This window comes from Actinopolymorpha sp. B9G3 (assembly GCF_040120725.1).
Classification (GTDB): domain Bacteria; phylum Actinomycetota; class Actinomycetes; order Propionibacteriales; family Actinopolymorphaceae; genus Thermasporomyces.
Map to the genome: position 1 here is coordinate 55,953 of NZ_JBEEAB010000008.1, position 56,150 is coordinate 112,102.

Annotated in this window: 54 protein-coding genes, 1 pseudogene and 1 riboswitch (1 of these 56 only partly in view); of the genes and pseudogenes, 26 read left to right on the forward strand and 29 right to left on the reverse strand. The window is 68.0% G+C overall.

Annotated elements, in window-relative coordinates; all coding sequences use genetic code 11:
• Window positions 1-429, reverse strand: the 5' portion of a protein-coding gene (locus ABNF93_RS15830; RefSeq protein ID WP_349328825.1) for a PPOX class F420-dependent oxidoreductase. Its footprint begins 3 nt before the window's first position; only the first 429 of its 432 coding nucleotides appear in the window; it begins with the start codon at window positions 427-429; its stop codon lies beyond the left edge, outside the window.
• Between the two features lie 166 nt (window positions 430-595).
• Here ABNF93_RS15830 and ABNF93_RS15835 point away from each other — a divergent pair, with 166 nt between their 5' ends.
• The 8 genes from ABNF93_RS15835 to ABNF93_RS15870 all read left to right on the forward strand — a co-directional run bounded on the left by ABNF93_RS15835 (window position 596) and on the right by ABNF93_RS15870 (window position 9,898).
• Window positions 596-2,143 (forward strand): FAD-dependent monooxygenase, encoded by a 1,548-nt coding sequence (locus ABNF93_RS15835; protein WP_349328826.1) that lies wholly within the window; start codon window positions 596-598, stop codon window positions 2,141-2,143.
• Window positions 2,140-2,781, forward strand: a complete 642-nt coding sequence (locus ABNF93_RS15840; RefSeq protein ID WP_349328827.1) for an acyl-CoA-like ligand-binding transcription factor — start codon at window positions 2,140-2,142, stop codon at window positions 2,779-2,781. Before ABNF93_RS15835 ends, ABNF93_RS15840 begins: the two co-directional genes overlap by 4 nt.
• 86 nt (window positions 2,782-2,867) lie before the next feature.
• Complete coding sequence (locus ABNF93_RS15845) at window positions 2,868-3,314, forward strand: CBS domain-containing protein (RefSeq protein WP_349328828.1); 447 nt, start codon at window positions 2,868-2,870, stop codon at window positions 3,312-3,314.
• 125 nt (window positions 3,315-3,439) lie between these two features.
• Window positions 3,440-4,048 (forward strand): TetR/AcrR family transcriptional regulator, encoded by a 609-nt coding sequence (locus tag ABNF93_RS15850; RefSeq protein WP_349328829.1) that lies wholly within the window; start codon window positions 3,440-3,442, stop codon window positions 4,046-4,048.
• Window positions 4,045-5,253: an FAD-dependent oxidoreductase gene (locus tag ABNF93_RS15855; protein ID WP_349328830.1), complete on the forward strand. Its 1,209-nt coding sequence runs from the start codon at window positions 4,045-4,047 to the stop codon at window positions 5,251-5,253. Before ABNF93_RS15850 ends, ABNF93_RS15855 begins: the two co-directional genes overlap by 4 nt.
• Before the next feature lie 41 nt (window positions 5,254-5,294).
• A complete protein-coding gene (locus tag ABNF93_RS15860) occupies window positions 5,295-6,212 on the forward strand; it encodes an alpha/beta fold hydrolase (RefSeq protein WP_349328831.1) in 918 nt (305 codons plus the stop codon).
• 54 nt (window positions 6,213-6,266) lie between these two features.
• Window positions 6,267-8,105, forward strand: a complete 1,839-nt coding sequence (locus tag ABNF93_RS15865; protein ID WP_349328832.1) for an ATP-binding cassette domain-containing protein — start codon at window positions 6,267-6,269, stop codon at window positions 8,103-8,105.
• An 8-nt stretch (window positions 8,106-8,113) separates the two neighbouring features.
• Entirely contained in the window at window positions 8,114-9,898 is a 1,785-nt protein-coding gene (locus ABNF93_RS15870; RefSeq protein ID WP_349328833.1) for an ABC transporter ATP-binding protein, read from the forward strand.
• A 65-nt stretch (window positions 9,899-9,963) separates the two neighbouring features.
• On the opposite strand, the gene ABNF93_RS15875 is transcribed toward ABNF93_RS15870, so the two are convergent.
• From ABNF93_RS15875 to ABNF93_RS15895, 5 genes are all read right to left on the reverse strand, one after another.
• Window positions 9,964-10,479, reverse strand: a complete 516-nt coding sequence (locus ABNF93_RS15875; RefSeq protein ID WP_349328834.1) for a GNAT family N-acetyltransferase — start codon at window positions 10,477-10,479, stop codon at window positions 9,964-9,966.
• 20 nt (window positions 10,480-10,499) lie between these two features.
• Window positions 10,500-11,798, reverse strand: a complete 1,299-nt coding sequence (locus ABNF93_RS15880; protein ID WP_349328835.1) for a 4a-hydroxytetrahydrobiopterin dehydratase family protein — start codon at window positions 11,796-11,798, stop codon at window positions 10,500-10,502.
• 106 nt (window positions 11,799-11,904) lie between these two features.
• Window positions 11,905-12,330, reverse strand: coding sequence for a VOC family protein (locus ABNF93_RS15885; RefSeq protein WP_349328836.1), 426 nt, complete (start codon window positions 12,328-12,330; stop codon window positions 11,905-11,907).
• Window positions 12,331-12,337: 7 nt separating this feature from the next.
• Window positions 12,338-13,462 (reverse strand): hypothetical protein, encoded by a 1,125-nt coding sequence (locus ABNF93_RS15890; protein WP_349328837.1) that lies wholly within the window; start codon window positions 13,460-13,462, stop codon window positions 12,338-12,340.
• A 116-nt stretch (window positions 13,463-13,578) separates the two neighbouring features.
• Complete coding sequence (locus tag ABNF93_RS15895) at window positions 13,579-13,929, reverse strand: hypothetical protein (RefSeq protein ID WP_349328838.1); 351 nt, start codon at window positions 13,927-13,929, stop codon at window positions 13,579-13,581.
• 240 nt (window positions 13,930-14,169) lie between these two features.
• On the opposite strand from ABNF93_RS15895, the gene ABNF93_RS15900 reads away from it, so the two are divergent.
• Entirely contained in the window at window positions 14,170-15,258 is a 1,089-nt protein-coding gene (locus tag ABNF93_RS15900; RefSeq protein ID WP_349328839.1) for a bifunctional nuclease domain-containing protein, read from the forward strand.
• Between the two features lie 58 nt (window positions 15,259-15,316).
• Here ABNF93_RS15900 and ABNF93_RS15905 read toward each other — a convergent pair whose 3' ends face one another.
• The 7 genes from ABNF93_RS15905 to ABNF93_RS15935 form a co-directional block, all read right to left on the reverse strand.
• On the reverse strand, window positions 15,317-16,030 hold the full coding sequence (locus ABNF93_RS15905; protein WP_349328840.1) for a cation efflux transmembrane domain-containing protein: 714 nt from the start codon (window positions 16,028-16,030) through the stop codon (window positions 15,317-15,319).
• Entirely contained in the window at window positions 16,030-16,386 is a 357-nt protein-coding gene (locus ABNF93_RS15910; RefSeq protein WP_349328841.1) for an ArsR/SmtB family transcription factor, read from the reverse strand. Before ABNF93_RS15910 ends, ABNF93_RS15905 begins: the two co-directional genes overlap by 1 nt.
• Window positions 16,387-16,414: 28 nt before the next feature.
• Window positions 16,415-18,592, reverse strand: coding sequence for a hypothetical protein (locus ABNF93_RS15915; protein WP_349328842.1), 2,178 nt, complete (start codon window positions 18,590-18,592; stop codon window positions 16,415-16,417).
• Between the two features lie 60 nt (window positions 18,593-18,652).
• Entirely contained in the window at window positions 18,653-19,966 is a 1,314-nt protein-coding gene (locus ABNF93_RS15920) for a hypothetical protein (protein WP_349328843.1), read from the reverse strand.
• A gap of 264 nt (window positions 19,967-20,230) precedes the next feature.
• Window positions 20,231-20,464 (reverse strand): GNAT family N-acetyltransferase, encoded by a 234-nt coding sequence (locus tag ABNF93_RS15925; RefSeq protein ID WP_349328844.1) that lies wholly within the window; start codon window positions 20,462-20,464, stop codon window positions 20,231-20,233.
• 21 nt (window positions 20,465-20,485) lie between these two features.
• Complete coding sequence (locus ABNF93_RS15930; protein WP_349328845.1) at window positions 20,486-21,124, reverse strand: isochorismatase family protein; 639 nt, start codon at window positions 21,122-21,124, stop codon at window positions 20,486-20,488.
• Window positions 21,125-21,182: 58 nt separating this feature from the next.
• A complete protein-coding gene (locus tag ABNF93_RS15935; RefSeq protein ID WP_349328846.1) occupies window positions 21,183-21,818 on the reverse strand; it encodes an isochorismatase family protein in 636 nt (211 codons plus the stop codon).
• 184 nt (window positions 21,819-22,002) lie between these two features.
• Between ABNF93_RS15935 and ABNF93_RS15940 the strand changes: the two genes are divergently transcribed.
• The 5 genes from ABNF93_RS15940 to fahA all read left to right on the forward strand — a co-directional run bounded on the left by ABNF93_RS15940 (window position 22,003) and on the right by fahA (window position 27,252).
• Window positions 22,003-22,629: a TetR/AcrR family transcriptional regulator gene (locus ABNF93_RS15940; protein ID WP_349328847.1), complete on the forward strand. Its 627-nt coding sequence runs from the start codon at window positions 22,003-22,005 to the stop codon at window positions 22,627-22,629.
• A 162-nt stretch (window positions 22,630-22,791) separates the two neighbouring features.
• Entirely contained in the window at window positions 22,792-23,997 is a 1,206-nt protein-coding gene (gene hppD, locus ABNF93_RS15945; protein ID WP_349328848.1) for a 4-hydroxyphenylpyruvate dioxygenase, read from the forward strand.
• Complete coding sequence (locus ABNF93_RS15950) at window positions 23,997-25,199, forward strand: homogentisate 1,2-dioxygenase (protein ID WP_349328849.1); 1,203 nt, start codon at window positions 23,997-23,999, stop codon at window positions 25,197-25,199. Before hppD ends, ABNF93_RS15950 begins: the two co-directional genes overlap by 1 nt.
• 11 nt (window positions 25,200-25,210) lie before the next feature.
• Complete coding sequence (locus tag ABNF93_RS15955) at window positions 25,211-26,080, forward strand: hypothetical protein (RefSeq protein ID WP_349328850.1); 870 nt, start codon at window positions 25,211-25,213, stop codon at window positions 26,078-26,080.
• Window positions 26,077-27,252 (forward strand): fumarylacetoacetase, encoded by a 1,176-nt coding sequence (gene fahA / locus ABNF93_RS15960; protein ID WP_349328851.1) that lies wholly within the window; start codon window positions 26,077-26,079, stop codon window positions 27,250-27,252. The genes ABNF93_RS15955 and fahA overlap by 4 nt, the downstream gene beginning before the upstream one ends.
• A 54-nt stretch (window positions 27,253-27,306) precedes the next feature.
• Here fahA and ABNF93_RS15965 read toward each other — a convergent pair whose 3' ends face one another.
• The 5 genes from ABNF93_RS15965 to ABNF93_RS15985 all read right to left on the reverse strand — a co-directional run bounded on the left by ABNF93_RS15965 (window position 27,307) and on the right by ABNF93_RS15985 (window position 32,956).
• A complete protein-coding gene (locus tag ABNF93_RS15965) occupies window positions 27,307-28,794 on the reverse strand; it encodes an MFS transporter (protein WP_349328852.1) in 1,488 nt (495 codons plus the stop codon).
• A 116-nt stretch (window positions 28,795-28,910) separates the two neighbouring features.
• The gene (locus ABNF93_RS15970) at window positions 28,911-29,786 is read right to left on the reverse strand and encodes an amidohydrolase family protein (protein ID WP_349328853.1); all 876 of its coding nucleotides are present in this window, start codon (window positions 29,784-29,786) and stop codon (window positions 28,911-28,913) included.
• The gene (locus ABNF93_RS15975; protein ID WP_349328854.1) at window positions 29,783-30,622 is read right to left on the reverse strand and encodes an HpcH/HpaI aldolase family protein; all 840 of its coding nucleotides are present in this window, start codon (window positions 30,620-30,622) and stop codon (window positions 29,783-29,785) included. Before ABNF93_RS15975 ends, ABNF93_RS15970 begins: the two co-directional genes overlap by 4 nt.
• A 31-nt stretch (window positions 30,623-30,653) precedes the next feature.
• Window positions 30,654-31,832: a DUF5624 domain-containing protein gene (locus tag ABNF93_RS15980; RefSeq protein ID WP_349328855.1), complete on the reverse strand. Its 1,179-nt coding sequence runs from the start codon at window positions 31,830-31,832 to the stop codon at window positions 30,654-30,656.
• Window positions 31,829-32,956, reverse strand: coding sequence for a hypothetical protein (locus ABNF93_RS15985; protein ID WP_349328856.1), 1,128 nt, complete (start codon window positions 32,954-32,956; stop codon window positions 31,829-31,831). Before ABNF93_RS15985 ends, ABNF93_RS15980 begins: the two co-directional genes overlap by 4 nt.
• Before the next feature lie 105 nt (window positions 32,957-33,061).
• On the opposite strand from ABNF93_RS15985, the gene ABNF93_RS15990 reads away from it, so the two are divergent.
• Entirely contained in the window at window positions 33,062-33,979 is a 918-nt protein-coding gene (locus ABNF93_RS15990) for a LysR family transcriptional regulator (protein ID WP_349328857.1), read from the forward strand.
• Window positions 33,980-34,173: 194 nt separating this feature from the next.
• Window positions 34,174-35,790 (forward strand): LCP family protein, encoded by a 1,617-nt coding sequence (locus ABNF93_RS15995; protein ID WP_349328858.1) that lies wholly within the window; start codon window positions 34,174-34,176, stop codon window positions 35,788-35,790.
• 22 nt (window positions 35,791-35,812) lie between these two features.
• On the opposite strand, the gene ABNF93_RS16000 is transcribed toward ABNF93_RS15995, so the two are convergent.
• Window positions 35,813-36,145 carry a hypothetical protein gene (locus ABNF93_RS16000; RefSeq protein WP_349328859.1) on the reverse strand — a complete coding sequence of 111 codons (333 nt, stop codon included), beginning with the start codon at window positions 36,143-36,145 and terminating at the stop codon, window positions 35,813-35,815.
• Window positions 36,146-36,462: 317 nt separating this feature from the next.
• Here ABNF93_RS16000 and ABNF93_RS16005 point away from each other — a divergent pair, with 317 nt between their 5' ends.
• Window positions 36,463-37,236 (forward strand): glucosamine-6-phosphate deaminase, encoded by a 774-nt coding sequence (locus tag ABNF93_RS16005; RefSeq protein ID WP_349328860.1) that lies wholly within the window; start codon window positions 36,463-36,465, stop codon window positions 37,234-37,236.
• Window positions 37,237-37,310: 74 nt separating this feature from the next.
• On the opposite strand, the gene ABNF93_RS16010 is transcribed toward ABNF93_RS16005, so the two are convergent.
• On the reverse strand, window positions 37,311-38,003 hold the full coding sequence (locus tag ABNF93_RS16010; protein ID WP_349328861.1) for a TetR/AcrR family transcriptional regulator: 693 nt from the start codon (window positions 38,001-38,003) through the stop codon (window positions 37,311-37,313).
• Between the two features lie 144 nt (window positions 38,004-38,147).
• Between ABNF93_RS16010 and ABNF93_RS16015 the strand changes: the two genes are divergently transcribed.
• Together ABNF93_RS16015 and ABNF93_RS16020 are read left to right on the forward strand one after the other, a co-directional pair.
• On the forward strand, window positions 38,148-38,825 hold the full coding sequence (locus tag ABNF93_RS16015) for a DUF998 domain-containing protein (protein WP_349328862.1): 678 nt from the start codon (window positions 38,148-38,150) through the stop codon (window positions 38,823-38,825).
• Between the two features lie 17 nt (window positions 38,826-38,842).
• Window positions 38,843-39,334, forward strand: a complete 492-nt coding sequence (locus ABNF93_RS16020) for a GNAT family N-acetyltransferase (RefSeq protein WP_349328863.1) — start codon at window positions 38,843-38,845, stop codon at window positions 39,332-39,334.
• 26 nt (window positions 39,335-39,360) lie between these two features.
• Here the strand turns inward: ABNF93_RS16020 and arfA are convergent, their stop codons facing one another.
• Entirely contained in the window at window positions 39,361-40,887 is a 1,527-nt protein-coding gene (gene arfA / locus ABNF93_RS16025) for an arabinosylfuranosidase ArfA (protein ID WP_349328864.1), read from the reverse strand.
• Between the two features lie 127 nt (window positions 40,888-41,014).
• Between arfA and ABNF93_RS16030 the strand changes: the two genes are divergently transcribed.
• Window positions 41,015-41,551: an RBBP9/YdeN family alpha/beta hydrolase gene (locus tag ABNF93_RS16030; protein ID WP_349328865.1), complete on the forward strand. Its 537-nt coding sequence runs from the start codon at window positions 41,015-41,017 to the stop codon at window positions 41,549-41,551.
• Here the strand turns inward: ABNF93_RS16030 and ABNF93_RS16035 are convergent.
• Both ABNF93_RS16035 and ABNF93_RS16040 read right to left on the reverse strand, forming a co-directional pair.
• Window positions 41,541-42,725, reverse strand: coding sequence for an ROK family protein (locus ABNF93_RS16035; protein WP_349328866.1), 1,185 nt, complete (start codon window positions 42,723-42,725; stop codon window positions 41,541-41,543). The two genes, ABNF93_RS16030 and ABNF93_RS16035, sit on opposite strands and share 11 nt — an antisense overlap.
• A 109-nt stretch (window positions 42,726-42,834) precedes the next feature.
• A complete protein-coding gene (locus ABNF93_RS16040; protein ID WP_349328867.1) occupies window positions 42,835-44,004 on the reverse strand; it encodes a substrate-binding domain-containing protein in 1,170 nt (389 codons plus the stop codon).
• 331 nt (window positions 44,005-44,335) lie between these two features.
• Here ABNF93_RS16040 and ABNF93_RS16045 point away from each other — a divergent pair, with 331 nt between their 5' ends.
• The 4 genes and pseudogenes from ABNF93_RS16045 (at window position 44,336) to ABNF93_RS16060 (ending at window position 48,299) form a co-directional block, all read left to right on the forward strand.
• The gene (locus tag ABNF93_RS16045; RefSeq protein ID WP_349328868.1) at window positions 44,336-46,333 is read left to right on the forward strand and encodes an ABC transporter substrate-binding protein; all 1,998 of its coding nucleotides are present in this window, start codon (window positions 44,336-44,338) and stop codon (window positions 46,331-46,333) included.
• Between the two features lie 77 nt (window positions 46,334-46,410).
• Window positions 46,411-47,643 (forward strand): alginate lyase family protein, encoded by a 1,233-nt coding sequence (locus tag ABNF93_RS16050; protein WP_349328869.1) that lies wholly within the window; start codon window positions 46,411-46,413, stop codon window positions 47,641-47,643.
• A gap of 150 nt (window positions 47,644-47,793) precedes the next feature.
• A pseudogene (locus ABNF93_RS16055) lies at window positions 47,794-48,030 on the forward strand (GNAT family N-acetyltransferase); the annotation flags it as partial.
• A 95-nt stretch (window positions 48,031-48,125) separates the two neighbouring features.
• Window positions 48,126-48,299, forward strand: a complete 174-nt coding sequence (locus ABNF93_RS16060; RefSeq protein WP_349328870.1) for a GNAT family N-acetyltransferase — start codon at window positions 48,126-48,128, stop codon at window positions 48,297-48,299.
• Between the two features lie 147 nt (window positions 48,300-48,446).
• On the opposite strand, the gene ABNF93_RS16065 is transcribed toward ABNF93_RS16060, so the two are convergent.
• From ABNF93_RS16065 to ABNF93_RS16080, 4 genes are all read right to left on the reverse strand, one after another.
• Window positions 48,447-49,067 carry a dihydrofolate reductase family protein gene (locus ABNF93_RS16065; protein ID WP_349328871.1) on the reverse strand — a complete coding sequence of 207 codons (621 nt, stop codon included), beginning with the start codon at window positions 49,065-49,067 and terminating at the stop codon, window positions 48,447-48,449.
• Window positions 49,067-49,573 (reverse strand): SRPBCC family protein, encoded by a 507-nt coding sequence (locus tag ABNF93_RS16070; protein ID WP_349328872.1) that lies wholly within the window; start codon window positions 49,571-49,573, stop codon window positions 49,067-49,069. Before ABNF93_RS16070 ends, ABNF93_RS16065 begins: the two co-directional genes overlap by 1 nt.
• A 3-nt stretch (window positions 49,574-49,576) precedes the next feature.
• Window positions 49,577-49,933 (reverse strand): ArsR/SmtB family transcription factor, encoded by a 357-nt coding sequence (locus ABNF93_RS16075; protein WP_349328873.1) that lies wholly within the window; start codon window positions 49,931-49,933, stop codon window positions 49,577-49,579.
• A gap of 140 nt (window positions 49,934-50,073) precedes the next feature.
• Window positions 50,074-50,697 (reverse strand): GNAT family N-acetyltransferase, encoded by a 624-nt coding sequence (locus ABNF93_RS16080; RefSeq protein WP_349328874.1) that lies wholly within the window; start codon window positions 50,695-50,697, stop codon window positions 50,074-50,076.
• A 7-nt stretch (window positions 50,698-50,704) separates the two neighbouring features.
• A riboswitch (SAM riboswitch) is annotated at window positions 50,705-50,793 on the reverse strand.
• Window positions 50,794-50,992: 199 nt separating this feature from the next.
• Between ABNF93_RS16080 and ABNF93_RS16085 the strand changes: the two genes are divergently transcribed.
• Window positions 50,993-51,559, forward strand: a complete 567-nt coding sequence (locus tag ABNF93_RS16085) for a dihydrofolate reductase family protein (protein ID WP_349328875.1) — start codon at window positions 50,993-50,995, stop codon at window positions 51,557-51,559.
• A gap of 42 nt (window positions 51,560-51,601) precedes the next feature.
• On the opposite strand, the gene ABNF93_RS16090 is transcribed toward ABNF93_RS16085, so the two are convergent.
• Window positions 51,602-52,723, reverse strand: coding sequence for a GntR family transcriptional regulator (locus ABNF93_RS16090; protein WP_349328876.1), 1,122 nt, complete (start codon window positions 52,721-52,723; stop codon window positions 51,602-51,604).
• 352 nt (window positions 52,724-53,075) lie between these two features.
• On the opposite strand from ABNF93_RS16090, the gene ABNF93_RS16095 reads away from it, so the two are divergent.
• On the forward strand, window positions 53,076-54,272 hold the full coding sequence (locus tag ABNF93_RS16095) for a glycoside hydrolase family 76 protein (RefSeq protein WP_349328877.1): 1,197 nt from the start codon (window positions 53,076-53,078) through the stop codon (window positions 54,270-54,272).
• 425 nt (window positions 54,273-54,697) lie between these two features.
• Here ABNF93_RS16095 and ABNF93_RS16100 read toward each other — a convergent pair whose 3' ends face one another.
• The gene (locus ABNF93_RS16100; protein WP_349328878.1) at window positions 54,698-56,110 is read right to left on the reverse strand and encodes an HNH endonuclease signature motif containing protein; all 1,413 of its coding nucleotides are present in this window, start codon (window positions 56,108-56,110) and stop codon (window positions 54,698-54,700) included.
• Between the last annotated feature and the right edge of the window lie 40 nt (window positions 56,111-56,150).

A 56,150-nucleotide genomic window follows, 5' to 3' on the forward strand; every position in this document is an offset into this window, starting at 1 on the left:
GCGGATCTTGGCGCCGTACACGTGATCGACCGTCATCGCCATGAGCACCCTACGGTCGGACACCATCACCGATCGGTACTCGTCCCAGTCCGGGTGCTCTCCGGCGGCGGCGCGGTAGTAGTCCACCAGTGCCTCGACCTCGGGGCCGTGGGGGTCGGTTCCTGGACCCGTGAGTGTCGCCGTGCCCTCGGCGGTGGCCCACGCCCAACCGTCGGGGCTGGTGACTTCCAGTGCGGCCCGCGGGTCACGACGCAGGTTCGCCGTCTTGGCGCGTCCCTCGGTCATCGACACGTAGATGATGCCGGCCTCCTGGTCGTAGAAGGGCGTGACGGGGGAAAGCTGGGGGCGGCCGTTCGACTTGATCGTCGCGAGGACACCGAGTCGACTCTCCGCGAGCAGCGTGCGCGGGCTGAATGGTGTGACGGTCATGTCCGGGCGAACCCACGACGGGCTGCCGACTATTCCTGGCGATTCGGGCCTCGACGGTGGCGCCGCAGCGTCGCACTGACGGCGAAGCTGTCCGGGACCGACCGAAACCTCGGACTGCCCTCGTAGTGTTATTGACTAACATGCGTTAGTCAATAACACTTCCTCCATGACTGGACGTGTGGACGTGGTGGTTGTCGGTGCCGGGCCGACCGGGCTCGCCCTCGCCTGCGGGTTGGTGGAGGGCGGCGCCTCGGTCCGCGTCCTGGACAAGGCGGTCGGACCTGCTACGACGTCTCGCGCACTCGGCCTGCAACCGCGGGGTGCCGAGGTGCTCGACCGTCTGGGTGCGCTCGGCGACCTGCCCGACCGGTCCCTCGGCATCGCCAACGTCGCGGTGCACCTCGACGGGCGCCGTGCGGCCACGCTGCGGGTGGGCCAACGGACGAAGCTGGTGACGAGGCCGGGCCTGCTCGTCTCCCAGGCAGAGATCGAGTCCGCTCTCGCCGACCGGCTGCTCGAGTTGGGCGTCCCTGTCGAGTGGGGACGCGAGGTCGTGAACGCCAGTCAGGACACGACGGGCGTGGGCGTCGAGGTCGCCGGGCAGCGGGAGGTCGTACGGGCCGGGTGGCTGGTCGGCTGCGACGGTGCGCACAGCCAGGTCCGCAAACTCGCCGGCATCGGATTCCCCGGTGTCCCGCTGATCGAGCGGTTCCTCCTGGCAGACATCCACGCCGACCTTCCGCTTCCTCGCGATGGTGTCGCGGTGTGGCTGCGGCGCGATCGGATGCTCGGCGCCTTTCCCCTACCGGGTGCGGACCTCTGGCGGCTGATGGCACCAGTGGAGCCAACGCCCACGCCCACGGCCGGGACACCGCCTGGTGCCGTGCTCGACACCCTCATCGGCCTCCTGCGCGACGAGGCCGGCTGCGCGTCGACGACCGTACGCGGGACCGTGTGGACCTCGACGTTCCGCGTCCACCGGCGGCTGGCCGAGACTTACCGCAGCGGGCGCATCATCCTCGCCGGCGATGCGGCGCACATCCACAGCCCGTTCGGCGGACAGGGCATGAACACCGGGCTGGGTGACGCCGAGAACCTCGCCTGGAAGCTTGCCCTGGTGCTACGCGACCGCGCCGGCGTCGCCTTGCTGGACACCTATCAGGCCGAACGTCGCCCGATCGCAGCCGACGTGCTGAGCTCCACCAGCGCGATGACCGGCCTGGTGCTGGGCGACAACGCGCCCGCCCGGTGGGTTCGTGACCACCTGTTCGTCCCGCTGATGGACCGGCCGACCATCCAGCGGTTGATCTGGGAGCATGCCTCGCAGCTGAAGGTGACCTACCGCAACGGCCCGCTCGGTGATCAGCGGCCGAGGCCGCTGCGGTGGGCGCCGACCGGCGGGACCCCGCAGGTCGGCGACCGCGTGCCGGATCTTGCCTGCCAGCGGTCCGACGGAACCCGCACCCGGCTGCACGCGGAACTCGGTGGCCGGTGGGCATTCCTCCGCCCGGCGGCCGTCGTCGGTGGCACCGACGAGGAGACCGCACTCGAGCGCCTCGGCGCCGAAGCCGTGACGGTCCTCGAGCCGATCGGCACGTCCGCCCGGCTCGGCATGCTGGTCCGGCCCGATGGCCACCTCGCATGGCGGAGCGGGCTGGGCCGCGAGAGTCTGGACGGCTGGTTCGGCCGGTTCGTGGAGACTGGTCGACTGTGACCCCCCGCCGCGTCAAACGCCCCGGACCGGCACCCGCACGTGCCTCGGAGGGCCGGCCCAGCCCGCCCGGTCTTCGCGAGCAGCGCAAGGCGCAGACCCGGCGTTCGATCCAGGAGCACGCGCTGCGGCTGTTCCTGGCCAACGGCTACGAGACGACGACGGTCGCCGAGATCGCGGCGGCCGCGGGCGTGTCGCACATGACGTTCTTCCGCTACTTCCCCACCAAGGAAGCAGTGGTCGAGAACGACGAGTACGACCCGCTGCTGGTCGCCTTCATCGAGGGCCGCCCCGACGACGAAGGCCCGCTCACCACACTCCGCGAAGCTATCCGCCAAGGGTTGGGCCTCGTCTACGCGACCGACCGGGACGCCCTCCTCGTCCGAACCCGGCTGATCCTGCACACTCCGGCCCTGCGGGCCCGAATGATCCACAACCTGGCCGCCACGGAGCAGCTGTTCGCCCAGACGCTGGCGGCCCGCGCCGACTCCGACGTCACCTTGGAGACCCGCGTCGTCGCAGCCGCTGCGCTGGCCGCACTCACCACTGCGATCACCACGTGGGCGGAGGGCAACGGCACACCCGAACTCCCCGACCTCATCGACCAGGCTTTCGACGCCCTCGGCAGCCTCGGCGACTGACCGCCGGCGATGGGATAGTGTCCTCGGCGGTGTGCCGGGAAGTCTGGTCGGCGTCGTTGAAGCGATTCCGGACGAAGGAGCTTCCGATGCGGGCACGCGACCTTGCGGCCGACTTTCCCACAGTCGGCCTGGACACATCGGCCATCGAAGCGGCTCGGCTGCTCGCCGGCCAGAATCTGCCGGGCCTGGTGGTCGTCGATCAGCAGAACCGGCCGGCGACCGTACTGCCGGGCACCCAGGTGCTGCGGCTCGGTGTGCCCGCCTACTGTCAGGACGATCCGGCGCTCGCCCGGGTGATCGACGAGGCGCACGCCGACGTGTTCCTGCGTGGACTGGAGGACCGGACGGTCCGCGAATGCCTACCCGACCAACGCCGGGAGCTACCGGTCGTCGACCCCTCGGCCACCGTGCTGGAGATCGCAGCGCTGATGGCTCGGACCCGCAGCCCACTGGTAGCCGTCGTGGGGCCGGACGGGTCGCTGGCCGGGGTGATCACCCTGGACACCCTGCTCGACCGAATGTTGGGCACTTGAGCGTCACCGCCTGATCGCGATCGCGACCTTCCTCCTCGGTGTCGCGCTGTCATCGCGCGATGCTAAAGTTGGGCAACTGCCCAGGGCGAATGACCAGGAATCTCGATGACCGCAGAGGGCGTGTGATGGCCGCATCGGCGACGGTCCGTGGTCGGGTAGTGCGGGGACGACTGCTGGCCGCAGCAGCCGAGTTGATCGTGGAGGTCGGCTGGTCGGGGGTCAGTACGCGGATGCTTGCCGAGCGGGCCGGGGTTGCGCCGGGGTTGGTGCACTACCACTTCGCGTCGGTGCAGGCGCTGCTGTCCAGGGCTGCGCTCGACAGTATGCACGGCGTCATGGAGGAGTTCCGGACGCTGCTCGAGGATGCCTCGACACCGGAGGCCGCGCTGGAGGTGATCCTGTCGGCCCTGGACGGCTACAGCGGGCGTGATCCGATGTCGTTGCTGTTCGTCGAGTCCTTCCTGGCCGCGACCCGGGATGAGGAGCTGCGCACGGCACTCGCGGCAGTCGTCGCGGACTTCCGAGAGCTGCTCGCCAGGCGGTTCGCGCGGCTCGGTGTGGCGGCACCGGACCAGACCGCCGCTGTCGTCGCGGCCGCGGTCGACGGGCTCGTCCTGCACCGGGCGCTCAGCCCCGGTACGAGTGCTGCGACCGTGACGCCTGTCCTCGCAAGGCTCCTCACACCTGCTCGCCGACAACAGCGGGGCAACCGGAAGGATCGTGCAAGCAGATGAAGGCGGCTGTGGTGTGTGGTGCCGGGATCGCCGGGCTGGCTTCGGCACAGCGGCTGGCCACCCTCGGTTGGGATGTCGTTGTCCTGGAGAAGGCGGCGGCTCCACGTACGCAGGGCTACATGCTCGACTTCTTCGGCCCCGGCTACGACGCGGCCGAGGCGATGGGAGTCCTGCCTCGACTGGCCGAGCTCAGTTACCACGTCGAGGAGGTGACCTATCGGGACGGGGCGGGACGCCGCCGTGCCGGGATGCGGTTCGCACAGTTCGCCAAGATCGTGCGCGGTCGGCTGTTGAGCATCACGCGGTCAGACCTCGAACGTGGACTGCGCGAAAGTCTGCCCGACACCGTGGACCTACGATTCGACACCAGCATCATCTCCGTCGCCAACGACGCGGACGGCGTGGCGGTCACCACGTCCGACAACGTCGTGCTCGAAGCAGACGTACTCGTGGGAGCCGACGGCATTCACTCCGCGGTGCGCCGGATCGTCTTCGGCGAGGAAGACACCTACCTTCGGTACCTCGGCTTCCACACCGCGGCGTTCGTGTTCGACGATGACGCGATCCATGCACAGGTCGACGGACAGTTCTGCCTGACCGACTCCGTCGACAGACAGTTGGGCTTCTACGGACTACGCGAGGGAAAGGTCGCCGTGTTCGCGGTGCACCGCACGCCCGACCCGACGCTGCCCGACGATCCGCGGGAGGCGATTCGCCGCGAGTACGCCTCGTTGGGGTGGATCTCTCCCACGGCACTGGCCGCCTGCCCGGCACCGACCGAGGTCTACTACGACCAGGTCGCCCAGATCGAGCTGCCGTCCTGGAGCCGGGGCCGGGTCGTCCTCGTCGGCGACGCCTGCGGTGCGGTGTCGCTGCTGGCGGGCCAGGGAGCGTCTCTCGGGATCGCCGGCGGATACGTCCTCGCCGAACACCTGGCCGGCGCCGGCACTGTCGACGCCGCCCTGGTCGAGTACGAGCGTGCCATGCGGCCAGTCGTGACAGCCAAGCAGCGGGTCGCCAGGGACAGCGTCCGGTGGTTCCTTCCACGCTCGGCCCTGCAGCTCCGGATGCGCCGCGCGATCCTGAGGCTCGCCCGGCTTCCCCTCCTCGATCGCTACGTCGCCGGGTCGATAGCCGGCAAGTCGACGGCGGTCGTCACGCGGCTGGCGGACAAGGGCGGCCGTCGGGTGATCGTCTCCGGATAAGCGCGCACCCGGCGGTGGACGCGACGGCGAAGGGAGTGCTCATGCCGTACGGCTACAAGCGTTTCGCCACCCGACGGCGAGCGGAGCTGAGGATGGGCAGCCAGTTGGCCACCACGCGTACGGGGCCGATCGAGTACACCGTGAGCGGGTCGTCGACCGGCCTGCCGGTCCTGTACTTCCACGGTGGACCCGGCGGCCACGAGCAGACCGACCTGCTTGCTCCCCTGGCGAGCCTCGGTTGCCGGCTCATCGGCTGGTCCCGCCCCGGCTACCTCCGCACGCCACTCGAGGTGGGACGAACCTTCCCGGAGCAGGCGGATGCGGCTACCGCTCTGCTCGACGAGCTCGGCGTGGCGAGAGTGGTCGCCTACGGCCTCAGTGGTGGCGGACCGCCCGCCATCGAGTTCGCCCGCCGACACCCAACCAGGACGACCGCGCTGGTCCTCGAGTCCGCCATCAGCCGGCACTACGCCCCCCGAATACCTGCCCTCGTCAAGATGATCTACCTGAGCCGCCACGGTGCGTGGCTCACCTCCGTCGCCGCCCACCGCTGGCCCCGCACCGCCATCTCCGACTTCGTGCGACAGGAGTCGTCCCTCGACAGCCAGACCCGGCGGACAACGGTCGACTGGATTCTGAGCGATCGCAGCAAAATGGAGTATGTCCGCGCTGTGCTGGGCGCGCTCACTCCCTATGAGGACCGAGCACCCGGCCTAGAGAACGACCTCGAACAGTGGGCAACGCTCGACGACTCGTTGACGGCCGGCGTCACCTGCCCGACGTTGGTGCTTCACGGCTCGCATGACGGCGATGCCGAACCCAGCAACGCCTATCACGCCGCCGCGACCATCCCACAGGCGGAGCTGCACATCGTGTCCGGCGGATGGCACCTGCTGGGACTGTCGCTCAACGGCGGAACGGCGGACGAGGCCAGGCGCTCGTTCCTCGGGCTCGCCTAGGTCGGCCGAAAACCGGTCGAGTGTGTCGGCGGCCGGCGTTACGGTCGTCGAGCCATGTTCACCCTCCTTCGCTACATGTTCCGGATCGCACCCGCCAGTGCCGCCACGTCGCTGGCGCTGGCGATCGCCTCCGCTGGGCTCAGCGTGCTGTTGACGTTCCTGGTCGGCCAGGTCGTCGGCGCGGTGCCCGGAGTGATCGCCAACAAGCCTGACGCGCTGTCGTTGACCGCGTTCAGCCTGCTGCTCGCCGCGCTGCTCGCGGCGTTCCTGGTCGAAAGCATGCTGCCGACGTTCGACCAGATGATCGGACTCAACCTCGACAACCACGTCCACCGCGCGCTCGCCATCGGCATCACCGAGCCGGTGCTGCGTCCGCGCCGGATCGCACATCTGGAAGACCCGCAGATCAAGGACATCCAGGATCATGCCAAGGGCAAGGCCGGCTTCCAGGTCGGCCGTGGTGTACGCAACGTGCGCTGGCTCCTGTCCAGCCGGCTCACCCTGTTCGGTTCGGCCGCGCTCGTCGGACAGATGTTCTCCTGGCCCGTCGCGATCGGGCTGGTCGCGGTCACCCTCTTCATGGAGTACTACCGCGCGACGACCTGCGAGCGCGAGCTCGACTCGTGGTTCGGCAACACCGAGGGGCAGCGCCAGGCCGACTACGCGTTCAACCTCGGCATGCGCGACGCACCGAAGGAGCTGCGGGTCTTCGGCCTGGGCAGTTTTCTGGTCGACCGGTACGTCGCGAAGTGGACCGAGTCGTTCCGGCCGGTCTGGGAGGCCCGACGGCGTGGGACGGTCGCCGCGATCGGCGTCGGCGTGATCCATCTCGGTGCGCAGGCCGGCGCGGTCCTCCTGGTCGGCCGGGCCGCACTGGCCGGTGACCTCCCGCTGACCCAGGTGGCCACCACCGTCCCGGCCATCCTCGCGGTGGGCATGTCCTACAACGGCTTCGGCGTCATGATGATCCGACGCGCGTTGTCGGCCTACCGCTCGATGCGCGATCTGCCCAAGCTGATCGCCGAGCGCTATCCAGAGCCCGTCGCCGAGGTGAACGACCTCGAGGTGAACGACATCGTGGACAAGATGCCGCGAGAGGCGATTCGCTTCGAGAACGTGAGCTTCCGCTACCCAGGCTCAGACCACGAGGTGCTGAGCGGGCTCGACCTCGAGATCCGGGCGGGGGAGGCCCTCGCACTGGTGGGTGTCAACGGTGCCGGCAAGTCGACCCTGGTAAAGCTGCTGGGCGGCGCCTACCAGCCGACCAGCGGCCGGATCACGATCGACGGTACGGACCTGGCCGAGCTCGATCTCGGTGCGTGGCAGCGCCGGGTGGCGGCGATCGTCCAGGACTTCCTGCGCTTCCCGCTGCCCGCCACCGACAACGTCGTCCTCGGCGCGGTCGAACACGCCAAGGATCCCGGCGCGCTGGAGTTGGCCGCGCGGGAGGCCGGCATCGAGGACGTGATCAACGCGCTGCCGGACAAGTGGGACACGATCCTGGACAAGACCTACGACGGCGGCGTCGACCTGTCCGGCGGCGAGTGGCAGCGGCTCGCGCTGGCCCGTGCGCTGTTCGCCGTCCACGCCGGTGCGGGCGTGCTGGTGCTCGACGAGCCGGCGGCTGCGCTCGACGCACGCGCCGAGGCCCAGCTGGTGGAGCGTTATCTCGAGCTGACCAGCGGCGTGACGTCGTTGATCATCTCGCACCGGTTCTCCGTCGTCCGCGACGCGCATCGGATCTGCGTGCTCGCCGACGGCCGGATCACCGAGTCCGGCAGCCATGACGAGCTGGTGAAGCTTGGCGGCACGTACGCCTCGATGTTCCGGTTGCAGGCCGAGCGCTACGTCACCGGTGAGCGCGACACCGAGCTGGAGGCGGTCGATGGATAGGACAGTCGATGGATAGGACAGTGCGGGTCCTGCGGCTCTGGCTCGGTACCGCGTTCCGGGCCGCTCCTGTGCTCATAGGGTTGTTGTGCCTGCTGGTCGCCGTCCAGTCGGTGACGTCACCGATGCAGACGTACGGCGTCAAGCTGCTCGTCGACGGTCTCACCGGCACGGAGAACTCCGCCATCGGGTGGGGCATCGGGGTGATCGTCGCCGGTTTCGCCGTGTCGTTCGTCAGCATGGTGCTGACCGATCCGATGCGCGACACCGCGCAGGAACGCGTCGCCCGCCAGGTGCACGCCGACCTGCTCGATGTCACCACGGGTGTGCCGGGCATCATGCATCACGAGCGCTCCGACTTCGCCGACCGGCTGGAGCTGATCCGGGAGCGCTCCTGGCGGCTGGGCGTCGGCGCCGAGATCCTGCTCTTCGCAGTGGCGACACTGGCGAACACGGCCACGGTGCTCACGCTCCTGGCGTCGGTCCATCCACTGCTGCTGGTGCTGCCGTTGCTCGGGTCGGCGCGCATCTGGTCGGCGTACGTCAGTGGTCGGATGGAGCAGGAGGCCTGGGAAGAAACCATGCAGCAGGAGCGCCTGACCGACCGGCTGGCCGACATCGCGAAGGATCCGCGAAGTGGCCTGGAGCTCAGGGTCTTCGGGCTCAACTCGGTGCTCGTCGACCGGATCATCAAGCTGCAGAACGACCGCTATCGCGTGCTGTTCGGCGCCACGAAGCGGGGCGGTCTGATCGACGGCACGGTGCGGCTGGGATTCGCGGCCGCCTACATCGCCGCGGTGATCTGGGTGGTGTGGCGGGCGCGTCAGGGCCAGGCCAGTGCCGGCGATGTCGTGCTGCTGTTGCTGATCGCGCCGCAGATCGACCAGATGACCGGCGGGATCGCACAGAACGTCTACTGGGTCGGCGAGGTGATCCGGAGCTTCGCCCGCTACGACTGGTTGCGCGAGTATGCCAAGGAGCACGCGTGGGATGAGACCAGCGCGCCGGCACCCAAACGGCTGACTTCCGGAATCGTCCTGCGCGACGTCGGATTCGCCTACCCCGGTTCGGACAAGCCGGTGCTGTCCCATGTCAACCTCAGCTTGCCAGCCGGCTCGACAGTGGCGCTGGTCGGCGAGAACGGCGCCGGCAAGACGACACTCGTGAAGCTGCTCGCCCGGCTCTACGACCCGACCGAGGGGGCGGTGCTTGTCGACGGCGTGGACCTGCGCGCCATCCCGCCTGGCGAGTGGCGGCAGCGGATGTCGGCGAGCTTCCAGGACTTCACCAAGTTCGAGTTCACGGTGCGCGAGTCGGTCGGTATCGGCGATCTCGCCCGGATGGACGACGAAGAGACGGTGGGGACCGCGCTTCGTCGCGGCGGTGCGGTCGGCGTCGTACGCGACCTACCGAACGGACTCGACACCCAACTCGGCAAGCGGTTCTCCGAAGGGGTCGAGGTGTCCGGCGGCCAGTGGCAGCGGCTCGCGCTGGCCCGTGCGTTCATGCGGGACGAGCCCCTGCTGTTGCTGCTCGACGAACCGACCGCCGCGCTCGACCCGGCCGCCGAACACGCGCTGTTCGAGCAGTTCGCGGCGGCGGCCAAGGTGGCGGCGGCCCGGACGGGCGGTCTCACGGTGCTGGTGTCACACCGGTTCTCGACGGTACGCATGGCCGACCTGATCGTCGTCATGGAAGACGGTCAGATCACCGAGACGGGAGCGCATGAGGACCTGGTCGGGTCCGGCGGGCGCTACGCCGAACTGTTCGAACTGCAGGCCCGCGCCTATCGCTAGGGAACGACCACGTTCCGCACCCCGAGGTGTGCGGGCGGACACCCGAGCCACATGATCGACGTGTGTCAGGGGCCAAGGTCCTTGCGCAACGCCGTGCACATCGTCTCGTACCGCTGGATCGTGCCGTCCTCCGCCTCCTGGTCCCAGGAGGCGGGCTCCCTGCCATACGCCACGTAACCAAGCCGCTCGTACAGCGCACGTGCCCGTGGATTGTTCTCCTCCGCACTGATCTCCGCACGGCGCAGTCCGCGCGCCCGGATCCGATCCTCGGCCGCAGCGATCAGCACCGACCCGATCCCGAGCGAGCGCAGCTCGGTGCGGACGGAGAGGGTCCAGATCACCCCCGCCTCGGGCTTCTCGTCGTAGTTGACTGCGCCCTTCGCGACCGGCAGCCCCACTGGCGAGCACACGACCAGATGGTCGACGACGCCACGGCGCGCCCGCTCGAGCTCCTCGGTCATCTTCTCCAGGCCCAGTGGCGAGTAGAAGCAGGCGACGAGCGGCAGGTCGGCCTCCTCCATGTCCCGGACCGTCAGGCGCAGTTCCACCACACCCGTGTGGATCGTCCCCAAGACCTTCACCCTTCAGTCGCTGCGAAGTGTCAGTTCGACTCTGCTCGCGCGGCCAGCCAGAGTTCTTCACGCCCGACCGAGACCGCGATGTCCACCTCGTTGCCTTCGGGGTCGGCGAGGGTCCACCATTCCGGCGCCTCGTCGTCGTACACGATCCGCCCTCCGGCGGCGATGGCTGCGTCGATGCGCCCGCGAGCCTGGTCGTCGGGCACGAAAAGGTCGACGTGGATGCGGTTGCGCTGGTTGCGCCTGGCCTCCTCCGAGGCGTCCATCTGTTGGAAGAAGATCGGCAGGTTGAGCCGGCGCGGATCGTAGATGTCGGTGACCCCGAACTCGGACCGCGGGTCGTATTCGTACCCGAGAACAGCCCGCCAGAAGCCCCGGACCGCGGGGATGTCGACCGCGTCGATCCCGATCTGGACGAAGCGTAGACGAGTCGTGTCCGCAGTGAGCGCCATGCCGCGCGCCGCCGCCTGGACCCGGCGAGCCAGGTCACCGAATCCCTCGACCTCCCCCTGGTCCTTGCCGGAGTCGATCGTGACGCCGTCCGGGCGCAGGTCCACCAGGAGCGGCAGGCCCGCGTCGTCGGCCAGACCGGCCACGACAGTGGCCAGCTCGGCTGCCCGCAAGGGAGAGGCGAGCGGGTAGAACGTCATCACGCCGAACATGTCGCGCCAGTCGGCTGTCTCCGGTCCCTCGCCCAGCGCGTCGCCTGGCCCCACCGGGATGACGTCCGCCTCGTTCCCCTCGGCGTCGGCGAGCGTGACGTCGCCGACATCGGCAAAGCGGCCGCCGACCGCTCCCACCCCTTCGCGGGTGAGCGCATGCGGGCGAGCGACGTCGACGTGGATCCGGTTGCGCAGCGGCCGTGGCTGATCCTGCTGCTGGAACCAGATCGCCGGATCCCGCCGCATCGCGTCCACCAGGTCGTCGTCATCCAGCCGTTCGTAGCCGAGCGCGGCGCGCCAGAACGCCATCACCGCGGGCTTGTCGAGTGCGTCGATCGCAAGCTGCACGGTCTGCACGGCGGACGGATCGGCTGCCAGGTCGAGGTCCCGCGCCGCCGCCGAGATCGCCCGCGCCAGCGCCACGTCAGTCTGGGTGAAGCCTGCAGAACCGGGCGTGCCGATCCGGACGTGGACCCCGCCGGCGCGCAGGTCCATGTCCGGCAGGTGATCGGCGCTGCCGGTGAGTTCGGCAACGCGGCGAACCAGCGCCGCGCCGGCCGGTTGCGACGGAGCGTCGAACCAGGCGCTCGCCCCGAACGCGAGCACCCGCCAGTCCTCGACGCCGCCCGCCTCTTGGAACTGCTTCGCCGTCAGACCCATGGCGGCAGCATGCCACGGGTCACCGACCGTCGGCCTCCCAAATCTGGGCAACGAACTCCCCCAGGGGCACGCAGGTCCAGCAGGAAGAGCGCCCGGCAGCTCGCCGCTAGGTTTCCTCCCCGCTGGCGCAGAGGCAGAAGGGGTGACCCTCGGGGTCGATCAGCACGCGGTGCTGTGACGGTGCCGGCTGGAAGTCGGGAAGAGTGGCGCCGCACTCGATCGCCCACGCAACCGCGCCGTCGAGGTCGTCCACACCGAGGTCCAGGTGTTGCGTGGTGGTCTGCTCCGCCTCGACGCTCGGCCATACAGGCCGTCGATGGTAAGGGTCGTACTCGAAGTTCAAGGCCGGCTCGGCCACGCCGTCAGGAGGGCAGACCAGCGCGTAACCTGCGTCTGGTGGTCGTCCCGGTCCAGGCTCCTCCTCCCTGATGTAGGGCCAGCCCAGCAGCGTGGAGTAGAAGCGGGCCAGCATCCGTGGCCGCGTTGCCGCGATCGTCAGTGCACCGAGCTGTATCCGGGACGGCCTGTCCATGGTGACCTCATGCCGGTTGGTTGGTGTTTTCGCGATGCGTAGGACTTCCTACGTGAGTCAGGCGTCTGGCGGCGCGCAGGATTCGGAGGACGTGGAGGGTGATCATCTCGCTGGGCTGGTGGGCTCGTCCCCAGTCGACGACCTCGTGTTGGTGGGCGAAGCGGCTCTCGGGAGGTGTCCACCACTGTCGGTCGGCGGCCCACAGGCCGTCGGGTCGGCGTTTGCGTGCGAGCAGGTCGACCGCGTCGCTGGCGCGGGGGTCGTCGATTCGGCCGATCCTGGCAAGGAACATCAGCACCGCCAGGATGTCGTAGTGCCAGTACGACGGGTAGCCCAGCTTGAGCCAACGCGTGTTGATCACCTGACCGGCCGGCGGTGGGTGAGGTCGGAAGCGGCTGGGGATACCGGTGCCCAGGCTGTAGAACAGGCGATGCTGCAGATACAGCTCGGCGGTCCGGTCGGCGGCGGCCGCGGCTGCGGTGTCGCCTGTCGCCTGTGCATATTCGTGCAGCCCCCACGCGGCATTGATCGACTCGTGGAAGTTGGAGCGGCGCCCGGATGCGTTGCGGTGACAGTTCCATCCGCCGTCGGGCCACTGCCAGTCGAGCAGCGCCTCGGCCATCTGCTGCACCCGCGGGTCGGCAGCCATCCCCAGCCGGGAGCCGATCACCAGTGCGGCTCCCTCCGCGTTCACACATATGCGTGGCAGCCCGTTGATGATCTTTGGACCGAAACGATTTCGGCGGCGGTCGAGAATGTCGTTCAGGAGGTAGTTCGCGGCCGCGACGGTACGGGGTTCGCCCGGTGGAATGGCAAGCTCGACCAGCGAGACCAGCCGCCATTGCGTCGACTTCCAGTGGCCGGCAACGCCGGCCGGCACGTGATCGACGCCTATGACATCCTCCGGCCTACGGCTGTTCCCGCGATAGCGGCGAATGATTCCAGGTTCACCCCTGAACGCGCCGTCGTCCCGCTGGCCAGACAACAGCGCGGTCACCTTCGGACCGGACATGATCTCGCTCCCGTCCTCGTCAACCGCCTCGCCGAGGACGTCACGACGTGTCAGGAACCGGATGGCCGGCTCGTCCGAGCCCAGTAGCCAATCCACCGCAGGATGACTGCCCGTCGCCATGCCTTCCCCTTCCGCCGTCGCTCCTCCCCGTTCACCCCTGGGACTGGGCGAGTGGGTTCAGAGTGTGGCAGGCGTACGGGACATCTTGTGTCCTGTACGCGGCGGTCGAGTTACCGTTACCGCCGCCAGCGGCCGAACCAGCGTCGCCGCGGCGGGGACGCTGACGGGTACACCGGCGGCGCGCCGGCGAACTGCCCGGTGTCCGGCCGCTCCAGGTGTGCCTCGAGTCCGGTCCAGCAGGACTGGCACAGCAACCAGTCGGTCCGGTCCTGGCGCACCTGCGCGACCCACTCGCCGTACCAGTGGTCGTCGCCCAGGTCGAGGCCGAGCCTGCCAGCCAGGCTCCGGTAGTGCTCGATGACCGCGGCGGGCCGGTAACCTGAGTCCACGGCCGCACGCAGCCGATCGGCGGTGAACCGCTTGGCGTCCGGACCGGGTGGCGCATCGCAGATGTCACATGCGGGCATGGTGTTCACACTAACCTCGGCGGCTCGAGACCGGTCCCGGCTCAGCTCGCACGCTGCGGCCTGCCGATCTCTCCCCGCCAACGTGATAGCTCACGCTCGGGTGAGCGCCGAACAGGCCTCGTCAAGCAACTTCCTCGGGCAGCCGCGTTCAAGATCGGGATCTGTCCGGCCGGGTAACCTGCGACGGCCGCCACGTGACTACCCACCAGTGAGGACACGTCGGCGGAGGTGATCGCATCGATGGACCGGCCTCTGGCGTGGGATGAAATCGGACTTGTGGCCGCCGCCCGTGACGGCGACAAGGACGCGTTCGCAGCGCTGGTAGCCCGGCACTATCCGCTGGTACGGGCCCTGTGCGCCCGGATGCTCGGCGACCACGACCTGGCCGTAGACATGGCGCAGGAGGCGGTCGTCGCCGCCATGCTCGCCTTGAGGCGGCTGCGCCGTGACGACCGCTTCGGGCCGTGGCTTGCTGGGATCGGGCTCAACCTGTGCCGCAGGCACCTTCAGACCGAGAGCCGTCCGGCGTACTCCCTGGATGTCCTGGCCAGCGGGCGACGGATGCCGGAGCCCGTCGAGCAGGACCCCGGTCCGGAGGAGCTCGCCGAGGCCGCCGAGGCCGCTCACCGGGTACGGGCCGCTGTCGCCACCCTTCCTGCCGGCCAACGCGATGCAGTGACGTTGTTCTACCTCGCCGGCCTCACTCAGGCCGAGGTGGCCGCCCACCTCGACATCCCTGTAGGTGCGGTGAAGACCCTCCTGCACAAAGCGCGCGCTTCGCTCCGGCAGCGACTTGCCATCCCCAGAGAGGAACAGCTCACCATGTCCGAGACCGGGAGCCAACTCGTCCCCATGCGGGTCACCGACGTCGTCAAGGAGACCCCGCCCGATCGGCACATAGTCCTGCTCACCGAGGTCGACGGGCAACGGCAGTTGCCCATCTGGATCGGTCGGGCCGAGGCGGCCGCACTGGCGCTCAGTCTGGAAGACGTCGAGCTGCCGAGACCTACCGCGTACCAGTTCGCCGCCGCTCTCGTCGACGCAACCGGCGGCCGGCTCCGTGAGGTCCGCATCACCCAGTTGACCGAGAAGGACTTCGCCACCTACAAGGTCTTCTACGCCCAGGCCGTTCTCGAAGGCGGCGTCACCGTCGATGCCCGGCCCAGCGACGCCCTCAACCTCGCACTCGTCACTGACGTGCCCATCCACGTCGACCCCGCAGTCCTCGATGCCGCCGCGGCCAGGGAGCCGGAGAAGTCGTACGCCCAGAACGCCCGCGGCATCGCCGCGGAGGCGAAGTCCTCCTGGACGCGAGGCCAGCCAGAATGACGTCGACGCCCCATGTCTTACGTCCAGAAGCTGGCAGGGTTTCGCGCTAGCTCAGGTGTCACGAGCAGTCGCAGCCGGGTGCACAGGTGCATGACTGCCCTGGTTGGTGGGCGCCGGGTGAGGTCGTGACTCCGGCTGCGGTGCAGCAGCCCTTGCCGTGCCAGGCTTCCCAGCCTTCCTTGCCGGCCACCGCGGCGATGGCGAGAGCGGCGAGCGGGTCGGCCCAGGACCAACCAAGTGTGCTGTTGAGTACGAGGCCGGTGAGCAGGACGGCGGAGAGGTAGCTGCACAGCAGGGTCTGCTTGGAGTCCGCGACGGCCGAGACAGAGCCGAGTTCGCGTCCGGTACGTCGCTGGGCCAGTGACAGGACCGGCATGATCACTACCGAGAGGGCGGCGAGAACGATTCCGGGCACGGAGGGCTGGGCCTCGCTGCCGCCGGTGAGGGCGCGGACGGCATCGACGGTGACGTACGCCGCCAGGGCGAAGAACGAGATCGCGATGATCCGCAGCGTGCGGCGTTCCCGCGCTTCACGGACGGCATGGTCCCGGGCGGAGAACTGCCAGGCCACGGCGGCGGCGGAGGAAACCTCGATCACCGAGTCCAGCCCGAACCCGATCAGCGCGGTCGACGAGGCGATCGTTCCAGCGGTGAGCGCCACTGCGGCCTCGACGACGTTGTAGCTGATGGTGGCGGCGACCAGCCAGCGGACCCGGCTGGTGAGTTGGCTCCGGCGCCGCTCGGTCAGCGCCGCGGTGACAGCGGAGGCCATCAGCGGTACCGCCTCAGCGCGGCCGGGGATGGCTCCGTCGTGGTGTCGGTGCAGGCCTGGTCGGCGGCAACAGCCAACACGGTCGAGCGCAGGTCATCGATGGCGTGACCCAGCCGAGGGTCGGCGAGTTCGTAGCGGACCCGTCGACCGGCCGGGACGGCCACGACCAGACCACAGCCACGCAGACAGGCCAAGTGGTTGGACAGCCTGGTCCTGCTGATCCCGAGGACGTCGGCAAGGTCGGCCGGATAGGACGGGGCCTCCCGCAGCGCCAGCAGCAGCCGGCAACGAATCGGATCTGCCATCGCCCGGCCGAAGCGGGCGAGCACGTCGATGTCGGTCGCGGCAGTCACCATGGAGGCGACGATACAGGGAATCGTGAATTCAGGTAAGAGTGGACTCTCCGCCTGTCAGCCCTGGCGGGTGGCCGGCTCGCGTTCGCCGTCGCCAGATGACGATCGCAAGCGGCAGGGCGGCGCTTGCCAGCGCGAGCAGCAGGACCTGTACCAGGTGCGGCGGCCAGCCGATGCCGTTGACTGGTTGCGCGCCCGTGGTCGGCTGCGGTCGCTGTTTCGTGGGTTCGGTCGAGGTGCCGCCGAACCAGATCTGACCCCTGGCCGCCTCGGTGGACTCGCCGTTCAGCGCCTTGGTGACGGCCGTTCGCGCGCCGGGCCAACTGCGCTCGAACTCTGCCCTGGTGACCTTCTGCTTCGCCACATCGGTGAGGATGACGCCGCCATAGGTGTACGACGGGGTGTGGAACTCGCCTTTTGTGTACGACCGGAGATAGCGGCTGTAGGTGTCCTTCGGGGTCCAGCTCTCAGCCGCCGGCCAGCGTGCGACATCGCCGCTGTCGATCAGGTTGGTGAGTTCCATCGCATGCGTTCTGCTGCGTTCCCGGTACCACTCGGCGGCGATCCGGCTGAGGTAGATCTGCCGCAACGCGGCGTACTCCGGCGCGGTGTTCACCGAATCGATGAGCCGGGGCAGAACCAGCCGGCGATACATGTCCGCGTTGTGGTTCTCGATCGCCTCCGGCTGATACGGGCAGCCCTGGTACTTGCCGGTCCCCACGTTCTGGATGTACTCCTGCTCCATCTGCACATCCAGCGGGGCGTCGATGATGTACAGCTCGCCGTTCTCGTTATAGATCTTTGCGGGCTTCGGCGTGATCCATACCCGGTGGGAGAAGCAGCGTTCGCCGTTGTAGCCCTGCAGGCTCCTCCAGAACTGCTTGCCCTGTGGGGAATCGGGGTGAATCAGCGTGCCCACCGTCTTCTTCAGTTGCAGGTCGGCGTCAAGCATGATCCGGCCGACGTCCGTCTTGTCCAGTTGGTGGCCGACAATGCGGTGGGGCTCGTTCGGATTGAGATTGACCCAGAAGCTGGACTCCGGCAATGCCAGCCACACGAAGAACGCATCGGACGCGGTATTGACGCTTCGCGCACCGGCCAAGGCGCTCCGGGTGTCCGTCGATCCACCTGGCTCGCCGCTGAACGCATACCGCACACCGTCCTTCGTTCCTGAGGACGAGTCCTCTGCCATGTACCGCAGCTCCAGGTTGGAGAAGTCGATGCCGCCGCTGTCCTGGTGAGCGGGGTCCAGCATTCGTTCGAGCCCTGGCGGGTCCCGCCTGGGGTCGTCTCCTTCGTAGTCATAGCGCCTGCCGGGAAGCTCGGCCGGCTGGAAGGGACGACGTGCCTTGGTGACCTCATCTCGGACGTAGGTCGTGGTGATGAGCCGTGCCACGTTTTCTTGCGCCGTTCGTTGCAGGATGCGCGCCAGGTCGCCTTGGGCCGCCCGTCGTTCCATCTTCTCGCCGTAGGGCACCATGTGGTCCAGGAGATCGGAGTATCGGTGGCAGGCCGGCGAGCCCGAATAGCTGCAGGGCTCCCGCTCGGTGACACCGTAGATGAGATCCCTGGGCGTGGACACGATTCCCGAGCGCGGCCGCAGATCCTCGCCTATCTCCTCCAGGAATTCCTGGTCGATCTCCTCGACACCCCTGCGTTCGAGCTGCGCGTCGAAATACTCGAGGTTGTACCGCAGGCGGAGCAGGATCTCCTCGGCGTGATAGCCGCGTTCTCCCTTCTTGGGCGGGGTGCTCCTGGTCACCATCTGAGAGACGACATCATCGTCGCGCATACCGCGTTCGACGAGCTCGTCGTACAGCGCACGGTTGTCGCGCCGCAGCTCCTTCGCGGTCATGATCGTGATGTCCACGAGCGGCGGCTCTGTCCTGGTGCGCGAACGGTTCCTCTCGTTCCACTTCGCGAACCACCGCAACCGGCGGATGGTGTCGTCGTCGTAGCCGGTGATCCGCCACCAGACCGCGGCATAGTTGACCGCGGCGTGCTTCCTCGCCTCACCCGGATTACCGGAGGCCCTGCCGTCGCGCACCCGCTTCGCCCAGAGCTCCCGCTCGCTCGCGCGTTCGTACATCCGATTCCGCGGGACATCGCTGTACGGATCGGCTGGGTCCGCGGCAGCGGGCAACGTGGCCAGAGCCGACAGCAGCACACCGAGCACCAGGGCGATGACGCCGACAAGTCGCGACCTCACGATGGCTCTCCTTCCATTCCACGTCCCGCACCGAGGCGGTGCGAGCAGTTCAGCGCCGGGCTAGCTGCGGGGGAGGTGGATCTCGATGTCGGTGCCGGTGAAGACGAGCCCCGCGTAGGCGTTGGCCCGATCGGGAACGATGCCGGAGTCGGCACCGACGACCTTTCCGGAACGGACGTCGATGACGACCGGCCCATCGGAGCGGTCGACGTACGCGTAGTCCTTGGTGATCGTCGAGACCGTGCCGCTCCAGGCGTCCGGCCCGGTGCCGGGCGCGCGTTCCCACAGCACGTCGCCGGTGCCGACGTCCAACGCCAGGGCACCAGCCTTCTTCGACGCGCACAGCACGGCACTGCCGCCTTCACGCATGCCGCACGTCATGTCGGCGTTCAAGCCGGTCTTCTCGGACAGGGCGGTGTCACCGGTCGCGATCTCCACCAGCCTGGCGCCAAGAGCGTCGTCGTCGACGAGACTCCACGGCCCGCCGCCATAGCTCTCGTCGTACCGGCCACCGGCTGAGATCTCGCCGGACAGCTCCGACAGGTTCCACAGGTCGCGGCCGTCTGCGAGGCTTGCCCCCGCGATCGTGTACGTGTCGTCGCCGTTGTCGCGGAAGCCGACCAGGGCCTGCTGGTAGCCGTCGATCAGCTCGAAGTCCGTACGCTGCCACAGCAGGCGCGGCTTCTCCAGCGCGATCGCGAAGGTGCCCCGCAGGCCGCCGTCCACGGTCCACTGAACGGCCGCCATACCGTGGTACGGAGGTCGCCACACAGACGCACCCAGCCGGCCGTCCGGCTCGCCGTCGATGTCGACGGGCAGCCGCCAGATCACCTTGGCGTCGGCAGCCCGCACCGCGATCACCTCGAACCCGTTCTGCGGCGCGCCTCCGTTCCGGGTCCCGAGCTCGACGGGGACGATGGCGAGCACAGCCGGTGCGCCGTTGATCTGCGCCACCTGCGGGGGCAGAACGCGGTACTGCAGGTACTCGCCCTCGTCCTTGGTCAGGCGTTGAGGCTGATGTGCCTCGTACAACGGTTTGTGCCTGGGCTTGACGCGGGTGATGGTCCTGCCAGTGGTCACGTCCACTGCCGTCACGCCGGCTTCGTCGGCGATCCAGACGGCCCGCCCGTACAGGGTGACCGGCGGATGCTCCATCGGGCCGAACGGGATGACGTGCGCCGGCCTGCGCTCGAACGCCAATGCCGGCCGGACTTTCGGATCACCGCTGAAGCCCAGGCCACGCGTACTTCGTGCCCCTGGAGTGCCGTCGGCGTCGCCGCGGTCGTCTCGAATCGCCTCACCACTGCAGGCCGCCGTCGCCACCAGCACGGCCGCCGCAAGGACCCCGGCCGGCTTTCGTAACGGACTTCGCATCAGGCCCTCCCCATCTGTGCTCCATCGCCGCCAGTTGGCTGCCGCCCGCCCACGCGGAACGATGACCTAGTGCACAGCAGTCGGCCCGGGACCCCTCCCGACGCGGACCAAGGGCGCCATCCATGCGCGCCAGGACCTGGCAGGATTGACATTCGTGAGGTCACCGTCGGCGAGGACGAGCCAGACCCGCGATGCCGGGGCCTTGGCCGCCAGGGGCATCACGCCCCAGTTCCTCGACGCCTCCCAGCGAGGAACGTCCACCCCTCACTCCTGGGTGGTGCCCACCAACCGTTTGACCATCACACCCTGACGGCGAGCAGACCGGAAGCCACAGTGCTCATAGAACCGGTGCGCAGGGCTCTCGCGTGCGGTGAGGAGATACAGCTGCTCTACACCGGATAAACGCACCTCCAGCGCATTGATGAGCGCGGTCCCGATGCCGGATCGCTGGCGATCGGCGGCATCCAACAGCGATGGCGTGAAGTCGTCGATGGTCATATCGGCCATCGCAGCATCATCTCAGGGCTTGCACCCACTGGCGCGGCTGAGCGTCCCGGCCAGCGTGACCTGAAGCTTTGCATAGCTCGGCGAGTTCGCCTGGATCTTGCGGAACTCCGCGAGCGTCTCGGTGTTGTCATAACTGACCTGCAGCTCGGCGGCAAAGGACAGCCACGTCGTGAGGGTCACCCCGAGAGCGGTGAGCCTGCTGATGGCTGCCTGCTGGGCGACCTCGGTTCCACTCGCGGTGGCGTCGACGACAAGCGTTACGCCGTAGTCACGGCGGAGCGCGGTGAGGCCGGTCTGCAGCACGCATCCATCGGTCATCAGCCCTGCGAGGACGAGGTGCCTGACGCCGGTCGCACTGACCGCCTCCTCGAAGCCGGGATAGGCGAAGGCGTCGAAGGATCCCTGGCGGTAGACGACCGGATGCTCGCCGATCACCTCTGCCACCTCCGGGTAGAGGACACCGCGCGGATCCCGTCGGGGTCCCATGGTGACGACAAGAGGAACGCCAAACGCCATCGCCGTCTGCGCAAGCGCACGGGCGCCGGCGACATTCTGGTCGATCGTCTGTGACCCGATCATGTTCGCGAAACCAGTCACGTAGTCGATGAGCACGATCGCGGTGTTTGCGGCGGTGCGGCGTTCGATCTCCATCGATCCTCCCCGCGGTGGTGGAGTCGGGCGCAGTAGTCGCCCGGTGGGCACTGCTGGGTCAGAGGGCCGTCGGCGACGGCGGCCGCAGATGGTTCTCGTGGGCGTAGTGCAGTGCAAACGCCGGATTGTGCTGGCTCAGCAGCTCGCCGAACGCCGCGGAGGTCTTTTCGTTGGACCAGCTGCGTTGGTACTCCGATGCCAGGCTCAACCAGGTGACCGGGCGGGCACCCGCCTGGATCATGCGCTGCACCGCCGTCTCGTGCGTCCCCCGCGTCTCGCCCGCCGATGCGTCCTCGACGACGAAGACCTCGAAGCCGAGATCCAGGGCGGTCAACACGGTCGCCAACAGGCAGCCTTCGGTCATCAGGCCGGCCATCACCAGTCGCCGCCGCCCGGTCGCCTGCACAGCGGTGGCGAACTCCTCCCGGTCGAAGGCGTCGAACTCCCCGTACCGTTCGATGAAGGTGTGGTCGCCCAGCGCCGCCGTGAGCTCCGGATACAGCGGGCCCGCCGGTGCGTCATCGGGTCCGTTGGTGACGATGAGCGGCAGGCCGTAGATGCGTGCGATCTTCGCCAGAGCCGTCGCGTTGTTGACGTTGTCGGCGGTCGCCTGCGAACGGAACATGGTCGCGAAGCCGATCGCGTAGTCGATCAGCACCATCGCGCTGTTCTCCGCCGTGAGATGACGAGCCATGACTCACCTCCTCGCCGCGCTCCGGGTCGTTGGCTCAGCTCAGGTTCTCGGGACCCGGGCGGTCCGTAATGACCATGCGGTCAGCAGAGTGTAGGGCGCATGTCGCCGTAATGTCCAGATGGTCATTAATCAGGAGAAGGCAGCCTGCCCGAGTCTGGTCGCGTACGCCGGTACCTTCACTGACATGAGCCAGCAAGGCGCGGCCGCGCAGCGCCGCCATAGGCGCGACCCCGAGTTCAATCGTGAGGCGATCCTGGCAGCCGCGGCAAAGGTCTTCGCCGAGCGTGGGTATCAGCAGGCGACCCTGCGCGAAATCGCGCGGCGCGCCGGAGTGACTCACGGTCTCGTCGTCCGCCACTTCGGGACCAAGGAGCAACTGTTCCTCGCCGCGGTCCCTGGCACCCGTGACCTCGCCGACGACGCGGCGGGCCCGCTGGAAACGCTTCCCGAGCGGCTCGCGGCCGGATACGTACGACGGATGGAAACGTCTGCCGGGACCGACCCGCTCCTGGCCCTGCTCCGCAGTGCCGTCGTCGACGACAACGCATCCGGACGTTTGCTCGAGGCCATGCAGCGCAGCACGTCCGAGGTCTACCGCGAGATCCTGGGCGAGGAGGCGACCGATGCCGTGGCGCCGTTCATGGCGTCGTTGCTGATCGGCGTGACGTTCAGCCGCTACATCGCGCGCGCCGGCGCCCTGGCCGAGATGAGCGCCGCGACGCTACAGGCTCATCTGACGACGTGTCTTCGCGCACTGCTGGCGACCGTGGTCTCCTTCGAAGCCGACGATCAGGACAGCCCTCGTCGGTGACGGCCGTGGCGACGATCCGACAGCTGGGCAATATGTACAGCCAACTCGGCTGGCCAGGTCGGAAAGAGGGCAAACCAGCCAGCACAAATGCGCCACCTTGCCTGGCCCATGCCGACTGACTATTCATTGCGCCAGCACATCGCCGTCCCGGAGGGCCGCGCAATGACCATTGACCAGACGTTGACCAGCGGCGAGCGACTCGCCGAACTCGATCTCGACCAGCTTCGGGAGCTCGTCGGCCTCGTCGACTATGACGCCGATGGCGACCCGTTCCCCGTCACCGGCTGGGATGCGGTGACGTGGATCGTGGGCAACGCCACCCAGGCCGCCTTGTTCTTCCAGGCCGTCTACGGCATGGAGCTCATCGCCTACTCCGGCCCGGAGACCGGCAACCGCGAGCACCGGTCCTACGTCCTGCGCAGCGGCGCGGTCCGCTTCGTGGTCAACGGCGCCGCCGATCCGGCGAGCCCGTTGGCCGACCACCATCGCCAGCACGGTGACGGCGTCGTGGACATCGCCCTCGAGGTGCCCGACGTCGACGCGTGCATCACCCACGCCCGGAGTCAGGGTGCCACGGTGCTCGCCGAACCCCACGACGTGAGTGACGAGCACGGCAGCGTACGACTGGCGGTCATCGCCGCGTACGGCCAGACGAGGCACACGTTGGTCGACCGCTCCCACTACACCGGGTCCTACCTGCCCGGTTATGTCGCCAGGGCTTCCACCCTGGTCCGGCCCGCCGGCGGTCGGAAGCGGCTGTTCCAGGCGCTCGACCATGTGGTCGGCAACGTCGAACTCGGCGCCATGGACGAGTGGGTGCGGTTCTACAACCGGGTCATGGGCTTCACCAACATGGCGGAGTTCATCGGCGACGACATCGCCACCGAGTACTCCGCGCTGATGAGCAAGGTGGTGGCCAGCGGCAACCGTCGGGTGAAGTTTCCGCTCAATGAACCCGCCGTCGGTAAGGGGCGCTCCCAGATCGATGAGTACCTGCAGTTCTACGGCGGCCCGGGGGTCCAGCACCTCGCCCTTGCCACCAACGACATCCTCACCACCGTCGACACGCTACGCGCGCGGGGTGTGGAGTTCCTGGAGACTCCGGACTCCTACTACACCGACCCGCAGCTGCACGCCCGGATCGGCGAGGTCCGCGTGCCGATCGAGGAGCTGCGCTCCCGGCACATCCTGGTCGACCGGGACGAGGACGGGTATCTGCTCCAGATCTTCACCAAGCCGCTCGGCGACCGGCCCACGGTCTTCTTCGAGTTCATCGAGCGACACGGCTCGCTCGGATTCGGCAAGGGGAACTTCCAGGCCCTCTTCGAGGCGATCGAACGCGAGCAGGCGAAGCGAGGGAACCTCTGATGCCGTACTACAGCCGGGTTGGCGACGTGCCGGCGAAGCGGCACACGCAGGCTCGTCAGCCGGACGGGTCACTGCTTCGCGAGGAGTTGATGGGTGAGGAGGGGTTCTCCTCGGATTCGTCGTTGCTCTACCACGTGGGCGTACCGTCGGCGATCGTCGACTCGCAACCGTGGGAGATGGGGGATCTTGCGACCCGGCCGAACCACCCGTTGGTGCCGCGACATCTGAAGCTGCATGGGCTGTTCGAGAACGCCGAGTGGAAGGCGTTGGATCCAGTGACCGGCCGGCGGCTGGTGCTGGGGAATGCGGATGTACGCATCAGCTACGTGTGGGCAGGGCAACCCTCGCCGTGTTACCGCAATGCCGTCGGTGACGAGTGTGTCTATGTCGAGGCAGGCACGGCGACGGTCGAGACGGTGTTCGGCGTGCTGGACGTGGGGCCGGGTGACTACGTGATCATCCCGCGGGCCACCACGCATCGCTGGGTCCTGGAAGGCCACGCGCCGCTTCAGGCGTACTGCATCGAGGCGAACTCCCACATCGGGGCGCCGGCGAGGTACCTGTCGCGGTTCGGGCAGTTCCTCGAGCATGCTCCGTTCTGCGAGCGCGACCTGCGTGGCCCTGCCGAGCCGTTGGTGTGTGAGGGCACCGACGTGGAGGTGCTGGTCAAGCATCGGGGCGCGGGACCGTCCGGCATCCTCGGCACGAGGATGGTGTATGCGACCCACCCGTTCGATGTGGTCGGGTGGGACGGTTGCCTGTATCCGTACACGTTCAACGTCGCCGACTTCGAGCCGATCACCGGCCGGGTGCATCAGCCGCCGCCCGTGCACCAGACCTGGCAGGGCACGAACTTCGTGGTGTGCAGCTTCGTCCCGCGTAAGGTCGACTACCACCCGCTGGCGATCCCGGTGCCCTACTACCACTCGAACGTCGACTCCGACGAGGTGATGTTCTACGTCGGCGGGGACTACGCCGCGCGCAAGGGCTCGGGGATCGGGCTCGGGTCGATCTCACTCCACCCGGGCGGTTACGCCCACGGCCCGCAGCCGGGCGCGATCGAGGCATCGCTTGGAGTCCACCAGGTCGACGAGCTCGCCGTCATGGTCGACACGTTCCGGCCCCTCGAGCTGGGCGAGGCCGGCATCGCCAGCGACGACGGCCGCTACGCCTGGACCTGGGCCGGCCGGGGTCCGCAATGACGAGTGACTCCATGATTCCAGCGTTGTTCGCCCGCCTGTGTGACGACGCTGCCGTCTTCCCGCCCGGCCGGATGCCGCTTCGCGACGCCGTGCCCGCGCATCTGCGGCACCGGAAGGCCCGCTACGGCGGGTTGGTCGGTCCACTCGTGGTGCCCGCCGACGCCCTCTCCGAGCTCCGCACTCTGCTGGACCCGGCCGACCGGCTCGACCATGCTGAGCGGCTCGATCTTGCTGTCACGCTACCTGCGTGGCCGCGACTGGTGCCGTCCGTGCTGGCCGGCTTCGCCGCGTTGCCGGTACGCCTGGATGCGCTCGAGGTCGCCATGCCGGAGGCGTACGAAACGGTGAAGGTCTTCGCCGCGCTCGAGCGGACGCTGGATGCCTGCCCGAACACGGCGGTGTTCGTCGAGATCCCGAGAGACGACCGCGTAGGTGATTCCATCGCCGAATGCGCGCGGCACGGCTACCGAGCCAAGCTTCGCACCGGCGGGATGAGCGCAGACCTCTATCCTGGCGAAGCCGAGCTCGCCGGGCGGATCACGGCATTGGTTGACGCCGGCGTGCCGTTCAAGGCGACCGCCGGACTGCATCACGGCGTACGCAACACCGACCTGGCAACGGGGTTCGAGCAGCACGGCTTCCTCAACCTGCTGCTCGCCGTCGATGCGGCTCTGCGTGGGGCCGGTGCGCAGGCACTGGCCACGGTGCTGGCCGAACGCGATGCCGGCACGATCGCCCGACGGATCGCCGGCTTGGACGGTGATGCAGTCGCGGCGGTTCGAGCGCGCTTCCTGTCGTTCGGCACCTGCAGCATCCGCGAGCCTGTCGAGGACCTCGTGGAGCTCGGACTGGTTCGCGTCGGTGCCGGAGTCCCCAGATGAGCAAGATCCCGATCCCGGAGGGTTCGCTCTTCGGGCTGGCCAACCTGCCCTATGGCGTGTTCTCCATGCCCGGGGAAGCCCCGCGCGTGGGCATGCGGGTCGCAGACCACGTGCTCGACCTCGCGGTGGCGCTGGACGACGACGTGTTCGCCCGACCGTCCTTGAACGCCTTCATGGCGCAGGGAATCGACCGCTGGGTGGAGGTTCGCCGGCGGGTCACCGACCTGGCGACGGGCGAGGTAGCTGATTCCGCCGTCCACCCGGTCTCCGACGTCCGGATGCACCTGCCGATCGAGGTCGCCGACTACGTCGACTTCTACGCCTCCGAGCACCATGCCGCCAACATCGGCCGGATGTTCCGCCCTGACTCGCCGCCGCTGCTGCCGAACTGGAAGCACCTGCCGGTCGGCTACCACGGCCGCGCCGGGACCGTCGTGGTGTCGGGCACCGACATCGTCCGGCCCTGCGGGCAGTACAAGACGCCGGACAGTGACTCGCCGGTCTTCGGCCCCTGCCGGCGTCTGGACATCGAGGCCGAGCTGGGCTTCGTCGTCGGCACGCCGTCGCCGCTCGGCAGGCCCGTGCCGGTCGGCGAGTTCGCCGAGCGGGTCTTCGGCGCTGTCCTGGTCAACGACTGGTCGGCCCGCGACATCCAGGCCTGGGAGTACGTCCCGCTGGGTCCGTTCCTGGGCAAGAGCTTCGCCACCTCGATCTCGCCGTGGGTGGTGCCCATGCTCGCGCTGGACGCGGCCCGGGTGTCGCGACCACCGCAGGAGCCGGTTCCGCTGCCCTACCTCCGTGAGGAACACCCGTGGGGACTGCACATCGACGTCGAGGTGCGGTGGAACGGCCAGCTGGTCTCCTGCCCGCCGTACCGCGAGATGTACTGGTCGCCGGCACAGATGCTCGCCCACATGAGCGTCAACGGCGCGTCCACCAGCACCGGCGACCTGTACGGCTCGGGCACGATCTCCGGTCCGGAGTCAGACCAACGAGGCTCGTTCATCGAGCTGAGCTGGGGTGGTCGGGAACCGCTCGACGTCGGCGGCCGGTCCAGCACGTTCCTGGAGGACGGCGACGAGGTGGTGATCTCGGCGACCGCACCGGCCGCCGGCGGCGAGCGTCTCGGATTCGGTGACGTACGCGGCACAGTGGTGCCACCGCCAACGTGATGCGCCTGGACGATCAGCACTCAACCCGGGTAGGCGCTGAAGTTGCTGCAGGGACTACCCGGCCGCGGCGGTTCCGGCTTCGATGTCGGCTGGTCGGCGCAACTTCGGGATCAGAAGCGAGACGACAAGGCCGATCAGCACGCATCCGGCGAGGACGAAGTAGCCGTTGCGGTAGCCGGCATCGAGGTAGAGCGCGGTGCCCTTCACGACGGTGGAGTGACTGCCCAGCACCGTGAACAGCACCTGGGTGACGAAGGTGATCACCACACCGAGCAACATCAGCGACATGCCGCTGGCCAGGGCCTGTTCGCGGGGCGTCACCGCGGACAGGATGAGGATCGGGTTGCAGGCGTACACCATGCCGGCACCCAGCGCGGTGAGCATGCCGGTGGCGATGATCTGAACGGCGTTGTGGTGGTAGAAGCCCGCCGCAACAAGCCCCGCCATGGTGATCACGACGCCGAGCAGCCAGGGAACCCGAGGGTCGAAGCGGCGGGTCGACGCGCCCGCCGCCATGCCGACGACGAACAACACGACACCTGCCGGCAGGCCGACGAGCGCACCCTGCATGGCCGACCAGCCCAACCCGTCGGAGACACCGGGAATCCGCGGGTAGAGCGGAATGACCACGGTCATGATCGCTGCCGCGACGAACGCCGTGCCCTGGACGATGGAGCCGGCGGACAACACCGTGGCGACCTCACGCCGTGACAGCATCGGCAGGTCGAGCAACGGATGCGCGACTCTTCGCTCGACGAGGACGAAGCCGAGCAGGATGACGACCGCACCTCCGGCCAGCGCCAGCACACGTGCGTCCAGCCATCCCCAGACCGATCCCTGGCTGACGCCGTACATCAAGGCGATGATGCTCGCGCCCAGCAGGACCCCGCCGAGCCAGTCGAAGCCCCCGGCGGCGCGCCGCGGAGTTTCGGGGACGAGCACGATGACCAACAGGAGCGCCACCGCGGTACAGGCCGAAACGAACCAGATCGCGCCACGGAAACCGACGTTGTCCAACAGAAAGCCCGCGATCAGCGGGCCGACGGCGATGATCGCACCCAGCGTGGCGCCGATGATGCCGGTGGCCGTTCCGACCCGGCGCGCGGGGAAGATGTCCCGAGCGGTGGCGAAGACCAACGGTGCGACAGGAACGTAGCACGCGGAGATCGCCCGCCCGATCAGCAACACCGCGTAGGTGGGGGCGAGTGCGCTGATCACGTCGCCGATCAGGCCGATGACGATCACGACGATCATGATGCGCTTCTTGCCGAACATGTCGCCGAGCTTGACGACGAACGGCAACAGCAACGTCCCGCACAGGACGTAGATGAGGCTGTACCACGCGATCTGCGTGGTGTGGAAGTACTGCGCGATCTGTGCCTGGGCGGTCGCCGTGATCACCGACGCCGCGTTGACCAGTTGCGCTGCCCACAGGAGGGCGACGAGCAGAATGGCGAAGGGAGCGCGGAGCCGCCAGTCGCTATTCGCGCTAGCGCCGCCCGGCGCGTCGCCGGGATGCGACGCTGTCGAGGGTTGCACCATGATGATTCCTTTCGTACAAAGGTCGAGTTGGCTCGTCGAATGGGCCAAGAGAAGGCAACCTTTGATTCCTTTCGTAATGGTGAATATCGATGGAGACGCCCCCGCGGATTCGCGGGTCAGGAGGCGTAGAAGAGCTTTTCGGGTGTACGGACGAGGATCTGGTGAAGGTCTCCCTCGGGGGGCGCCCAGTCGGCGAGGAGGTTCAGCAATTCCCCGGTGTCACGTTGGCCGTCGGGCAGGTGTGGCCAGTCCGAGCCCCAGATGAGCCGGTCAGGTCGGGCTTCGACCAGTGCGCGTCCGATCGGTTCGGCGGCAGACAACGGCTTGCCCGCCACCACCCGGTACGGTCCCGACAGTTTGATGTGGCATGCTCCGCCGTCCAGAATCTTCAGCAGCCGCTCGAAATCGGCAGATGTCAGCCCGTCGGACTCCTTCATGTATCCCATGTGGTCGATGACGAAGGTGTCCTCGAGGTCGCCGAAGAATCCCAACAGGTCCCGCACGGTCGCGCCAGGTGTGTAGAACTGCAGGTGCCACCCGCGCGGTCGCGCCCTGGCCGCCATCTTCTGGATGTAGGCGACGAGATCATCCAGCGGCCAGGAGGCGCGGGCGAACAGGTCGAGCCGGATCGCGCGCACCCCTGCCTCGTGATAGCGATCGAGCTCACTGTCGGCGATGTCGTCGTCGATGCGCACCACGCCCCGGCAGCACCGCCCGAGATTCCGCAGGACGTCGAGCAACAACGTGTTGTCCGTACCGTAGTAGGTCGGTTGCACCAGAACCATGCGTTCGATACCGAGCCATTCTGTGAGCCGGAGGTATTTCTCCAGGCTTGCGTCCGGGAAGGTGTAGAGCGGCTCCGGCACACAGGGATATCCCGGATCGAACACGTGGAAATGCGTGTCACAGCTCCGAGGTGGCAGCACGAACCGCGGCCTGGTGTTCGTCTCGGCCCGCCGCATCGGCAGGGTACGGGCGAATTCGGGAGTCATGATGTGTCCTCGCTGTCAGCGTGACCAGGTGATGTCCTTTGGTGGGCGGCGATCGCTCGCTGTGCGGTGGCACTGGCGGCCTGATAGAGCAGGGCGGCGTCCATGCCGGTCAACACAAGGGGGCAGACGCCGAGGGCGATGAGCGCCTCGAAGCTCGCCTGGTCGCCGACGCCGCCGACGGTCAGCAGCTTTCCGTGGTGCCTGCATGCCCGCGCCGCCGTGGCGACGGCCTCACGCACCCGCGGATCGTCGTACTGTCCGGGCACCCCGAGTTCGGCGGTGAGGTCGTTGGCGCCGATCGCGAGCATGTCAACGCCGTCCAGCGCCGCGATCGCGTCCGCGTTCGCGATACCGGCCGGCGTCTCGAGCAGGATCTGCACGACGACCGCGTTGTCGAGCGCGGGATTGAGCGTTCCAGCTGGCATGGGCCGCATGCCGAGATGAGGGACCATGGCGGTCTGGGAGCGCTGCCCGCGCGGGGCGAACCGGCACGCCCTGGCGACCAGCCGGGCCTGGTCCACGGTCTCGATCCGCGGAGCGACGATTCCGTGCGCTCCGCCGTCGAGCAGCCGGCCGATCATGCCGTACTCGCGTTCGGGGATGCGTACGAACGGCGTCATGCTCAGGCTGTCGGCCGCGCCGCACAATGTGGCAGCCACGTCGGTCGACATGGTGGAGTGCTCCAGGTCGACCAGGATGGCGTGGTGCCCCGTCGAGCGGGCGATGTGTACGACGTCGGTGGTACGGCCGCAGCGGATGCCCATCATCAGCGTGAGCCCACCGGCGCGAAGGCGGCTCAGGAAGTCGTCGCCGGCCGAGTCGTCGTGTGTACGCATCACACCACCTCTCACAGATCCGTCGGGTTCCTCACAGGTCGGTTGGGTACAACACCCCGGTCAGCCCGGGAACAACCACCCGGGTCGGGTCGTAGTTGGCCGCCGCGAGCGACTCGACGGCGAAGTCGACAACGGCACCGGACAGCAGCTGCCGCGGGTCCTCCAGCAGCACCCGGAGCCTGGTGACCATGGCGTGCATGTCGTCCGCCGAGCCGATGAACGGCATCTCGCTGACCTCGGTGACCGCCGGGTCGCTGACATCCGGGAATCGCACGCCCGCCGGGGCGTACCGCGGGTAGCCGTCGAACATCACGGCTCCGAGCTCGACGGTTGCCCTGGTGCCACACCAGAGGTCGCGGAACCGCTGCTCGAACGCGGCCACCTCGGACAGGTCGCCACCGGTCGGTGTGGCGAAGGTCTCCGCGTGCGGAGCCAGGTACATCCGCTCCAGCGGCAGGCGGTGGCTCGATGCGCCAAGGATCACCGTGGCGACGCTGTTCGTGGCCCAGGTGACACCGGCCGTCGGGCGACCCTGCTGGCCGGCGATGACGACCATCGCCCGCTCCCAATCGATGTCGTACGAACGCAGCCAACGGGTGATGCGGAAGCTCACGTCCAGGCCGGCGAGGAAGAACGTCGCGACCATCATGTGGTTCATGGGTACGGGGACCTCGACCTCGCCTCCCCCGGCGAGGAAGTCCGACCGCAGCGTCTCCGGCGTGAGGTAGTCCTCGTCGGCCAGCGCCGCGGCCAGGTAGCGCGCGGTGATCGCGCAGGAGTAGTCGACCAGATCGGCGATCTGTTGTTCCCGTCCCTGGAACGCCTCGACGGCGATGCGGTCCCGCCACAGCTCGACGCTGTTCGCCAACCGGGTCGAGATGACCTCGGCCAGCAGGCGCTCGGCGCCGGATCGCCAGGAGCTGTCACCGAGCACGGTGCGCAGGTGAACCAGGCTCGCCACCGCAGGGCCGAGGTGGGATACGGCGGTCAGCTCCTTGAACCCACGGGGTGAGAGGCGGAAGCTCTCGACCTGCGGCGGCTTCCCACCGCCGGGGTAGATCGCGAGGTCGGCGCCGGTCGCGACGATCAGCGGGTCGTTGGTGCTGCGGGTGACGACGGCTCGTGCCAGCTGCCTGCCGATGCCCTCGGGTTGGGCCGTGTAGGCGGTGAACAGCCGAAGCAGCTCGGGACTCTCGCAGGCAGCGGTCACCTTGCGCACCTACCTCTGTCGCGTTGGCGCGGCGCTGGTTCGGTGAAGCGGTAGACCACGGTGTCCGTCGCGAACCGGACGTCGGCGCTCAGCGCGTTCGAGACCGCGACCAGCGGCCCTTGCCCGTCGGCGCACACCGCGACGTCGGTGCCACCGAAAGTGGGAAACTCCCCCACGACGGCGAGCTTTTCGTCGTGCCACTGGTAGAGCGTCGAGCTCAGCGCCGTGTCCGGCGCCTCCCGGGTGCCGAGGATGAAGTTGACCCGAACCACGTACGGCCCGTGCTTTCCCGGCAGTACGGCGAGCTCGCGGCCGCCCAACCCGTCCAGGACCTGGTGATCGACGAACCGGTCACCGTCCCAGCGCAGCAGGCGCGACGGGCTGAGCAGGCAGGCGACGAGCAGGTAGTCGTGACCGTCGGCGTGGAAGGTGGCGAAGGCGCGGCCGTGTCGTTCGGCAACCTCCTGGTGGACGACGAAACGACCGCCGTCCCAGCGATAAAGGCGGGACGGCTCCACGTGGTCGGCGTGGGCCAGGAAGTCCTGACCACCCACGCTGAACGCATGCCAGTTGTACCCCCACCGCGAGGAGATCTCCTGCGACAACCGGAACGCCTCGCCATCCCAGCGGAAGATCAGTGACGGCCGGTTCACTGGCGCGGTGTCCGGCAGCGCGACACCCTGGGCCAGCGCGAGGAAATGCTGTTCCGCGACGGTGAAGTGGCGCCACTGCTTGGCCGCGAAGCCCGCGACGGCCTGAAACGGCTCGAAGCGCGAGCCGGACCAGGTGTAGATGGTCGACTCCGTGGCGTACTCATAAGGGCCCCGGCCGCGGCGGATGCTCGCCGTGGCGAGGAACGCACGGTCGCCGATGCGGAAGAACTCCGCGTCCTCGCCGCCGGGGACCGCAAGGGTCTGGAACGGCTCGTAGCCTCCGGGGGTCCTGCGCAGGAGCAACAGGTCGGTGTCGCTGTCGCCGCCGTTCATGTCGGCGGGTCGTCCCGGCAGGTCGTAGGCGAGCTGCGGCACGGCCAACAGCGACATCCCGTCGAGCTCGAAGGGTTCGACAGCCCGTGCACCGGAGGTCGGTATTCGACACCACTCGGTGAGCCGCGCTGCACACATACCGACTCCTCACACGTCGCGGACAAGTACAGGTCACGCCCGCTGGCCGAGGCAAGTAAGCTGACGTTACGTTTGACGACTCTGACCGTTAGCGGAGCTGGACACATGCTCGACGTTCGCAAGTTGATCATGCTGCGGGCAGTCGCGTCGGAGGGTTCCATCGCGGCCGCAGGCCGCGCCCTGCGCTACACGCGCTCGGCCGTCTCCCAGCAGCTGGCCGCCCTGGAGAAGGAGGCCGGTACACCGCTGGTTCAGCGGGCGGGCAATCGGATCACGCTGACCACAGCAGGGCGCGCCCTCGTCGAGCACGCCGAACGCATCCTCACCGAGCTGCGGGCCGCCGAGGCGACGTTGTCCCACGACGCCGCGAGCGTCTCCGGGTTGCTCCGGGTCGGCGTGCCGTTCCGCGAGGGCCCGCGCATCATGAGTCGTGCCCTGACCGACGTCCGTCGCCGGTTCCCCGACATGGAGATCAGGCTGGCCGCCACCACCGACGACGCCGGGCCGGAGGCGGTGGTCCGCGACCAGCTGGACATGGTGATCGTGTCGCGGTACGGCTCCGCACACCATCGCGGCACCTCCGGCCTGCGCGAGTGGGTGCTCGGACATGACCCGCTGCGGCTCTGCGTTCCGTTGGAGCATCCGCTGGCACACGTACGAAAGTGTGCGATGGCGCAGCTGCGGGACGAGTCGTGGATCGTGAGCCTCGACGGCGCGCTCGGCCGGCTCACGACGAGCTTGTGCACGGCGGCCGGCTTCGAGCCACGGGTGACCGCCACCGTAGACGACATCGGCGCCGCGATCGGGCTGGTGGGCATCGGATGGGGCGTCACGATCGCCCCGGAGCTCACACCCGCCGGCGCCGACGCCCACCTTGTGCGAATTCCGATCGAGGGGCTCGACACCGTTCGACACAACGTCGTGATCGCCCGGGACGGAGAGCACCTCTCACCGCGCATCGCCGCGGTGATCGCCGCCTTGCAGGCGATCAGTGCCGAACTACCTGTCGCCGAGGCCCGCTGAGCCCAACCGGGTCACACCGGCGAGCTGCGGCCCGCACACTCGAGGTGATGACGCAATTCTGGCATCTGCCGAACCTGGCAAGGGGTTCAAGGGAGGAGGTTCAGGAGAACACCGCCCGTAGGAAGACTCCATGTATGTCTGGCAACCAAAGTATGTCTGGGAAGCAAACCAGCTCCGCACCCCGGCGCCGTCCGATGTCCGTGCCACTCGCCGTCGCGATGACAGTCCTCGGCACGATCATTCCCGGCACCGGGTTGATCGTCGCGGGGCGGCGCAGGCTCGGGTTGACAGTCGTCGGTATCTTCGGCGTTCTGTGCCTGGCCGGAGGCACTCTTGCCCTCAGCGGACAGCGGACGTTGCTGCACTGGTCGGTCGAACCACGAGCGCTGCTGCTCATCGGGCTCATTGTGCCCACGCTGGGCGCGGCATGGTGCCTGCTCGTGATCGTGACCTATCGCTCGCTGAGCCCCACGGCCGGAACCCGGCGTCGCTCGTCCACGATCATCGGGAACCTGGTTGCCGGCACGCTGGCACTTGCGGTCCTGGCACCTTTCGTCGTCGCAGGACGCTACGCGCTGATTCAGAAGAGCGTGATCGAACAGGTTTTCTCCGTACAGGAAGCAGCGAACAGTCTCGCATCGACCAGCACGGCCACGCATACGTCGCGGCCCGCTCCGACGAGTCCCGCACCGACGAGTCCCGCACCGACGAGTCCCGCAGTGCAAGGGCCGGCATCGACGAGTCCCGCACCGACGAAGGCACTGCCGAGCCAGCCAGCCCCAACCCAGGCAACGCCAACCCAGGCAACGCCAACCCAGGCAACGCCGACCCAGCCAGCGCCGACCCAGCCAGCCTCGGCGAGCCCCGCTCCGGCGAGCCCCGCTGGCGTCGTACAAGACCCGTGGGGTGGGCGCGATCGCATCAACGTCCTGCTGCTGGGCGGTGACGCAGGTCCGGACCGGACGGGGACCCGCACGGACACGATCATCCTTGCGAGCATCGACACCCACACCGGTGACACCGTGCTGTTCAGCGTTCCCCGCAACCTGCAGAAGGTGCCATTCCCCACCGGAAGTGCCCTCGCACAGGCGTACCCGAACGGGTTCCAGGCCCCTGGTGACGTGGAGGAGCAGCTGCTCACGGAAGTCTACGAGAGCGTCCCAGAGGCGCATCCCGGTCTCGTCAAGGCCGCCGACCCCGGCGCTGTCGCGGTGAAACAGGCCGTGTCGGGTGCGCTCGCGATCCCGGTCGACTATTACGTCCTGGTCAACCTGAAGGGTTTCGAGCGGCTCATCGACGCACTCGGAGGGCTCACCCTCAACGTCAACGAACGCGTCGCGATCGGTGGTGAGGCCGACGCCGGCCTGAAGCCGCACAGCTACATCGAGGAAGGGCCAAACCAGCGCATGGATGGATGGAAGGCACTCTGGTTCGCCCGCGGACGCTACGGCGCGAGTGACTGGGACAGGATGCTTCGCCAGCGGTGCGTGATCAAGGCGATCATCGACCAGGCCAACCCAATAACGCTCCTCACCCGCTATGAAGCTGTCGCGAAGACGTCGAAAGACATCGTGCAGAGTGACATACCGGCCTCGACGCTTCCGGCGTTCGTCGACCTCGGGCTGAAGGTGAAGCAGGCGAACGTGACCAATGTCGCCTTCCTCCGCGATGTCATCAAGCCTTCGAATCCAGACTTCGCCCACATGCGGTCGATAGTTCGGCAGGCGCTGCACACAAGTGACGACAAGGAGGTTTCACCGCCGGACCACCTCGACAACCTCACCCAGGCGTGTGCCTACGACGAGGGATAGGCTGCGGCAGCGGCCCAGCAGCTCAGATGTGAACGGCCTTCCGCACTTTGCGCACGCGTTTTCTGGCGTTCTTGGATACCTTCTTCATCCGCTTCGCCGGGTGCTTGGACGCCCGACGCCACTTCGTGCGGACCCCGCGCTTCACCTCTTTGTGGCGCGGCAGTTTGTGGCGCGGCAGTTTGTGGCGCGGCAGCAGCAACCTCACTCCGACCGCGTAGACGCGGATCGCGAGGAGGGCGAGCGGAACTCCCAACGGGAGCAGGAGAATCGTCACGCAGAGGACGAGAGCGACGACAAGCAGGACAGTGGCGAGCAGAAAGACCGGTATGGCGGAAACTCCGCGGAGAAACCTCATGGTACGGCCCTCCCTCCGCGATCGCCGTCCATGATCAACCTACCGGCCCAGGCACCACTTCCGTGCGGCCTGCCCGTCCCTCGCCGACCGCGATGTCAGAAGCGTGGGGCCCTTGCGGGTATGGACGCCAGGGTTGAGGTCCTACAAGAAATTTTACGCCTGAGGGCACGCACCTTCGTACGGCCGCATCTTCGTGCGCGGTTGCTGCAGCGTTAGCATCAGACCCCACCCGCGCACGGGACCGCCGGCGCCTCCGCTCCAGGCCGGAGCCAGCGAGCTTCGAGCGAGGCCAACATCGTCTTCTGGGAGGCAGCGTGATGGGAGCAGCTGAGGAACGTCGGGTCGACAAGCTGCGGATCCAGATCTTCGACGACTCGGCCAGCCTGGGTCGTGCCGCCGCCCAGTTCACCGCCATCGTGGTGCGGGACGCGGTCGCCGCTCGAGGGAGCGCGCGGGTCGTGCTCGCGACCGGCAACTCCCAGCTCGACTTCGTCGCCGCCCTGCAGAACCAGGCTGGCGTGCCGTGGGATGCGGTGACGGTGTTCCACCTCGACGAGTACCTCGACCTGTCGGCCGAACACCCCGCGAGCTTCCGCCGCTGGATCCGCGAAAGGATCACCGATCCGCTGAGGCCGGCGCACGTCCACTACATCGAGGGAGACGCACCGGATCCGCAGGCGGAGTGCAGGCGGTACGAAGAACTCCTGCGCGCGGAGCCGCTGGATCTGGTGTGCATGGGAATCGGCGAGAACGGCCATATCGCGTTCAACGAGCCCCACCAGGTCGACTTCGCCGACGACGCATGGGTCCGGATCATCGAACTCGACCACGAGTCGCGCGTCCAGCAGGTCGGCGAAGGGCACTTCGGCTCCGTCGAGGAGACCGCGCCCCGCGCCATCACCGTGACCGTGCCCGCCCTGCTGTCGGCGCGCGCCCTCCAGCTGGCGGTGCCTGAGCTCCGCAAGGCGCCCGCCGTACGAGCGACGGTGTACGACGAGGTCTCGCCCGCGTGCCCCGCGACCATTCTTCGACACCAGGCACACGCCGTACTGCTGCTCGATCGGCAGTCTGCATCGCTGCTCGACAGCTGACGGCAGCGAGCGACGGCCACCTCACCACTCGGGGGCGCGCGCTGGTGGCGCTCTGAAGGCTCGGTCAGCTTGTCTCAGCCGGCCGGTCCGGTGGAGTTCCGGACCGGGCCGTACGCCCGCAGGAACACATCGACACCTTGGAGTGCACGGCGTTCAACCTCGTCGGTCAGAGGCTCCTGGTCGCTCGCTGTGAAAAGTGCCCGGTCGAGCGGGGCACCAAGGACCAGAAAGGCAAAGTGCTCAGAGGCCAGGCGCGGTTCGTCGACAGACAGTAACCCGCGCCTACCCAGCTGGGCCATCGCTCCGGCAAGCGCGTCCATCACCCGGTCAGGTGCGCGTTCGTAGTAGTCCCTCGCCAGCTCGGGGAACCGCTCCGCCTCTCCGATGAGCAGCCGCCGCAATCTCACGACCCGCCCGCTCAGGACAGGGCGGACCAGGTTGACGGCGGTGGCCCTCAGCTCGGCCGCAGCCTCGTCGGCGTCGTCGGCGTCAGCCAGCGTGGAGACAACCTCGGTCGAGAATCGCTCGGCGACGGCGAAGGCCTCGGCGAGGATCTCCCGGAACAGTTGCTCCTTCCCACCAAAGATGTTGTAGACCGTTCGCTTGGAGACCCGAGCCTCCGCGGCGATGTCGTCCACGTTCGCCCCGAGATATCCGTTCGTCAGGAAGTGCTCGGATGCCGCGGCGACGATCGCCGCGCGCGAGCGTGCGATCCGCGGGTCGAGTGCCGCATCGTCGGTTGGCGCGGGCTGTCTCCCTGTGGCCACCCGGAGCCCCCTGTTCTCATCTCGTCGTTTCCGCTTCCACTCGGGTACTGATCAGTGTATAACTACACCCACGAGTGCAGTATTGCCCTACTGAGTGCACTACATCCGCCGCTGGCTCCGGTCCGAGCAGAAGGGTCCAAGCCCATGACCAGCACGTCACAGCTGAACGAGCGTTTCGACCGCACAGCCGCCGTCACCCGTTCCCTCCTCGGTTGGGGCGTGGTCGCGGGTCCCTTCTACCTCACGCTCGGGGTCGTGCTCGCGCTCACCCGCGACGGATTCGACATCACCCGGCATCCGCTCAGCCTGCTCATGCTCGGGGCGTACGGATGGATCCAGACGCTCAACCTCGCCCTGACCGGACTCATGACGATGGCGGCGGCCCTGGGATTCACCCGTGCGATGCGACGGTCGGGCGGGACCTCCTGGGCGGGCATTCTCCTCGGAGCGTTCGGCGTGTGCCTCGTCGCGAGCGCGATCTTCGCGCCGGACCCGATGGACGGGTTCCCAGAAGGAGCCTCCACGAGCGAGGTGTCACTGGGCGGCATCCTTCACTTCGCGTTCGGTGCGGTCGGCTTCCTGCTCCTCGCAGCGGCCACGTTCGTCGTCGCCAGATGGTGTGCACGACGGCTGGAGACCACGTGGGCGTGGTGGTCGAGGATCAGCGGCATCGTGGTGGTCGTCGGGTTCTTCAGCGGGGCGGTCATGCCCAGCCTGGAACTCGGCGTTCTCACCCTGTGGATCGCCGTCCTCGCGATCTGGGGCTGGCTCGCGGCCGCCTCCATCCACCTCTACCGCACGGTGCCGCATCCTGACGCCTGAGTCGTACGATGCACGCCGTGACCGACCAGCAGATCGAGGTGCGCCGCGCGCGTCCTGGCGACGCACCGACGATCGCGGAGATCTGGCGCACCGGTTGGAACGACGGCCACCTCGGTAACGTGCCGGACGACCTCGTCACCGCACGGACCGCCGAGTCGTTCCATACCCGTGCCGCCCAACGCGTCGACGACACCACCGTCGCGCTGGCCGGCGGCGAGATCGCGGGCTTCGTCATGGTGCACGCCGACGAGGTGGACCAGGTATACGTCGCGGCCGCCCATCGAGGCGCCGGCATCGCCGATCTCCTCCTCGACGACGCCGAACGTCAGGTCGGCGGAGCCGGCCACGCGACCGCATGGCTGGCCGTCGTGCCGGGCAACTCCAGGGCGCGGCGCTTCTACGAGCGCCGCGGCTGGACCGACACCGGGCCGTTCGTCCACTCCGCGCCTGGTGCTCACGGGCCGATTCCCGTGCCCTGCCACAGATACGTGAAGGACGTACGCCGATGAGCTGTCACCTCGGCCCTGGACAGTCGTCACACCACAGTTGCCGCCCGGGTCACGCCGCAGCGCAGGACGTTCCACGACACCGGCGCGAGGCTGGCCGTCACGGTGGAGCCGTCGACCGCCGTCGCCAGTGGGCGCGGTAGGACCCGGTCGGGTTCGTCCGGCGTGTTCCGTGCCCCGCCTTCGGCGTCGTACATCGTCAGGCTGTCGATCACCGAGACGTCGCCGAACGCACGGAGATCGAGCGTCAGGTCCAGCTCCGCATCGGTGGAGCGGTTGATGGCGAACACCGTCACGCTTCCGTCGTCGGCCCGCACCGCCACGGCGTCGAGCATAGGCACGTCACCCAGGCTCTCGACCGGCGTCGTCGGCGACTGTGCCACGACATCCAGGACGGTCCCGCGTCCCCACCGCGAGCCGTGGAGGTAGGGGTAGAAGATCGTCTCCCGCCAGGCGGGGCCGTCCGTCCGCGTCTTGATCGGCCCCAGCACGTTGACCAGCTGCGCGAGGCAGCCGATCCGGACCCGGTCGGCGTGGCGCAGCAGGCTCAGCATCATGCCACCGAAGGCCACCGCGTCGACCGCGTCGTAGGTGCCCTCGGCGATCGGTGGTGCGAACGGCCAGTCCTCCGGCTCCTCCTTGCCGGGACCTTCGTGGCGGGTGGGCGTCACGTTCCACTCGTCGAAGGCGAGGTGGATCCGCTTGCGGCTCCGCTTCTTCGCGCGTACGTGGTCGCAGGTCGCGATGACCGCCTCGATCTGCTCGTCGGTGTGGATGCCCGACGCGAGGTAGTCGTCCAGCCCGCGGGCGCGGGAGAGGTAGCGGTGCACCGAGATGTACTCCACATGGTCGTAGGTATGTTCCAGGACGACCCGGTCCCAGTCGGGAAAGGTCGCCACCGACGGCGCGGAACTCCCGCACGCGACCAGCTCGATGGAGCCGTCGACCCACTTCATCGCCTTGGCGGTCTCCTCGGCGAGTCGGGCGTACTCCTGCGCCGTCTTGTGCCCGATCTGCCAGGGACCGTCCATCTCGTTGCCGAGACACCAGGTGCGCACGCGGAACGGCTCCGGCGCGCCGTGTGTGACGCGAAGGTCCGACCACTGCGTACCCCGGGGATGGTTGGCGTACTCCACCAGCGTCCGCGCCGCGTCGACCCCCCGGGTGCCGAGGTTGACGGCGAGCATCATCTCCGTGCCCGCCGCCTGGCACCACTCGGCGAACTCGTGCAGGCCGAACGCGTTGGTCTCGGTCGACCGCCATGCCAGGTCAAGCCGCGACGGCCGGTCGTCCGCCGGGCCCACGCCGTCCTCCCAGCGGTAGCCCGACACGAAGTTCCCCCCGGGATAGCGGACGATCGGAACGTCCAACTCCCGCACGAGGTCCAGTACGTCGCCGCGCAAGCCGTGGCTGTCTGCGCTCGCGTGGGACGGCTCGTAGATCCCGTCGTACACGCAGCGGCCCATGTGCTCGACGAACGACCCGAACAGCCGCGGATCCACCCTGCCCACGACATGGTGCGGGTCCACGAACAACTGCGCTGGGTGCTTCTCCACAACAATCCCCTCCAGTGCTGTCGTGACGACATCCGATCATGCCGCTGGTGTAAAAATGGGCAGCACCCGCCCGTGTACGCCGGCTATGGGGGTGCGGCGGACCCGACCGTCACGAAAGGACGATCCCGTGAGCCGCAAGACGATCATCTTCCACGGAACGGGCGCCGACCCTGACGTCTGCTGGCTCCCGTGGCTACGCGGGCGGCTGACCGACCGCGGGTACGCCGTCGAGAGCCCGCACTACCCCGGCCTCAATGTAGAGCCCATCGCCACGTTCCTGCCGAAGGTGCTGGCCAACCACACCTTCGACGAGCACACCGTGCTCATCGGCCACTCCGGCGGCGCCGCGCTCCTCCTCGCGATCCTCGAGCACATCGATGCCACCGTGACCCAGGCTGTTCTCGTCGCCGGGTACTCCACACCGCCCAACACCAGCGACGAGCCCGTCCTGCAGGCCACCTACGACTGGGCCGCGATCAGGTCCCACGTCCGCGACCTGTACGTCATCAACTCCCGCCACGACCCCTACGGTTGCGACGACCGGCAGGGGCGCGCGATGTTCGAACGACTCGGCGGCACCCAGATCGTCCGCGACGACGGGCACTTCGGCGACCACGACCAGCCGTACGAGACCTTCGAACTCCTTGACAAGCTCATCGACTGAGCCGGGACGCGCCCACGGCGTCTCGGGCCCGGCCCCGCAGGAACGCATCGCGGGCCACCGCGGCGGCACCGAGCGCCCAGTCCTCGAACGAATGTGGCTGCAGGACCATCGTGCACTGAACCGCGGAACCATAGGCCTGATCCACGAACGCGGTCCGAACGTGCTCGGCGAACAGGTCGTACACCGCAAGCCCTTCGCCGCTGACGATGATGCGGTCCGGGCCGACCAGGTTGGCGACCGTCGCCAGCGCCCGACCGAGGGTGGCACCCGCGTCGGCGAACACCTTCGCGGCAGGTCCACCGGACCTCGCGAGTTCGGCTGCCTCGGCGATCGTGGACAAGGGAACACCCGTCGCCTGGCTGACCCTCCGGACGATCGCCGGATCGGCTGCCACCGCCTCGACGCATCCGTGACCACCGCAGTAGCACGGGGTGGCCGGGTCACCGAGCGGGATGTGGCCGAGCTCGCCCACGACTCCGTGAGCGCCGGACAGGACCCGCCCGTCCACGACGATCCCGCATCCGATCCCGGTCCCGATGGTGACGACGACCAGCACCGAGGCACCGACGCCCGCTCCCGTCGTACTCTCCGCCAACGTGAGCGCCCGTACGTCGTTCTCGACGACCGTGCTGATCCCGAGCGAGGCTTCGACGAGTTCGGCGAGCGGTACGTCGTGCCAGTCGAGGAAAGGCGAGAACCGCACGAGCCCGGTGTCGCGTTCGACCTCGCCTGAGACCGCGACGCAGGCCGCCGCCAGCTCGCCACCGGCCTGGTCGCGCAGCTTCCGTACGGCGGCGGAGATCCTCGACACGACCGTCCGCACGCGAGGGGATCTGAGCGGCAGCCGGCCACTCGCGAGCGCCACACCCGAGAGGTTGGTGAGCGTGCCGACGACCTCGTCCCCGGTCACCTTGACTCCGGCGAACCACGCGGCTTCCGGCCGGACCCGGAGCTCACGGACTGGGCGCCCGACGCTGCCTCCGGCGGCGTCCCCCTCCTGCAGGAACCCGGCCGCGAGAAGAGGCCGGACGGACTTCGTCACCGAGGCCGCCGACAGGCCGGTACGCCGCGCGACGTCACCACGGGAAGACGGTCCGTGCGCAAGGATCGACGAGAACACGGTCCGGGAAGCCGGGTTGCGGCGCGGGAATGCCCCGTTCGGCGTACTTCCCATCGTTCCTCCTGCCGCCGTCTCTCGCTCGCCCGCCCGCGCCTGGCGTCGACACCGGCCCGGCGTCGACGCCGGGTTGACACCAAGTATCGGACGGGCCGCGAGGCAGCCGTCAGGACAGGGGCTCCGGAAGCGGCGTCGTCCGGGGCGCGGCGGTCGACCTGCGCACGACGAGCTCCGGCTCGGCCACCACGTGCCGGACGGGGCCTGAGCCGGCACCCGCGACCAGCTCCATGAGCAGCTCCGCGGCCGCCTGACCGACCCATGCCTTCGGCGGCGACACGGCGGTCAGCGGTGGGTCCGCCATCTCCGCGATCTCGTTGTCGTACGCGATGACGGACAGGTCCTGCGGTATGCGCCACCCCCGCATCCGGGCATGGTGGAGGAGAGGGAGTGCGGTCTGGTCGCTGTGGACGAGCGCGGCGGTCGCTCCCGCTTCCTGAAGCTCGTCGAGGACGGAACGGATGGCATCGTTGGTCGGCCAGAGGTCGAGGTTCGCCTGTGGGCTGGTGGCGACGAGTGGCGAGAGCGCGCTGTCCAGACCGCATGCGACCACCGCATGCTGCCATCCGTTGATCACCCGGCTCTTCGTCTGCGAGGTCCCCTGGGTGACCAGTGCGACCCCGCGGTGGCCGAGGCGGGCAAGGTGGCGGACCGCGCGTTCGCAGCCGAGTTCATGGTCGGTACGCACAGAGCACAGCGCCGCGCCGCGATCGGCTGAGGTCACCGTACGCTCGACGAGAACGACAGGAACAGGCAGCTCGAACAACCAGTCGATGCGCTCAGCGTTCTCGTCTCCGAGCGCGACGCTCGGTGCGAGGAGCAGCCCGGTGCTCCCGGCGTCGAGCAACTGCTGGACGAGGACCCGATCCTGCTCGGGGTCATAGCCGGAGATCGCCAGCGCCCGCCGGACTGACCTGGCGTCAAGCACCCGACGCGCGCCGCCCACGACGATCGGGAAGTAGTAGTGACCACTGGGAACGACGATCCCGATGTGGGTGCCGGCGTCCTTGCCGTCGGCCGACTGGCCCTGGATCCCCGAAGCCCGCTGGTGATCCGGGTCCGCCGGGCCGAGGCTCTGCTCGGGCGGAGCGGACGTCGCTGGGCCGACGACACCACCGCCGTGGACCTTCTCGATCACGCCGCGCCCGGACAGGACAGCGAGGTCGCGGCGGATCGTCATGGAGGAGACCTGGAAGTCCGCGACGAGATCCGTGACGCGGACGAACCCGCGGGCCCGGACCAGATCCAGGATCTGTGACCGGCGTTCTTCAGCGTCCATGGGTCTCGCTTTCGGTCAGCGGTCGAAGCGCTGGCGGGTGTCGTTCTGCGGCCGTGGACCATTGTGTCGTTGATTGCGTTATCGAACATCATTGTTCGCATGACGAGATGTTGCCGCGAGATTTCGCCTAGATCTCTTGACAATGTCCCGCCCTGGCACGACGGTGTGAGAACTCTCGAACAGTCTGGTGCTATTCGCACACAGACGTCGCAGATCCGTGGGCATCGAGACACCCCCACCCGGGCGCCCGCCGAGGTGGCTAGCGAGGAAAGCGCTCTCCTCAGTGTCAGAAGAACACACCGCTCCACGCTCATCAGAAGGGTTGCGACGCATGAACGTCTCCCACCGGCTGTCCGACCGCGGGCCGGCCCGACGAGCAATGTCCGAGCGCGGGTTGTCGAGGCGCGACCTCCTACGCGTCGGCGGTGCCTCCATTCTGGCGACCGCCTCGTCGACCGGTTGCGACCTCCTGTCGCGTGATCCGTCCGGGAGGAACGGTGGCCGGGGCGCCACCGGGGACACTCAGGCTCCAGATCTCGCCGCACTCGTCGAGGCCGGCAAGCTGCCTCCGCTGCGGGAACGCATGCCCGCCTCGCCCCTGGTCGTCGACGTGGTCGACCGCCCCGGCCGCTACGGCGGTACGTGGCACTCGGTTCTGCTCGGTCCCGCCGACGTGACCTGGCTGGACCGCACGGTCGGCTACGACCCGATGGTGCGCTGGACGCCGGACTTCAGGAAGGTCGTTCCGAACGTCGCCGAGTCGGTGGATGTCGAGAACGACGGCAAGGAATACACGTTCCACCTCAGGAAGAACCTGCTGTGGTCGGACGGAGAACCCTTCACAGCCGCGGACGTGCTCTACGTCGTCGAGGACGAGCTGCTCAACGAGGAGCTGAGTCCGGTCCCCCCGACCTGGTTGGCGCCCAACGGCGAGGCGCCGAAGGTCGACGCGCCGGACGACCTCTCCGTGCGGTTCGTGTTCTCCCAGCCACATGGGCTCTTCCTGGAGCATCTCGCGACGCCGAGAGCATCGCTGATCTCGCCACGGCACCATCTCGAGAAGTTCCACAAGAAGTACAACAAGAATGTCGAGACTCTGGTGGAGGAGGCCAACGCCGCCGACTGGGTGGAGTTCTACGGCGGCAAGACCGAAGGTGCGGAGAATCCTGACCTTCCGACACTCAACGCGTGGGTGTACACGACCGCGCTCGGCACCGGCACCCGCATGGTCGCCAAACGCAATCCGTACTACTGGAAGACCGATCGCGACGGCCGGCAGCTCCCCTACCTCGACGAGGTCGTCTTCGACATCGTGAACGACGCCCAGGTGATCGTCCTCAAGGCCAGCAACGGCGAGCTGAACATGCACTGCCGGCACATCAACACCGTACGCAACAAGCCGGTGATCGCGCGCGGACGCGAGGCCAAGGGTTTCGACTTCTTCGACCTCCTCCCGGCCCTGATGAACGAGATGATGATCGGGCTGAACCTCGCCCACAAGGACAAGGCGCTGCGAGACGTCTTCCAGAACAAGGACTTCCGGATCGGCCTCTCCCACGCCATCAACCGGCCCGAGCTCATCGCGGCCGTCCTCCAGCGCCAGGGTGTGCCCTGGCAGGGCGCGCCGCGCAAGGAGTCGGAGTTCTACGACGAGGAACTTGCCACGCAGTACACCGACTACGACGTCGACAAGGCCAACTCGCACCTGGACCGGGCAGGGTTCACCGAGCGGAACGCGCAGGGGATCCGGCTACGCCCCGACGGCGAACCGATCCGCTTCGCCGTAGAGATCCCGACACCGACGTTGAAGGACTTCTGGGTCGACGCCATGAACCTCGTCAAGGGCTACTGGGCCGAGGTCGGCGTCGACATCGCGGTCAAGGCGGAGGACCGCACGCTCTTCTACGAACGCAAGGAAGCCAACGAACACGATGCCGGCGTCTGGCAGGGTGACGGCGGACTGCAGGACGCCATCCTGGACCTGCGGTGGTACATGCCGTTCGACCATGAGTCGATCTTCGCCACGCCCTGGGCGCTGTGGTTCACCTCCGGCGGCCGCGAGGGCCAGGAGCCTCCGCCGGCCGCGAAGCGGCAGATGGAGCTCTACGGCGAGGTCCGGCGTACGACCGACAAGGGCGAACAGGCCAACCTCATGCGGCAGATCCTGCAGATCGCCAAGGAGGAGTTCTGGGCCATCGGCACCGTCCTGCCCACCAGTGGCTACGGAATCGTCGCGAACAACTTCCACAATGTGCCGAAGACGATGCCCGAGGCGTACCTCTACCCCACGCCAGGGCCGACCAGTCCGGAGCAGTACTTCATCGAATAGCAGCGCACCCCAGGTCCGCCCGTGCGGCGGACCCGACGATCCCTGAGTACCGGCGTACGGAAAAAGAGGAGTGGCGGATGCGGGCATCACGGAGACTGGCGGCGGTCGCCGCCCTGACATGTGCGGGAATGCTGACCTTCGGCGCTCCTTCCCACGGTGAGCCAACTCGGGCGGCAACCACGCCCGCGGGGGCCGACACCCAGCAGACAGCGGGTTCGGACTTTCGGCATCCTGGTGTCCTGGTGAGTGCAGGGCAGCTGGAGTTCGTTCGGCAGAAGGTGGCTTCGGGGGCCGAGCCGTGGGCGACGGCGTTCGCCGCCATGCGGTCGAGCGCGCTCGCCTCCCTCACGCGGGAGCCGAAGCCGTGGGTGGTCGTCGAGTGCGGGTCGAACTCGAATCCCAACCACGGTTGCACGGACGAGCGTGAAGATGCCCTCGCGGCCTACACGCACGCGCTCCTTTGGAACCTCACCGGCGAGGAAGCCCACGCCCGCAAGGCGACAGAGATCCTGGACGCCTGGTCGGCGACGCTGACCGGACACACCAACAGCAACGCACCGTTGCAGGCCGGGTGGTCGGGTGCGTCGTTCGCGCGGGCGGGTGAGCTGATGCGGCACACCTACGACGGCTGGCCGGCCGACCGGGTGGAACGCTTTGCCACGATGCTGCGCGAGGTTCACCTGCCGCAGGTGTTCGACCGCCGACCAGGACACAACGGCAACTGGGAACTCATCATGATGGACGCGGCCGTCGGAATATCGGTGTTCCTCGACGACCGCGAGTCCTTCGACCACGCGATCGGGATCTGGCAACGCCGGGTGCCCGCATACTTCTACCTCGAGTCCGACGGACCACTGCCCCATCCGCCACCGGACGGCGGGAAGGACACGCCGGAGGAGCTGATCGACTACTGGCACGGCCAGACGACGTTCGTCGACGGCCTCTCGCAGGAGACCTGCCGGAACTTCGGCTATGTGGGTTGGGGAATCGACGCGACGGCACACGTGGCGGAGACAGCCCGACTCCAGGGGCTCCAGCTCTACTCCGAAGTGGGCGAACGCGTCACCAAGGCGCTGGAGTTCCACGCGAAGTACGACCTCGGCGCCGATCCTCCGGACTGGCTGTGTGGTGGAACGAAGGAGCGCACCCTCGGCCCGACCCTGGAGGTGGCGTTCAACCACTACCACAACCGGTACGGCGTCAGGCTCAAGCGGACGGAACGACTTCTCGAGACGCCGGGCGTCAGGCCGACCGGGGCCAACTACTTCCTCGCCTGGGAAACCCTCACCCACGCGAACAATCCGTGGTGATCGCCGATCGCCCGACCGCCAGGAAACGCCCACCAGGACAAGTGCGGCCGCGGCCCTAGACTGATCTGCCTCAGATACAGCAGGAGGCGTGCCGGCGTGACGGCCATTTTCGACTTCTCGACATTTCCGCACCTTTCGACCGAGCGGACGGTGCTGCGGGAGTGGGAAGCTGCCGACGCTGCCGACCTGTTCGTCTGGCGCAGCGACCCCGAGGTGCAGAAGTACAACTCCGCGCCGATGCGGGACGTGACCGAAGCTGCCCACCTGATCGACGAGATTCGCCGGGACTACTCCGCGCAGAGGGGGATCTCCTGGGCGGTCACGCATCGCGGCGATGGTCGCGCCATCGGTCTCTTCGGATTCAACTCCTGGGAGAGATTCCATCGCCGCGCCGACATCGGTTATGACCTCCGGCGCGATTACTGGGGCCGCGGGATCGCGACTGAACCCTCGAGGCCATCCTCCGGTTCGGGTTCACCCGCATGGACCTCAACCGCGTCGAGGCGGAGACGATCGCCGACAACCACGAGTCGGTACGCCTGCTCAAGCGACTGGGATTTCAGCGAGAAGGCATTCGGCGGGCGTACTCCCTGGAGGAGGACGGCACCTTTCACGACGGTGCGATCTACGGCCTTCTCGCACATGACTATCGCTGAGGCGGCGGGCGGGTTCGTGGACCAACCGTCAGTTGATCCCTGACGCGGCTCACGATTCGGGGCCCGCGTGGGTGTTCCTTCGCGTCCGCCCGTCCGCCCGTCCGCCGTCTGCCGTGTGTCGTCCGCCCTGTGTCGTCCGCCGTGCGCCTACCGCTGCCGGACGGCGTAGGTCAGGTGCGTCACCCTCGGGGAGGGCTCCGCGCGGATCGGCTCCAGCGCCACGCGGCCCGCGTCCACGCCCTCGAACAGGCGGATTCCGGAGCCGAACAGCACGGGCGACAGCGCGATCGAGAACTCGTCGATCAGGCCGGCGTTCACGTACTCCAGGATCGTCGCGCCGCCCCCCGCGATGCGGACATCTCGGTCGCCGGCGGCCTCGCGGGCCTGGTCGAGCGCGGCCTCGATGCCGTCGTTGACGAACTGGAAGGTGGTCCCGCCCGGCCGCTCCCAGGGGTCACGCTTCTCGTGCGTCACGACGAACACCGGGGTGTGGAACGGCGCCTCCTCCGGCCACATCTGCTCGCCGGCGTCGAACATGCGCTTGCCCATGACGCTCGCGCCGGTGCGCAGATACGTCTCCCGCACGATCTCGTTGTCGCGCCCTTCCTCGCCGCCCCCGCCGAGCTTCAGGTTCTCCCGGAAGAACCGCAGCGGGAAGACCCACCGCTGCAGTTCCACCCACTGCTGCCCCATCAAGTCCCCGAGGGACTCGGGCGCGATGAAACCGTCCAGCGACATCGACACGCTGAAGAACACCTTTCCGGCCATCAGTCCTCCGCTCCCAACCGAGCAATCTCGGTGACGTAGGCCGCCAGCTTGCTCAGGGTCTGCTGGCCGGCTTCGATCGCGTGGTACTTCTCGACCGCCTCGTCGCGCCGTTCCTTGCTGGGGAACACCGTGCGCATCTCGATCCGGGTCGCCGCACCGTCGGGCTCGAACGTCAGGACCGACTCGAAGGCGTTCGGGTCGCCGCGGGACTCACCGTGCAGCAGCGCGATCCGTTCCGGCGGGGCGATCTCGGTCCAGGAGATCCACTCGGTGTAGTCCGTACCGTCCGGCCCGTGCATCACGAAGTCCCACTCCCCGCCGACGCCGAACTCGAACGACCGTGTGGTCGTGGTGAACCCCTCCGGCCCCCACCACCGCGACAGGTGCCGCACCTCGGTGAACGCCTCGAACACCAGCTCCCGCGGGGCGTCGATGACCCGGGAGATCACGATCTCCCGGTCAGCCGTCGCGGACTGCGCCGGCCCTCCTCGTCCCGTCGCGCTCATCAGCTACTCCTCCTGCCCTGCCTGCTCTAGACGGGCCTGCTTCAGGTCCTGCACGTACGCGTCCAGCCGGTCGAAGCTCTCGCTCCAGAACCGCTCGAACCCACCGGTCCACTCGTGGACAGGTCGCAGCCCGCGGGCGTCAAGGCCGTACAGGCGCTGCTTGCCTGCCTTGCGGTCCCGCACCAGCCCGACCTCCCGGAGCACCCGCAGGTGTTTGGACGCGCGCGGCTGGGTCATCCCCAACTCCCGGGCCAACTCGGTCACCGGCCGCTCACCCGCCCGCAGCAGCACCAGGATCTCCCGGCGCCGCGGCTCGGCGATCGCGTTGAAGACGTCCGACGTCGTCGCGGCTCGTGCCATGTCCGCCATCATATGCCCATATCGGCATGCGTCAAGTCGTGAGGAATCAGGCGGCAGCGAGATCCAGCGTGTATCCGGGAAATCCCTCGCGGAGAGGTCGCGCCGTACTCCGCATAGACGTCAAGGCTCGCGTCCAGGCCCTATCGAATGCTCAGGCCCCCGATCCGCGCGCCGAGTGCCGACTTGACGGACGGCCATTCGGTCGCGACGACAGAGAACATGGCCGAGTCGCGCAACGCCCCCGCCTCACCAGGCGCCCACGAGGCCGACCAACTGCGCAACACCCCCTCGAAGCGCGCCCCGAGGCCCTCGATCGCCCGGCGCGAACGTTCGTTGCGGGCGTCCGTCTTGAGGTCGACACGGGCCACCCCCAACGTCTCGAACGCATACGTGAAGAGCAGCAGCTTTGCCTCGGCATTGATCCCCGTGCCCTGCGCCGACGCCGCAAGCCAGGTCCAGCCGATTTCGATGGCGCGCAGATCCTGCCGGTCCGGCCACGTTCGCGGGTTCCAGAGGGCTGTGCAACCCACGGCCATACCGTCCCGCTGCCGGACCTGCGCGAAGGGCGTGAGTCCCTCGCTCCTGCGAGCGAACTGGGTCGCCAGGTACTCCTTCACCTCGGCACCGCGGGGAACCACGGTGAAGCCGTAGGTGCGGCGATCTTCCTCCGCGGACCGCGCCAGATCCGACGCGTGAGCCATCGCCAGTGGCTCCAGCCGAACGAGCGATCCATGGAGTACGGGCACATCGAGCCATGCGCTCATGAGCGCCTCCTCATCGTTCCTGGCATTGGCACCTTGCCGTAGGGCAGGTTGCCGGACCGTCGCTGGGCCAGGTCCCTGGGATCCTCTGGATGAACCTCGGTGAGGGGATCATGCCTCGGCGTAGGACGGCGGTCAACGTCGGCCGCCACCGAACCGGCGAACTGCCGCGAACACCGATGAATCCGCGCCACGATCGTGGTCTGCACCTGCGTCACCCGCGGAATCGGCGGTTCGGCAAACGAATGAGGATGACTGAGGAGGTCCCGATCATGGGCAAGGTGATCGGGGGGCCACGGTGTCCGTCGACGGGTTCATCGCGGACCAGAACGACAATGTGGGCCCACTGTTCGAGTGGTACGGAAACGGCGACGTGGCGACAACCCTGGGAGATCCGGACCGGGTTTTCCACGTGAGCGCCGCCAGCGCCGAGTACATTCGTTCGACCTCGGGCAATGTCCGCGCGGCGGTGATCGGTCGGCACCTGTTCGACATCACGAACGGATGGCACGGCGTACCCGCGGCAGGCGATCACGTCTTCGTGGTGACTCACCAGCCGCCCACCGACTGGGGGTTCCCCGACGCGCCGTTCACGTTCGTCACCGATGGTGTGCCCAGCGCCATCGCGCAGGCACAGGCCTACGCCGCCGACGGCGACGTGTCGGTGACCTCGGGCGACATCGGGCGCCAGGCTCTCGAAACCGGTCTGGTCGACGAGGTCCACCTCAGCGTGGCACCGGTCATTCTCGGCAGTGGGAAGCGCTTCTTCGGATCCTCCGCCTTGCCCCAACAACTGCTGGAGAACCCGCGGACCATCGAAGGGGATCGCGTCCTGCACCTCATCTACTCCGTCCGCCCGTCCTGACAGGCCGACGAACGCCTGCTGTCGCGGGGTTCTTCCCAGCCTTCACCTGGTCGGATCGACAAGGGTGAACGGTACGACAGACCTGAGCGGCACGTCGTCGCCGCCCAGCTGGGCGTGGAGAAGGTCGACGGCGCGGCGGCCCATCTCCTGCTGGTCCTGCTTGATGTAGACGAAGGTGCCGGCATCAGTCGGCGATTCCAGTGAGTCGAAGCAGGCGATCATCCGACGGTCGGGATCCCATTCACCCGCGTGCTCGAGAACCTGTCGCAGCAGGACGGCGATGTTGTACTCGCAGGCCACGAAGCCGGTGATGCCTGGTTCGCGTTTGAGGAAAGCGCGCAGAGCCTCGCGGTCGGCGCTCGCCACGTCCGCTGACCGCGACCCCGGCAGTGTGCTGTGGAATTCGGTGAAACAGCGTTCGGCGTCTGGTGGATGTCCGCGCTCACGCAGGACGTCACGGTATCCCTGCATCCGTTCCTCGATGCTGGAGGTGTTCTCGACCGGTGGGGACAGGAAGGCGACCTGCTCGTGTCCCTGGTCGAGCACGCGAGAGGTGAGGGCACGAGCCGCGGCTGCGTTGTCGGTGAAGACCGAGCATGCCGGGATCCCACGAAGGTACCGGTCGACCAGGACGAGCGGAGAGCGGTCGAGCACGAGCCGCACTAGGCTTGCGTTGTAGAACTCCCCGTGGACAGGGAAGACGATCAGTCCGTCCGCGACACCACCGACGAGGGCATCGATCGCCTGCTCCTCGACCTGCTGACTGTCCCGGGTCCGCCGGACGACCAGGTGGTAGCCGAGTTCTGCGCACCGCTCCTCGATCGCACAGAGGAGTTCCAGACCGTACGCCTCAGAGGCGTCGGGAAGCACCAGGGCGAGGCAGCCGGTGCTCGGTGGCCGCTCACGTGGTCGAGCACCAGCGTGACGTACGGCGTCGATGCGGCCGACGTCATCGGTCACGAACGACCCCATGCCGCGCCTGCGGTCGACCACACCGGCTTCGGCGAGCATGCGAAGCGCCCGCTTGGAGGTGATGCGGCTGACGCCGAACTGCTCCGCCAGCTCCTTCTCGGACGGGACCCGCTCCCCTGGCTTGAGAGTCTCGGTGCGGATCTGGTGGAGGACGTAGTCGTAGACCCGCTCGTAGAGGAATGGATCGGGCACGCGTCCTCCCGAGGGGCGGCTGGGCAGATCTATACCATCTTGCGACCATGTGCATTCTATCCTGCGACCACCGCACCGTGAACGTCTCGCATGGCCAACCCTTCCAAGCGTCACAGCAGTCCTGGCTGTCTAGCCCGCGCCATCGCGCGACCATACCGCGCACCGCGCAGTCGCCCGGAAACGGACATGTCATCTCATTGACATGTTGATATATCGAGAGCACCTTGGGTCTCGGTTGCCCTGTGAGTGATGGCGTTCCGGGTGCCTGAGCTCGGAACGCCATCACGCAGGACAGGCGCCAACGTGTCGACCGAGCGGCTCACGGGGACCGCCGAATCACCGGGAGGACCTCGTGAAGCATCACTTTTCAGGGCCGTCACGCCGTGCCGTGCTGGTCGGCGGTCTCGCGGCCACCGCAGGGTGGGGACTCGCAACGACGGCATCGACCGCACACGCGGCGCAGGTGCCGTCGCAGGCGTTGACGAAGTACGCGCGACGCGCCAGGGAAAGCTACGCCGCGCTGCAACGCTACTTCTACGACTCGCAGACGTCGTTCTACCTCGAGGAGTACCCCCACACGGGCGGCAACCCGTGGTCGTACGTCTGGCCGTTCTCGCAGGCGATGATCGCGACCCAGGACATGGCCGGACTGCCGGAGATCGGCAAGCGCTACACCGACGACGTAGCTGACCGCTACACGGCTCTCGAGGCCTACTGGAACGCCGAGACCGACCCGCCTGGGTACGACTCCTACCTGCGACCGCCGGCCGGGCATGGCGGGGACAAGTTCTACGACGACAACGAGTGGAATGCCCTGGGGTTCATCCAGCGCCACTACATGACCTCTGGCGGAGACGCCGCCGCGCTGCGCCGGGCCGCCGAGATCTTCGACCTCGTGGTGTTCGGCTGGGACACGGACCCGAGCCATCCCTGCCCGGGTGGCGTCTTCTGGACACAGGCCCCCTGGAGCAACGACCGCAACACCGTCTCGAACGCGCCGGGTGCCGAGGTCGGACTCCACCTCTACCTCGCGACGAAGGACGACCACTACCTCGACTGGTCGATCCGGATGTACGAATGGGTGCGGACGTACATGCTCGCGCCGAACGGCCTCTACTGGGACCACGTCGACCTCGCCGGGAACATCGAGAAGACGCAGTGGTCGTACAACCAGGGCACGATGATCGGCGCCGGCGTCCTTCTCCATCGCGCGACGGGCGAGCAGAAGTATCTCGACCACGCACGCGACACCGCGGCCAAGGCGCTCGCCTTCCTCGCCGAGAACGAGCGCTACTTCGACCAGCCGGCGAGGTTCCACGCGATCCTCTTCGCCAACCTGCTGCAGCTGGCGGCGGTCGAGCCGCATCCTTCGTACCGCAAGGCGATGGAGTGGTACGCCGACCAGTCGTACGCACGGTTCCGCGACCACACGACCGGCCTGTACCGCTTCACCGGCGACAACCCCGTGACGCTGCTGGAGCAGTCCGGCATGATCCGCATCGAGGCCATGCTCGGGTGGCACCCGTCGAGGTACGCCAGGCTCACCTGACCCGGTCGCGTTGCTCGCAGGCGCGACTGGGAACAGTTCCGCGTTCGTGGGTTTCGGCGCTGAGCGGGGCCTGACTCCGGGCTCGACAGAGCCCGCTGCAACGTGGCGAGAGAGGCGCGTTCCAACCGGGGCGGAAAGCCTGGTGCGGTTTGAGTCTGGTCCTTCTCTGCCGTACGTGGGCGTCCGCATGGGTTTGAGCGTCGCTTCGACCGGAGGTGTGTGACGACAAGTGGTATCCGGTCGGGACCACCGTGAATGTCAGCTACCTGCCAGCCGACCCCGCCCACATCCGCATCGTCGGGGACTCGGCCGCCCGGCTGGGTCGGGGTCTTGCCATCGGCGGCGACGCGGTGTTCTTCCTGATCGGTGGGGATCGTGTCCGCGGCGTTCCTGATCGGATGACAGTGCTGATCAGGCGGTGCCGGTCATTCGCCAGGTGGCGGCTCGGGTTGGATGGCGTAGGTGTGGCCAAGCGGGCTTTGTGCGGTGAGCTCGCCGGGACTGTTCTGGGTCCAGAACCAGCCGGCTTCGTGTTTGGCCCTGTGGTGTCGTCGGCATAGCGGGGCGAGGTTGCAGGCGCACGATGGTCCACCTAACCGGTGTTCGACGACGTGATCGAGGTCGCAGGAATCGGCAGGTCTGGAACACCCCGGATGAGCGCAGACCCGATGCCTCGCCTGAATGAATCTGCGCTGGGTAGCGGTGGGTCTATATCGGCGGCTGCTGGCCTGGTGGTAGACAACCTTCCCGCCGACGGTGACCGTGCGGCAGTACTCGAACCCGCCCGCGGCGGCGTTCTTGATGTCACCGATCACCTGGGGTGTGACCGCACCCAACCCGGCAAGCTCACCCGCCTTGTCACCAAGACCCAGCCACGTTTCCAGATCCGCGACCAGCTCCACCTTCGCCACCAGGGCTTCGTCACCGGTCTCGACGCACTCGCCGCCGTCACCCGGGTCGTCCCAGCTGTTCTCGGCGTCAGCGCGGGTGGCAGAAGCTGACTCCCCGACATCGACAGCAGCCTCGACATCGGCAGCAGCGTCGGCGTGTGGTGGGGTGGGTTGGCGGCCGCGGAGCAGGTCCAGCAACACGTCGGCTTCGATCTGCGCCAAGGTCCGCCCATCACCGGCGGTCTTGATCCGCTTCGCCGTGGTCTTGATGAACACCTGTGCCGCAGCCGTACCGGCAAGCGGTAGGTCCAGGCCGTAGATACTGCCGGTCCCATCCACACCCGCACCGAACCGGACCCGCCTGCCCTGCTGCGCCTCCCTACGCCGCTCCTCGGCACCGTCGGGGTCGAGTTCGAGCACCTTGCGCCGCAACCGGCGCACCAGCTGCGCCCGCGTCAACCCGATCCCCGCGGCGTCATCGGCGGCCAGAATGAAATCCTCCGCCTGTGCGGCAAGCTCGGGTGCCAGGCAGCAGGTTTCCTCGGAGATCGCCTGTGCCTTGGCCAGGCTGATCCGACCAGTGGTGAGCGCAGCGTGGGTGGCGGGCAGTCGTTCGGTCAACTCGAACGCGAACGACAACTCACGATCCGCGCACCGCGGCGACAACCCAATGGCCGCACCCACCTCCGCCGAGGCGAACTCGCCAAAACACCGGTTCAACTCCGGCGGCGAATCAGGTGTGCACGCAGGTGACCGCGCCACATGCGCCATCGACTCATAGAACCGCGCCGCCACCCACGACGCCTGCCGTTCCCACGCCTGCAAGACAATCACCCGGGCGTGGCCGTTCACCGCGGCGGTGTCGATCCCCGCCAACACCGCACCAAGCTCAGTACCCGGCGCAGCCGAAGCCAGCACCGAGAAGTCCACACCCCCGTGGTCGAACATACGGCCGATTCTACCAGTACATGATCACTGCCGCATCTCT

Bases quoted from the DNA above. Each gene is read 5' to 3' on its own strand.
- ABNF93_RS15835 (WP_349328826.1), top strand. From the start codon at position 596: ATGACTGGACGTGTGGACGTGGTGGTTGTCGGTGCCGGGCCGACCGGG.
- ABNF93_RS15845 (WP_349328828.1), top strand. From the start codon at position 2,868: ATGCGGGCACGCGACCTTGCGGCCGACTTTCCCACAGTCGGCCTGGAC.
- ABNF93_RS15850 (WP_349328829.1), top strand. From the start codon at position 3,440: ATGGCCGCATCGGCGACGGTCCGTGGTCGGGTAGTGCGGGGACGACTG.
- ABNF93_RS15855 (WP_349328830.1), top strand. From the start codon at position 4,045: ATGAAGGCGGCTGTGGTGTGTGGTGCCGGGATCGCCGGGCTGGCTTCG.
- ABNF93_RS15860 (WP_349328831.1), top strand. From the start codon at position 5,295: ATGCCGTACGGCTACAAGCGTTTCGCCACCCGACGGCGAGCGGAGCTG.
- ABNF93_RS15865 (WP_349328832.1), top strand. From the start codon at position 6,267: ATGTTCACCCTCCTTCGCTACATGTTCCGGATCGCACCCGCCAGTGCC.
- ABNF93_RS15870 (WP_349328833.1), top strand. From the start codon at position 8,114: ATGGATAGGACAGTGCGGGTCCTGCGGCTCTGGCTCGGTACCGCGTTC.
- ABNF93_RS15880 (WP_349328835.1), bottom strand. From the start codon at position 11,798: ATGGGTCTGACGGCGAAGCAGTTCCAAGAGGCGGGCGGCGTCGAGGAC.
- ABNF93_RS15885 (WP_349328836.1), bottom strand. From the start codon at position 12,330: ATGGACAGGCCGTCCCGGATACAGCTCGGTGCACTGACGATCGCGGCA.
- ABNF93_RS15890 (WP_349328837.1), bottom strand. From the start codon at position 13,462: ATGGCGACGGGCAGTCATCCTGCGGTGGATTGGCTACTGGGCTCGGAC.
- ABNF93_RS15895 (WP_349328838.1), bottom strand. From the start codon at position 13,929: ATGCCCGCATGTGACATCTGCGATGCGCCACCCGGTCCGGACGCCAAG.
- ABNF93_RS15900 (WP_349328839.1), top strand. From the start codon at position 14,170: ATGGACCGGCCTCTGGCGTGGGATGAAATCGGACTTGTGGCCGCCGCC.
- ABNF93_RS15905 (WP_349328840.1), bottom strand. From the start codon at position 16,030: ATGGCCTCCGCTGTCACCGCGGCGCTGACCGAGCGGCGCCGGAGCCAA.
- ABNF93_RS15910 (WP_349328841.1), bottom strand. From the start codon at position 16,386: ATGGTGACTGCCGCGACCGACATCGACGTGCTCGCCCGCTTCGGCCGG.
- ABNF93_RS15920 (WP_349328843.1), bottom strand. From the start codon at position 19,966: ATGCGAAGTCCGTTACGAAAGCCGGCCGGGGTCCTTGCGGCGGCCGTG.
- ABNF93_RS15925 (WP_349328844.1), bottom strand. From the start codon at position 20,464: ATGACCATCGACGACTTCACGCCATCGCTGTTGGATGCCGCCGATCGC.
- ABNF93_RS15930 (WP_349328845.1), bottom strand. From the start codon at position 21,124: ATGGAGATCGAACGCCGCACCGCCGCAAACACCGCGATCGTGCTCATC.
- ABNF93_RS15935 (WP_349328846.1), bottom strand. From the start codon at position 21,818: ATGGCTCGTCATCTCACGGCGGAGAACAGCGCGATGGTGCTGATCGAC.
- ABNF93_RS15940 (WP_349328847.1), top strand. From the start codon at position 22,003: ATGAGCCAGCAAGGCGCGGCCGCGCAGCGCCGCCATAGGCGCGACCCC.
- hppD (WP_349328848.1), top strand. From the start codon at position 22,792: ATGACCATTGACCAGACGTTGACCAGCGGCGAGCGACTCGCCGAACTC.
- ABNF93_RS15950 (WP_349328849.1), top strand. From the start codon at position 23,997: ATGCCGTACTACAGCCGGGTTGGCGACGTGCCGGCGAAGCGGCACACG.
- ABNF93_RS15955 (WP_349328850.1), top strand. From the start codon at position 25,211: ATGATTCCAGCGTTGTTCGCCCGCCTGTGTGACGACGCTGCCGTCTTC.
- fahA (WP_349328851.1), top strand. From the start codon at position 26,077: ATGAGCAAGATCCCGATCCCGGAGGGTTCGCTCTTCGGGCTGGCCAAC.
- ABNF93_RS15965 (WP_349328852.1), bottom strand. From the start codon at position 28,794: ATGGTGCAACCCTCGACAGCGTCGCATCCCGGCGACGCGCCGGGCGGC.
- ABNF93_RS15970 (WP_349328853.1), bottom strand. From the start codon at position 29,786: ATGACTCCCGAATTCGCCCGTACCCTGCCGATGCGGCGGGCCGAGACG.
- ABNF93_RS15975 (WP_349328854.1), bottom strand. From the start codon at position 30,622: ATGCGTACACACGACGACTCGGCCGGCGACGACTTCCTGAGCCGCCTT.
- ABNF93_RS15985 (WP_349328856.1), bottom strand. From the start codon at position 32,956: ATGTGTGCAGCGCGGCTCACCGAGTGGTGTCGAATACCGACCTCCGGT.
- ABNF93_RS15990 (WP_349328857.1), top strand. From the start codon at position 33,062: ATGCTCGACGTTCGCAAGTTGATCATGCTGCGGGCAGTCGCGTCGGAG.
- ABNF93_RS15995 (WP_349328858.1), top strand. From the start codon at position 34,174: ATGTCCGTGCCACTCGCCGTCGCGATGACAGTCCTCGGCACGATCATT.
- ABNF93_RS16000 (WP_349328859.1), bottom strand. From the start codon at position 36,145: ATGAGGTTTCTCCGCGGAGTTTCCGCCATACCGGTCTTTCTGCTCGCC.
- ABNF93_RS16005 (WP_349328860.1), top strand. From the start codon at position 36,463: ATGGGAGCAGCTGAGGAACGTCGGGTCGACAAGCTGCGGATCCAGATC.
- ABNF93_RS16015 (WP_349328862.1), top strand. From the start codon at position 38,148: ATGACCAGCACGTCACAGCTGAACGAGCGTTTCGACCGCACAGCCGCC.
- ABNF93_RS16035 (WP_349328866.1), bottom strand. From the start codon at position 42,725: ATGGGAAGTACGCCGAACGGGGCATTCCCGCGCCGCAACCCGGCTTCC.
- ABNF93_RS16040 (WP_349328867.1), bottom strand. From the start codon at position 44,004: ATGGACGCTGAAGAACGCCGGTCACAGATCCTGGATCTGGTCCGGGCC.
- ABNF93_RS16045 (WP_349328868.1), top strand. From the start codon at position 44,336: ATGAACGTCTCCCACCGGCTGTCCGACCGCGGGCCGGCCCGACGAGCA.
- ABNF93_RS16050 (WP_349328869.1), top strand. From the start codon at position 46,411: ATGCGGGCATCACGGAGACTGGCGGCGGTCGCCGCCCTGACATGTGCG.
- ABNF93_RS16060 (WP_349328870.1), top strand. From the start codon at position 48,126: ATGGACCTCAACCGCGTCGAGGCGGAGACGATCGCCGACAACCACGAG.
- ABNF93_RS16065 (WP_349328871.1), bottom strand. From the start codon at position 49,067: ATGGCCGGAAAGGTGTTCTTCAGCGTGTCGATGTCGCTGGACGGTTTC.
- ABNF93_RS16070 (WP_349328872.1), bottom strand. From the start codon at position 49,573: ATGAGCGCGACGGGACGAGGAGGGCCGGCGCAGTCCGCGACGGCTGAC.
- ABNF93_RS16075 (WP_349328873.1), bottom strand. From the start codon at position 49,933: ATGGCACGAGCCGCGACGACGTCGGACGTCTTCAACGCGATCGCCGAG.
- ABNF93_RS16080 (WP_349328874.1), bottom strand. From the start codon at position 50,697: ATGAGCGCATGGCTCGATGTGCCCGTACTCCATGGATCGCTCGTTCGG.
- ABNF93_RS16100 (WP_349328878.1), bottom strand. From the start codon at position 56,110: ATGTTCGACCACGGGGGTGTGGACTTCTCGGTGCTGGCTTCGGCTGCG.